This is a genomic window from Bacillus infantis, from assembly GCF_008180445.1.
GTDB classification, from domain to species: Bacteria; Bacillota; Bacilli; order Bacillales; family Cytobacillaceae; genus Bacillus_AB; species Bacillus_AB infantis_B.
On record NZ_VTER01000019.1, the window covers coordinates 1 to 56,991 of the forward strand.

58 protein-coding genes, 2 tRNA genes and 1 rRNA gene are annotated in these 56,991 nt (G+C 47.8%); 57 read left to right on the forward strand and 4 right to left on the reverse strand.

Annotated features, from left to right (window positions below):
- A partial coding sequence (locus FZD51_RS24135) for a transposase (RefSeq protein WP_148976930.1) occupies nucleotides 1–234 on the forward strand: 234 nt, incomplete at its 5' end.
- 740 nt (nucleotides 235–974) lie between these two features.
- On the opposite strand, the gene FZD51_RS24140 is transcribed toward FZD51_RS24135, so the two are convergent.
- Nucleotides 975–1,178: a sigma factor G inhibitor Gin gene (locus tag FZD51_RS24140; RefSeq protein ID WP_022543201.1), complete on the reverse strand. Its 204-nt coding sequence runs from the start codon at nucleotides 1,176–1,178 to the stop codon at nucleotides 975–977.
- Between the two features lie 227 nt (nucleotides 1,179–1,405).
- On the opposite strand from FZD51_RS24140, the gene FZD51_RS24145 reads away from it, so the two are divergent.
- The 10 genes from FZD51_RS24145 to rsmI all read left to right on the forward strand — a co-directional run bounded on the left by FZD51_RS24145 (nucleotide 1,406) and on the right by rsmI (nucleotide 8,620).
- Nucleotides 1,406–2,830: an aminotransferase class I/II-fold pyridoxal phosphate-dependent enzyme gene (locus FZD51_RS24145; RefSeq protein ID WP_262381089.1), complete on the forward strand. Its 1,425-nt coding sequence runs from the start codon at nucleotides 1,406–1,408 to the stop codon at nucleotides 2,828–2,830.
- A 28-nt stretch (nucleotides 2,831–2,858) separates the two neighbouring features.
- Nucleotides 2,859–3,494, forward strand: a complete 636-nt coding sequence (tmk, locus tag FZD51_RS24150; RefSeq protein ID WP_148977058.1) for a dTMP kinase — start codon at nucleotides 2,859–2,861, stop codon at nucleotides 3,492–3,494.
- 175 nt (nucleotides 3,495–3,669) lie between these two features.
- Nucleotides 3,670–3,999 (forward strand): cyclic-di-AMP receptor, encoded by a 330-nt coding sequence (locus FZD51_RS24155; RefSeq protein ID WP_009791690.1) that lies wholly within the window; start codon nucleotides 3,670–3,672, stop codon nucleotides 3,997–3,999.
- A gap of 25 nt (nucleotides 4,000–4,024) precedes the next feature.
- The gene (locus FZD51_RS24160) at nucleotides 4,025–4,465 is read left to right on the forward strand and encodes a YaaR family protein (RefSeq protein ID WP_009791691.1); all 441 of its coding nucleotides are present in this window, start codon (nucleotides 4,025–4,027) and stop codon (nucleotides 4,463–4,465) included.
- 13 nt (nucleotides 4,466–4,478) lie between these two features.
- Nucleotides 4,479–5,486: a DNA polymerase III subunit delta' gene (gene holB / locus FZD51_RS24165; protein ID WP_148977023.1), complete on the forward strand. Its 1,008-nt coding sequence runs from the start codon at nucleotides 4,479–4,481 to the stop codon at nucleotides 5,484–5,486.
- Entirely contained in the window at nucleotides 5,479–6,306 is an 828-nt protein-coding gene (locus FZD51_RS24170) for a PSP1 domain-containing protein (RefSeq protein WP_009791693.1), read from the forward strand. The genes holB and FZD51_RS24170 overlap by 8 nt, the downstream gene beginning before the upstream one ends.
- A gap of 13 nt (nucleotides 6,307–6,319) precedes the next feature.
- Entirely contained in the window at nucleotides 6,320–6,688 is a 369-nt protein-coding gene (yabA, locus tag FZD51_RS24175) for a DNA replication initiation control protein YabA (protein WP_009791694.1), read from the forward strand.
- 58 nt (nucleotides 6,689–6,746) lie between these two features.
- Nucleotides 6,747–7,487, forward strand: a complete 741-nt coding sequence (locus tag FZD51_RS24180) for a tRNA1(Val) (adenine(37)-N6)-methyltransferase (RefSeq protein ID WP_148977024.1) — start codon at nucleotides 6,747–6,749, stop codon at nucleotides 7,485–7,487.
- The gene (locus tag FZD51_RS24185) at nucleotides 7,477–7,764 is read left to right on the forward strand and encodes a GIY-YIG nuclease family protein (RefSeq protein ID WP_009791696.1); all 288 of its coding nucleotides are present in this window, start codon (nucleotides 7,477–7,479) and stop codon (nucleotides 7,762–7,764) included. The genes FZD51_RS24180 and FZD51_RS24185 overlap by 11 nt, the downstream gene beginning before the upstream one ends.
- On the forward strand, nucleotides 7,742–8,620 hold the full coding sequence (gene rsmI / locus FZD51_RS24190) for a 16S rRNA (cytidine(1402)-2'-O)-methyltransferase (protein WP_148977025.1): 879 nt from the start codon (nucleotides 7,742–7,744) through the stop codon (nucleotides 8,618–8,620). Before FZD51_RS24185 ends, rsmI begins: the two co-directional genes overlap by 23 nt.
- Before the next feature lie 110 nt (nucleotides 8,621–8,730).
- Here rsmI and FZD51_RS24195 read toward each other — a convergent pair whose 3' ends face one another.
- Nucleotides 8,731–9,015: an AbrB/MazE/SpoVT family DNA-binding domain-containing protein gene (locus FZD51_RS24195; RefSeq protein WP_009791698.1), complete on the reverse strand. Its 285-nt coding sequence runs from the start codon at nucleotides 9,013–9,015 to the stop codon at nucleotides 8,731–8,733.
- An 870-nt stretch (nucleotides 9,016–9,885) separates the two neighbouring features.
- Between FZD51_RS24195 and metG the strand changes: the two genes are divergently transcribed.
- From metG to FZD51_RS24325, 26 genes are all read left to right on the forward strand, one after another.
- The gene (gene metG, locus FZD51_RS24200) at nucleotides 9,886–11,847 is read left to right on the forward strand and encodes a methionine--tRNA ligase (protein WP_148977026.1); all 1,962 of its coding nucleotides are present in this window, start codon (nucleotides 9,886–9,888) and stop codon (nucleotides 11,845–11,847) included.
- Between the two features lie 151 nt (nucleotides 11,848–11,998).
- The gene (locus FZD51_RS24205) at nucleotides 11,999–12,769 is read left to right on the forward strand and encodes a TatD family hydrolase (RefSeq protein WP_148977027.1); all 771 of its coding nucleotides are present in this window, start codon (nucleotides 11,999–12,001) and stop codon (nucleotides 12,767–12,769) included.
- 268 nt (nucleotides 12,770–13,037) lie between these two features.
- Nucleotides 13,038–14,231, forward strand: a complete 1,194-nt coding sequence (locus tag FZD51_RS24210; RefSeq protein ID WP_187445884.1) for a G5 and 3D domain-containing protein — start codon at nucleotides 13,038–13,040, stop codon at nucleotides 14,229–14,231.
- A gap of 206 nt (nucleotides 14,232–14,437) precedes the next feature.
- Nucleotides 14,438–14,998 (forward strand): ribonuclease M5, encoded by a 561-nt coding sequence (gene rnmV / locus FZD51_RS24215; RefSeq protein ID WP_148977029.1) that lies wholly within the window; start codon nucleotides 14,438–14,440, stop codon nucleotides 14,996–14,998.
- A complete protein-coding gene (gene rsmA / locus FZD51_RS24220; RefSeq protein WP_148977030.1) occupies nucleotides 14,991–15,872 on the forward strand; it encodes a 16S rRNA (adenine(1518)-N(6)/adenine(1519)-N(6))-dimethyltransferase RsmA in 882 nt (293 codons plus the stop codon). Before rnmV ends, rsmA begins: the two co-directional genes overlap by 8 nt.
- Before the next feature lie 392 nt (nucleotides 15,873–16,264).
- On the forward strand, nucleotides 16,265–17,140 hold the full coding sequence (yabG, locus tag FZD51_RS24225; protein ID WP_022543205.1) for a sporulation peptidase YabG: 876 nt from the start codon (nucleotides 16,265–16,267) through the stop codon (nucleotides 17,138–17,140).
- A gap of 314 nt (nucleotides 17,141–17,454) precedes the next feature.
- A complete protein-coding gene (gene veg, locus FZD51_RS24230) occupies nucleotides 17,455–17,718 on the forward strand; it encodes a biofilm formation stimulator Veg (RefSeq protein ID WP_009796178.1) in 264 nt (87 codons plus the stop codon).
- A gap of 158 nt (nucleotides 17,719–17,876) precedes the next feature.
- The gene (locus FZD51_RS24235) at nucleotides 17,877–18,047 is read left to right on the forward strand and encodes a small, acid-soluble spore protein, alpha/beta type (protein ID WP_148977031.1); all 171 of its coding nucleotides are present in this window, start codon (nucleotides 17,877–17,879) and stop codon (nucleotides 18,045–18,047) included.
- Nucleotides 18,048–18,305: 258 nt separating this feature from the next.
- Complete coding sequence (gene ispE / locus FZD51_RS24240; RefSeq protein ID WP_009796175.1) at nucleotides 18,306–19,175, forward strand: 4-(cytidine 5'-diphospho)-2-C-methyl-D-erythritol kinase; 870 nt, start codon at nucleotides 18,306–18,308, stop codon at nucleotides 19,173–19,175.
- A gap of 58 nt (nucleotides 19,176–19,233) precedes the next feature.
- On the forward strand, nucleotides 19,234–20,061 hold the full coding sequence (gene purR, locus FZD51_RS24245) for a pur operon repressor (protein WP_035403610.1): 828 nt from the start codon (nucleotides 19,234–19,236) through the stop codon (nucleotides 20,059–20,061).
- Between the two features lie 14 nt (nucleotides 20,062–20,075).
- Nucleotides 20,076–20,450 carry a 2-iminobutanoate/2-iminopropanoate deaminase gene (ridA, locus tag FZD51_RS24250; protein WP_148977032.1) on the forward strand — a complete coding sequence of 125 codons (375 nt, stop codon included), beginning with the start codon at nucleotides 20,076–20,078 and terminating at the stop codon, nucleotides 20,448–20,450.
- Nucleotides 20,451–20,675: 225 nt separating this feature from the next.
- Nucleotides 20,676–20,966: a septation regulator SpoVG gene (spoVG, locus tag FZD51_RS24255; RefSeq protein ID WP_009336662.1), complete on the forward strand. Its 291-nt coding sequence runs from the start codon at nucleotides 20,676–20,678 to the stop codon at nucleotides 20,964–20,966.
- Between the two features lie 242 nt (nucleotides 20,967–21,208).
- Nucleotides 21,209–22,582 (forward strand): bifunctional UDP-N-acetylglucosamine diphosphorylase/glucosamine-1-phosphate N-acetyltransferase GlmU, encoded by a 1,374-nt coding sequence (gene glmU, locus FZD51_RS24260; RefSeq protein WP_148977033.1) that lies wholly within the window; start codon nucleotides 21,209–21,211, stop codon nucleotides 22,580–22,582.
- Nucleotides 22,583–22,610: 28 nt separating this feature from the next.
- Nucleotides 22,611–23,567: a ribose-phosphate diphosphokinase gene (locus FZD51_RS24265; protein WP_009796168.1), complete on the forward strand. Its 957-nt coding sequence runs from the start codon at nucleotides 22,611–22,613 to the stop codon at nucleotides 23,565–23,567.
- A 184-nt stretch (nucleotides 23,568–23,751) separates the two neighbouring features.
- Nucleotides 23,752–24,387: a 50S ribosomal protein L25/general stress protein Ctc gene (locus tag FZD51_RS24270; protein WP_148977034.1), complete on the forward strand. Its 636-nt coding sequence runs from the start codon at nucleotides 23,752–23,754 to the stop codon at nucleotides 24,385–24,387.
- Between the two features lie 66 nt (nucleotides 24,388–24,453).
- Nucleotides 24,454–25,017: an aminoacyl-tRNA hydrolase gene (pth, locus tag FZD51_RS24275; protein WP_148977035.1), complete on the forward strand. Its 564-nt coding sequence runs from the start codon at nucleotides 24,454–24,456 to the stop codon at nucleotides 25,015–25,017.
- Nucleotides 25,018–25,149: 132 nt separating this feature from the next.
- Nucleotides 25,150–25,380 (forward strand): anti-sigma-F factor Fin, encoded by a 231-nt coding sequence (locus tag FZD51_RS24280; RefSeq protein WP_148977036.1) that lies wholly within the window; start codon nucleotides 25,150–25,152, stop codon nucleotides 25,378–25,380.
- An 81-nt stretch (nucleotides 25,381–25,461) separates the two neighbouring features.
- Nucleotides 25,462–29,001, forward strand: a complete 3,540-nt coding sequence (mfd, locus tag FZD51_RS24285; protein ID WP_148977037.1) for a transcription-repair coupling factor — start codon at nucleotides 25,462–25,464, stop codon at nucleotides 28,999–29,001.
- A gap of 265 nt (nucleotides 29,002–29,266) precedes the next feature.
- The gene (gene spoVT / locus FZD51_RS24290) at nucleotides 29,267–29,803 is read left to right on the forward strand and encodes a stage V sporulation protein T (RefSeq protein WP_148977038.1); all 537 of its coding nucleotides are present in this window, start codon (nucleotides 29,267–29,269) and stop codon (nucleotides 29,801–29,803) included.
- Nucleotides 29,804–30,004: 201 nt separating this feature from the next.
- Complete coding sequence (locus FZD51_RS24295; RefSeq protein ID WP_148977039.1) at nucleotides 30,005–31,606, forward strand: putative polysaccharide biosynthesis protein; 1,602 nt, start codon at nucleotides 30,005–30,007, stop codon at nucleotides 31,604–31,606.
- A gap of 6 nt (nucleotides 31,607–31,612) precedes the next feature.
- Nucleotides 31,613–33,073 carry a bifunctional methyltransferase/pyrophosphohydrolase YabN gene (yabN, locus tag FZD51_RS24300; protein ID WP_148977040.1) on the forward strand — a complete coding sequence of 487 codons (1,461 nt, stop codon included), beginning with the start codon at nucleotides 31,613–31,615 and terminating at the stop codon, nucleotides 33,071–33,073.
- A gap of 14 nt (nucleotides 33,074–33,087) precedes the next feature.
- Nucleotides 33,088–33,357, forward strand: coding sequence for an RNA-binding S4 domain-containing protein (locus FZD51_RS24305; RefSeq protein ID WP_009796160.1), 270 nt, complete (start codon nucleotides 33,088–33,090; stop codon nucleotides 33,355–33,357).
- 129 nt (nucleotides 33,358–33,486) lie between these two features.
- Entirely contained in the window at nucleotides 33,487–33,789 is a 303-nt protein-coding gene (gene yabP, locus FZD51_RS24310) for a sporulation protein YabP (RefSeq protein WP_148977041.1), read from the forward strand.
- Entirely contained in the window at nucleotides 33,786–34,412 is a 627-nt protein-coding gene (yabQ, locus tag FZD51_RS24315; protein ID WP_148977042.1) for a spore cortex biosynthesis protein YabQ, read from the forward strand. Before yabP ends, yabQ begins: the two co-directional genes overlap by 4 nt.
- 21 nt (nucleotides 34,413–34,433) lie before the next feature.
- Complete coding sequence (locus FZD51_RS24320; RefSeq protein WP_148977043.1) at nucleotides 34,434–34,841, forward strand: FtsB family cell division protein; 408 nt, start codon at nucleotides 34,434–34,436, stop codon at nucleotides 34,839–34,841.
- Nucleotides 34,842–34,927: 86 nt separating this feature from the next.
- Complete coding sequence (locus FZD51_RS24325; RefSeq protein WP_009796156.1) at nucleotides 34,928–35,398, forward strand: S1 domain-containing RNA-binding protein; 471 nt, start codon at nucleotides 34,928–34,930, stop codon at nucleotides 35,396–35,398.
- 245 nt (nucleotides 35,399–35,643) lie between these two features.
- Here FZD51_RS24325 and FZD51_RS24330 read toward each other — a convergent pair.
- Together FZD51_RS24330 and FZD51_RS24335 are read right to left on the reverse strand one after the other, a co-directional pair.
- Nucleotides 35,644–35,715: transfer RNA gene (locus FZD51_RS24330), tRNA-Glu, on the reverse strand.
- A gap of 16 nt (nucleotides 35,716–35,731) precedes the next feature.
- A tRNA-Met gene (locus FZD51_RS24335) sits at nucleotides 35,732–35,805 on the reverse strand.
- 332 nt (nucleotides 35,806–36,137) lie between these two features.
- On the opposite strand from FZD51_RS24335, the gene spoIIE reads away from it, so the two are divergent.
- The 20 genes from spoIIE to FZD51_RS24435 all read left to right on the forward strand — a co-directional run.
- Nucleotides 36,138–38,615, forward strand: coding sequence for a stage II sporulation protein E (gene spoIIE / locus FZD51_RS24340; protein ID WP_148977044.1), 2,478 nt, complete (start codon nucleotides 36,138–36,140; stop codon nucleotides 38,613–38,615).
- Nucleotides 38,616–38,704: 89 nt separating this feature from the next.
- A complete protein-coding gene (locus tag FZD51_RS24345; RefSeq protein ID WP_009796154.1) occupies nucleotides 38,705–39,442 on the forward strand; it encodes a vWA domain-containing protein in 738 nt (245 codons plus the stop codon).
- Entirely contained in the window at nucleotides 39,411–40,403 is a 993-nt protein-coding gene (locus tag FZD51_RS24350; protein WP_148977045.1) for a serine/threonine protein kinase, read from the forward strand. Before FZD51_RS24345 ends, FZD51_RS24350 begins: the two co-directional genes overlap by 32 nt.
- A gap of 211 nt (nucleotides 40,404–40,614) precedes the next feature.
- A complete protein-coding gene (gene tilS / locus FZD51_RS24355; RefSeq protein WP_148977046.1) occupies nucleotides 40,615–42,003 on the forward strand; it encodes a tRNA lysidine(34) synthetase TilS in 1,389 nt (462 codons plus the stop codon).
- 22 nt (nucleotides 42,004–42,025) lie between these two features.
- Nucleotides 42,026–42,571 (forward strand): hypoxanthine phosphoribosyltransferase, encoded by a 546-nt coding sequence (gene hpt / locus FZD51_RS24360; RefSeq protein WP_009796150.1) that lies wholly within the window; start codon nucleotides 42,026–42,028, stop codon nucleotides 42,569–42,571.
- 143 nt (nucleotides 42,572–42,714) lie between these two features.
- Nucleotides 42,715–44,703 carry an ATP-dependent zinc metalloprotease FtsH gene (ftsH, locus tag FZD51_RS24365; protein ID WP_148977047.1) on the forward strand — a complete coding sequence of 663 codons (1,989 nt, stop codon included), beginning with the start codon at nucleotides 42,715–42,717 and terminating at the stop codon, nucleotides 44,701–44,703.
- A gap of 247 nt (nucleotides 44,704–44,950) precedes the next feature.
- Nucleotides 44,951–45,730 (forward strand): type III pantothenate kinase, encoded by a 780-nt coding sequence (locus FZD51_RS24370; protein ID WP_165352714.1) that lies wholly within the window; start codon nucleotides 44,951–44,953, stop codon nucleotides 45,728–45,730.
- A 27-nt stretch (nucleotides 45,731–45,757) separates the two neighbouring features.
- Nucleotides 45,758–46,636, forward strand: a complete 879-nt coding sequence (hslO, locus tag FZD51_RS24375; RefSeq protein ID WP_148977048.1) for an Hsp33 family molecular chaperone HslO — start codon at nucleotides 45,758–45,760, stop codon at nucleotides 46,634–46,636.
- Between the two features lie 24 nt (nucleotides 46,637–46,660).
- Complete coding sequence (locus tag FZD51_RS24380) at nucleotides 46,661–47,551, forward strand: peptidyl-prolyl cis-trans isomerase (protein ID WP_148977049.1); 891 nt, start codon at nucleotides 46,661–46,663, stop codon at nucleotides 47,549–47,551.
- 221 nt (nucleotides 47,552–47,772) lie between these two features.
- Nucleotides 47,773–48,696, forward strand: a complete 924-nt coding sequence (cysK, locus tag FZD51_RS24385) for a cysteine synthase A (protein ID WP_148977050.1) — start codon at nucleotides 47,773–47,775, stop codon at nucleotides 48,694–48,696.
- Nucleotides 48,697–48,822: 126 nt separating this feature from the next.
- Nucleotides 48,823–50,241 (forward strand): aminodeoxychorismate synthase, component I, encoded by a 1,419-nt coding sequence (pabB, locus tag FZD51_RS24390; RefSeq protein ID WP_148977051.1) that lies wholly within the window; start codon nucleotides 48,823–48,825, stop codon nucleotides 50,239–50,241.
- A complete protein-coding gene (gene pabA / locus FZD51_RS24395) occupies nucleotides 50,238–50,828 on the forward strand; it encodes an aminodeoxychorismate/anthranilate synthase component II (RefSeq protein ID WP_148977052.1) in 591 nt (196 codons plus the stop codon). Before pabB ends, pabA begins: the two co-directional genes overlap by 4 nt.
- 2 nt (nucleotides 50,829–50,830) lie before the next feature.
- Nucleotides 50,831–51,706, forward strand: a complete 876-nt coding sequence (gene pabC / locus FZD51_RS24400; protein WP_148977053.1) for an aminodeoxychorismate lyase — start codon at nucleotides 50,831–50,833, stop codon at nucleotides 51,704–51,706.
- Nucleotides 51,703–52,539, forward strand: coding sequence for a dihydropteroate synthase (gene folP, locus FZD51_RS24405; protein ID WP_148977054.1), 837 nt, complete (start codon nucleotides 51,703–51,705; stop codon nucleotides 52,537–52,539). The genes pabC and folP overlap by 4 nt, the downstream gene beginning before the upstream one ends.
- Nucleotides 52,532–52,891, forward strand: coding sequence for a dihydroneopterin aldolase (gene folB / locus FZD51_RS24410; RefSeq protein ID WP_148977055.1), 360 nt, complete (start codon nucleotides 52,532–52,534; stop codon nucleotides 52,889–52,891). Before folP ends, folB begins: the two co-directional genes overlap by 8 nt.
- A 2-nt stretch (nucleotides 52,892–52,893) precedes the next feature.
- Nucleotides 52,894–53,421 carry a 2-amino-4-hydroxy-6-hydroxymethyldihydropteridine diphosphokinase gene (gene folK / locus FZD51_RS24415; RefSeq protein WP_148977056.1) on the forward strand — a complete coding sequence of 176 codons (528 nt, stop codon included), beginning with the start codon at nucleotides 52,894–52,896 and terminating at the stop codon, nucleotides 53,419–53,421.
- The gene (locus FZD51_RS24420) at nucleotides 53,373–53,588 is read left to right on the forward strand and encodes a helix-turn-helix domain-containing protein (protein ID WP_009796137.1); all 216 of its coding nucleotides are present in this window, start codon (nucleotides 53,373–53,375) and stop codon (nucleotides 53,586–53,588) included. Before folK ends, FZD51_RS24420 begins: the two co-directional genes overlap by 49 nt.
- A gap of 30 nt (nucleotides 53,589–53,618) precedes the next feature.
- A complete protein-coding gene (dusB, locus tag FZD51_RS24425) occupies nucleotides 53,619–54,611 on the forward strand; it encodes a tRNA dihydrouridine synthase DusB (protein WP_148977057.1) in 993 nt (330 codons plus the stop codon).
- Nucleotides 54,612–54,803: 192 nt separating this feature from the next.
- Entirely contained in the window at nucleotides 54,804–56,303 is a 1,500-nt protein-coding gene (lysS, locus tag FZD51_RS24430) for a lysine--tRNA ligase (protein ID WP_148977059.1), read from the forward strand.
- A 438-nt stretch (nucleotides 56,304–56,741) separates the two neighbouring features.
- Nucleotides 56,742–56,991: ribosomal RNA gene (locus tag FZD51_RS24435) — 16S ribosomal RNA — on the forward strand; the annotation flags it as partial.

Genomic DNA, 56,991 nt, shown 5'->3' on the forward strand with positions numbered 1-56,991 from the left:
GTTGCCCAGGCGGGCATTCCTGAGTTCATGAAAGCTGCCAAGACCATAAAAAACTGGCAAATCGAAATACTAAATAGCTTTAGCTATAACTATTCGAATGGTTTTTTAGAAGGCCTCAATAACTTAACGAAAGTCATGAAACGAAACGCATTTGGCTTTAGAAGCTTTAAGCGTTTTCGGGCCAAAATCTTATTAACTCATAAGTATAAAAAGTTGGGTGTGCATATTGGATAAGGGTGAAGCCCTTTGGACCTCACCCCAACATTTGACGTAGAACCTTAATAATAAAAGTGCTCTGGGGAGGAAATTAGTGGCCGGCGTGGGCGAATGAGCAGGGTTTTTGTTGAGAATATGGGGGAGAGCAGCTGCTTTGGTTATGAATTTAATCAATTGGTTCGATAATCTACCAACTCCGTGATTTATTTAATCAATTGGCCAATTAATTTACCGAAATCCCCATTTAATTTACCATTTGCCATAAATCCAACTAAAGCCAGCAGCTAATTTCATAAATATTGCTGGAAAAAGCATTAATGATGGGCATTAAAGCTGAGCACTTTATGAAAATAATGAGGTGAGCAGCTGCTTTGGTTGCGAATTTAATCAATTGGCTCGATAATCTACCAAATTTACGATTTATTTAATCAAATGGCCAATTGATTTACCGGGATCCCCAAATAATTTACCATTTGCCATAAATCCGACTATAGCCGGCAGCTGCTTTCTTACATGCATGCCGGACGGGCGAATTGCTCTGCGTACTTGCTTAATATATCGTTGAATACAGCTGCTTTCACCATGAATAATCAATTCGCAAGATAATCCACCACAACCCAACTAAACTAACAATTACAACCCAGCTGTCCAACTCCACACTCTGCCTTCAAATATGTTTATCTGCTTCTTCCCCACAGCCGCAATTCCAAAAAGGCTGATTTCCTCCAATAAACCACAAAAAAAAGAAGCATCAGCTTCTACGAGAATATTTCCGGTGTATTTACTTTCCGCAGTTTCTTCAGATAATATTTATATTTTGGATTGTCCGTGTCGGTGTTAATCAGATCAGATTCACAATCTGTGCAGATGAAAGAAGTATATAAATGTATGCCCCTTGTTTTATCCTCTTCGCAAATGACACAGGTTTTCTTCATCTGATTGTTTGCCAATAAAGAATCCATATCTCCACCTCCACCTCTTATTCTGTCCATTGTGCAAAAAATAATACAATTTTTTGAAAAGTCTCGAGAGTATTTACATGTTTTCTATTGTATGTTCTGCTTTGCTTCCGGGTGTATGTCTATAGGCAATTCTTTGGCAACAGCTTATTTTTATTTAGGGGACGCATTATCTTTTTAAGATGGGGTCTGATAAAATAGGTGAAGAATCTAACAATCTGGTGATAACAATGAATGACTATAATAATCTTCCCCTGTACGGCAGGCTGCTGGATCATATAGGTAAGGACAGCATTTCCCTGCATGTCCCGGGACATAAGAATGGCCTTTTATATAAAGGCAGCCAAGCGGTCTACGCAGAGGCCCTGAAGCTGGATGTGACGGAATTGTCCGGTCTGGATGATCTCCATGCTGCTTCGGGCGCCATCAAAGAAGCAGAACTTTTAGCAAGCAAGCTGTATGGAGCTAAAGAGAGCTCTTTTTTAATAAATGGGTCGACTGTTGGTAACCTCGCCATGATCCTTGCGACTGTGAAGGAAGGCGAGACGGTCCTTGTGCAGCGGAATTGCCATAAGTCCGTCTTGAATGGAATCCGTCTTGCCAAGGCATATCCTGTTTTCCTGGGGCCGGAGTATAATGGTGACTGGGGGGTGGCCGGCGGCATTGCTCCAGAGACGGTGGAAAAAGCTATCAGCCTTCACCCTGATGCTAAAGCAATCATCCTGACTTATCCGAACTATTATGGCATGGTATTTGATTTGCAGGCAATCATCCACAAAGCCCATCAGCATGGGATTCCTGTATTGGTGGATGAGGCGCATGGGGCTCATCTGATTAAAATGTCCCGGCTGAAGTCAGCAGTGGAGCTGGGGGCTGATTTCGTGGTGCAGTCAGCCCATAAGACGCTCCCTGCCATGACGATGGGTGCTTATCTCCATTATAATAGCCGGCTTATCGGTTATGAGGGAGCAAGGGAATATTTGCAGATGCTGCAGTCCAGCAGCCCTTCTTATCCAATCATGGCATCATTGGATGGTGCCAGGCATTATTTAGAAACATTTACAGAAGAGGATGATAAAAGCCTCCTTGAGCGTATAAAATCATTCAGGCGCGGGCTGGCCGGCATAAGCGGCCTGCTTGTGCTGGAATATGAAGAAAGTGCAGGAGATCCGCTAAAGGTTGTGATCCAGCCTGAAGGATTGTCCGGCTTTGAGCTGCAGAGCCTGCTGGAGGATGAGGGGATTTATCCTGAAATGGCGGATCCCTATAATGTCGTGTTTGTCCTTCCGCTCTTGAAGAAGGATATGGATTTTCCTTTTAAAGAGATTATTTTTAAAACGGAGAAGGCCATGTCCGGAAAAAGGAAGAGCCAGACTGCAAAAGTGAATTATTTTCAAAAGCCACCGGTTTCGACCCTTGCCCTGAATGCGGAGGACCTGATGCGGATGAGCAGGAAAGCAGTATCCATGGAGGAGGCGGCAGGAAAGATATGCGCAGAGCTGATTATTCCGTACCCTCCCGGCATTCCGCTCCTTTTCCCCGGTGAAGTGATATCAGCAGAGGATGTGAAGAGCATCCGGTTATTACAGGCAAGCGGTGCAAGGTTTCAGGGCGGCAGCCACTTAGATGAAAATCAAATCAGCATATATGCTTAACGAGCAGAATGTAAGCAGGAGGAACATGATGGATAAAGGTTTATTTATTACGGCGGAAGGCCCTGAGGGAGCCGGCAAGACGACTATTATCAATATGCTGGCGAGCGGGCTCGCTGATGAAGGATATAAAGTGATGCAGACGAGAGAGCCGGGCGGCATTGAAATTGCTGAGCAGATCAGGTCTGTTATCCTGGATACAAAGAATACGGCAATGGATCCCCGGACAGAGGCGCTTCTTTATGCAGCAGCGAGAAGGCAGCACTTGGCAGAGAAGGTGCAGCCTGCTCTTGATGAAGGCTATATCGTCCTGTGCGACCGTTTTATTGACAGCTCGCTTGCCTATCAGGGATTTGCCCGGGGGCTTGGGATTGATGAGGTCTATTCGATCAATCATTTTGCCATTGAAGGCATGATGCCTGAGCTGACCTTATATTTTGATATTGATCCGGATTCCGGCCTCCAGAGGATCGGCCGGAATCAAGGCCGGGAAGTGAACCGGCTGGATTTGGAGAGCCTGGATTTTCATACGAAGGTACGGGAAGGCTATGAGATCCTGCTCGCAAAATTCCCGGATAGGATTAGCCGCATAGATGCTTCTCTTCCTGTGGAAGAGGTTTACCAGCTGGCATCTGCCAGGCTGAAATCACTGTTTGCAGATAAATAGATGCTGAACGAAAGGGCCTCATGGGGCCTTTTCTCCTTTTCAGGAAAATGTTTTTGTTCTTTAGAGAACGGTTTTATTTCATTGCTCCTGAATAGACGCTGTTTATAGACAGAATTCTTGCTATAATATAGATAGATATACGCGGAAAAACACTTTTTAAAGGACGTGACAATAGATGAAGCTAATATTAGCCGTTATTCAGGATCAGGACAGCAATAAGCTGATGAGTGCGTTAGTGGAGCATAATTTCAGGGCAACAAAGATGGCGAGCACCGGCGGTTTTTTAAAAGCGGGCAACACGACCTTTATGATTGGTACAGATGATATCCGGGTGGACAAGGCCCTGCAGGTCATAAAGGACAGCTGCAGCGCGCGCGACCAGCTGGTGGCGCCAGTTTCGCCGATGGGCGGGAATGCCGATTCTTATGTGCCGTATCCGGTTGAGGTCGAAGTGGGCGGTGCGACAGTATTTGTTCTGCCGGTTGAAAGCTTCCACCAGTTTTAATAAGGGATAACAGGAGACGATCGCTTTGAAAATAAATCAGGATTTGCGCCTTAACCTTGATAAGGTTAAGCAGGATCAAAAGCTTCAGCCGGGCGATGGGGCAAAGTTCCAGCAGCTTGTTCAGAAGCAGGATCAAAAGATGCAGATGGCCCAGCTTCAGGGGCTTTTGAAGGATATCGACTCTGCCGGGGAACGCCTGGGGAGATCGCGCAATTTCAAGGATCTTGCCAAGTTTAAAACACTTGTCAAACGTTTTGTGAAGGAAACAGTCGATTACGGGATGGAGCTGAACCAGTCCCACAGCTGGAACCAGTATGGACAGGGCCGGTCTTTAAAGATTGTGGAGACCATTGATCAGAAGCTGGCTGATCTGACGGAGGAAGTCATGAAGAAGGAAAAGCAGTCCATCGGTATCCTTGGGAAAATCGGGGAAATCAAGGGGCTGCTCATTAATATATATATGTAGGTGAGTGATCAGTTTGGCAAAAACGTGGGAGCAGCTGGAGAAGCTTCAGCCTGCCGTATTGAAATTATTCAAAAACAGCATACAGAAGGACCGGCTTGCCCACGCTTATTTATTTGAAGGGATGAGGGGGACCGGCAAGAAGGATGCCGGGCTTATTCTGGCAAAAAGCCTGTTCTGCGAAAGGCCGGATGGCGGCTATATCCCCTGTGAAGACTGCACGAACTGCAGGCGGATCAACAGCGGCAACCATCCGGACATACATCTGCTGGAGCCTGATGGGCTTTCAATTAAAAAGCATCAGATACAGGCGCTTCAGGAGGAGTTCTCGAAAACAGGAGTGGAATCGAAGCGCAAGCTTTATATGATCAATCATGCCGATAAAATGACGGTAAATGCGGCGAACAGCCTTCTCAAGTTTCTGGAGGAGCCAAACTCTGACTCTGTCGCCATTCTGATGACCGAACAGGGACAAAGGATGCTGCCGACCATTTTGTCCCGCTGCCAGACCATTTCATTCATTCCGCTTACACCCCAAAATATGGAAATGAAGCTTGCGGAAAACGGTGTAAGCCCGCAAATGGCGCCATTATTGGCCCAATTAACCAATAATTTGGATGAAGCAATCGCTCTCTCCAGTGATGATTGGTTTGCACAAGCACAAAAAATAGTGTTAAAATTATATGAAGTGCTGAAAAAGAATCCTTTAGAGGCGATGGTTGCACTGCAGGAAGAATGGTTTTTGCACTTTAAAGAGAAAGAGCAGTTTGATCGCGGTTTGGATTTGCTGATACTTATCTTTAAGGATTTACTATATATACAGCTTGGGAAAAAGGGACAGGCTGTTTATCTAAACGAGATGAACCGTTTAGAGCAATATGCATTACAAACGTCCGGACGTCGTCTGACCGAGCAGATGACAGCCATTTTGGAGGCAAAAAGAAAGCTGCACGCAAATATGAATCCGCAGCTGTTGATGGAACAGCTTGTGTTAAAATTGCAGGAGGGATCTTCATTTGTATGATGTAGTGGGAGTACGGTTTAAGAAAGCCGGGAAGATTTATTACTTCGATCCCGGAGATCTCTCAATTCAAAAGGACGACTTTGTAATCGTGGAAACAGTCCGGGGTGTAGAGTACGGAAAAGTAGTAATTGCCCGGAAGCAAGTGGATGAGAACGATGTTGTCCTTCCATTGAAAAAAGTTCTGAGAATTGCAGATCAAAAGGATCGGATGATTGTTGAGGAAAACAAGGAAGCTGCACATGAAGCCTATGAGGTGTGCTGTGAAAAAGTCAGCACCCATCAGCTTGATATGAAGCTTGTTGATGTTGAATATACATTTGATCGAAATAAAGTGATTTTTTACTTTACAGCCGACGGAAGAGTAGATTTCCGGGAGCTTGTAAAGGACTTGGCAGCGATCTTTCGGACAAGGATCGAATTGCGCCAAATTGGTGTTCGGGACGAAGCTAAGATGCTCGGTGGCATAGGACCATGCGGTAGGATGCTTTGCTGTTCTACCTTCCTGGGGGATTTTGATCCGGTGTCGATCAAGATGGCAAAGGACCAGAACCTTTCCCTTAACCCAACTAAAATATCCGGACTTTGCGGACGTCTCATGTGCTGCCTGAAGTACGAGAATGATGAGTATGAGTCTGCGAAAGAGCAGCTGCCGGATATAGGAGCGGTCATCAATACTCCACAGGGCCGCGGCAAAGTGGTTGGGCTCAATATTTTAGAACGCGTTCTGCAAGTTGAAGTGAGAGACCAGGAGCGTGTCCTTGAATATACGCTGGACGAAGTGCTGACAGAAGGTGCTGTTTCGGTACAATCCACAGATTAATGAGGTGGAACGCGTGGATAAAAAAGAAATTTTTGACTCCGTGATCAATATGGAAACCCAAATCGGACAACTGTATACACAGCTTGGCGAGCTTAAACAGCATCTGGCAGAGATACTTGAGGAGAATAATTCCTTGAAGCTGGAGAATGACCATTTAAGGCGCCGGCTGGAAACAACGGCAGAGCAACAGTCCAACAGGAAGAAAGACAAGAAAGGGAAAAGCAAGCCGCAGCAGGATGATAAAGTCATCGATATTGGTGAAGGCTATGACAATCTTGCAAGGCTTTACCAGGAAGGTTTCCATATTTGCAATCTGCATTTTGGGAGCCCGCGCAAAGAAGGGGATTGCCTTTTCTGCCTTTCCTTCCTTAATAAGAAATAATGTAAGCCTTCCTTTTGCCGGGAAGGCTCTTTTTACAATGTTTATCGGAGGAAATTGTATGCTGAATTTAAAAGGGGATGAGCGGCTGGATTATCTGCTTGCTGAAAAGCTGCGCATCATCCAGAGCCCGTCTGTGTTTTCTTTTTCCCTGGATGCTGTCCTGCTGGCGAGATTTTCTTATGTGCCGATCCAGAAAGGGAACCTGATTGATCTGTGCAGCGGGAATGGTGTAATCCCGCTGTTTTTGAGCAGCCGGACAAAAGGGTCGATCACCGGTGTGGAAATCCAGGAGAGGCTCTATGATATGGCTGTGAGAAGCGTAGAGTACAATGGGCTTGAAGACAGGATTAAAATGATTCATGGGGATATCAAGGAGATGCCGGCCCTACTTGGGCACGGGAAGTATGATATTGTCACATGCAATCCGCCTTATTTCCTTACCCCAGCCAAAGATCAGATCAATGCCAATGAGCATCTTGCCATTGCCAGGCATGAGATTCTGTGCACACTGGAGGATGTGGTGCGCGTCTCAAGCCAGCTGCTGAAGCAGGGAGGAAAGGCGGCTTTTGTCCACAGGCCAGGAAGGCTCCTTGATATGGTCACTCTGATGAGGCAGTATAAGCTTGAGCCGAAGCGTCTTCAGTTCGTTTATCCGAAACAGGGCAAAGAAGCCAATATGCTCCTTGTTGAAGGGGTCAAGCAGGGGAGCCCGGATTTGAAGGTGCTGCCGCCGCTTTATATCTATAATAAAGATCATGAATATACACCGGAAATCAGTGAGATGTTATATGGAAAATGATGCACATTACTTCTATGTTTTAAAATGCAGGGATGGCAGCCTCTATGCCGGCTACACCAATGATCTCGACAGGCGGGTCAGGCTTCATAATGAAGGGAAGGCGGCTAAATATACAAGGGGGCGGGGACCGGTTGTGCTTGTCTACCATCAGGTTTTTTCAGGAAAAACTGAAGCGATGAGGGCAGAATATCAATTCAAGCAGTTAAGCAGAAAAAAGAAAGAAGACTTTCTAATGAAGGAAACAGGTGATTTGGATGTGGCAGCAAAAGAGCTTTAGCAATGATTATAAGAAGGGTACGCTTTATTTGGTGCCGACGCCGATTGGAAACCTGGAGGATATGAGCTTCCGGGCCGTGCGGATGCTGAAAGAGGCTGATTATATTGCAGCTGAGGATACAAGGAATACAAAAAAGCTTTGCAATTATTTTGAAATAGAAACGCCTGTCATCAGCTATCACGAGCATAATAAAGGCCATAGCGGTGAAAAGATCATTCAGATGCTTGAAGAGGGATCAGCGGTTGCCGTGGTGAGTGATGCCGGGATGCCGACTATCTCGGATCCGGGCTATGACCTGGTCGTAAAGGCGCTTGAACACCAGCTGACTGTTGTTCCGCTTCCTGGGGCCAATGCTGCACTGACGGCTCTCATTGCTTCAGGCATCATGTCGCAGCCTTTTTATTTCTATGGTTTCCTGAACAGACAGAAAAAAGAAAAAAAGCAGGAGCTGGAAAAGCTCGCTAAAATGGATGCAACCATCATCCTGTATGAATCCCCGCATCGCCTGAAGGAAACACTGCAGCTGATGAGCGGGCAGTTAGGCGAACGCCAGGCCGTTCTATGCCGGGAGCTTACAAAGAGATATGAAGAATTCATCCGGGGCAGCCTTTCAGAGCTTGCGGAATGGGCAGAATCTGATGAAGTCAGAGGAGAGTTCTGTATCATTCTTGAAGGGAATCCGGAGGGAGAATCTGCAGAAGAAGATGTGTGGTGGGAACAGCTATCCATTGAGGAGCATGTGAAGCACTATATATCTGTGAAGGAAATGAGCTCCAAGGATGCCATCAAGCAGACAGCGAAGGACAGGAGCCTGAATAAAAGAGAAGTGTACAGCGCATATCATATTGAGCAATAGAAAAAAGCTTCCGGTATATGGAAGCTTTTTTCTTTTCATATAGAATCAAAAAGTATTACACTTAAACAGAGCGAAAGTGAGTAGAATGCTGAATCAGCTCTATACTTTTCTTATTTTGCAGTTTCAAATGTGCTTTGGATTTCTTTCAGCAGCTGCTCTGCTCCGTCACGGCTAAGGATCAGCTTGCCGCCTGCAAGTGTGATGTTATCATCAGATACTTCACCAGTAACCTGGCAAGTCATGTTTGGCTTATATTTTTTCAAGATGATGCGCTCATCATCAACATAGATTTCAAGAGCGTCCTTTTCGGCGATGCCAAGTGTACGTCTTAACTCAATCGGAATAACTACGCGTCCCAGCTCATCAACTTTACGAACAATACCTGTAGATTTCATATTAAAAAATCTCCTCTCATATCTCCACTATTTTCTTTTTCTCTATCTATAGATTCGTCATTATTCGACAAAATTCTTATAGATAACATAATACCAGCCATTCCCAAATCCGTCAATTACTTTTAAATCAATTTTTTTTAGAAATTTTTAGGTGATGAAGAAAGTTGCTATATCAGGGTTTTGTGGCTGAGGAGACACATTTCTGGCAGAGAGCTGTTCTGATGATTATTTTGAATTAAGAGTATAATTTTATACTATGATAACATCATTCGACAAAATTCTACATTATTGTCGAAACGCTTCTTAATATATACTTCGTGCTTGGTTTCGGATTTTTGGGGATGGAAGGTGGAGCTTCAGACCTTCAAGCGCTCTCCGCTTTTCTTGTGTCCAGCTCCGGCTCCTAGGTGCTCGAGTCATAAGCCACTTTGGAACCGAAGGCAAGAACGCCTTCAATTCCAAAGTGTCTTAAGCTTGTCGCACCTAAACAGCCGCTTCCGCTTTTCTATTTGTCCAGCTCCGGGCGCTAGCCCCTCGAGTCTTAAGCCAATCAGATCAGAAGGTTAAAGAACAACCTTCCGCTCTGATTGGCTTAAGCTTGTCGGGGCTGAGCAAGCGCCCTCCGCCTTTCTTAGTTGCACTATTTGATATTTTTAGGTATATTTTGAGGGTATAAGAGGCTATGCTGACGAGTATAGAAAACATAGTGAATTTGCTTGATTGCGGGCATGCTAGGCTGATTTTCGCTCTCGTCCTGGAAAGGGCGGGATTTTTTGCATTCAGGGCCTGGGATGCCATGTCAAATAGATGGACGAGCTTGTTTCTTTTGCTTGCTCTTACTTTGCTGAACATTAAACAGGAGGGAAACCAATGGAAGGAAAATTGAAGACCTTTTATCTTACAACCCCGATCTATTATCCGAGCGGAAACCTGCATATCGGCCATGCCTACACAACAGTGGCCGGAGATGCGATGGCCCGCTATAAGCGCCTGCGCGGCTATGATGTAATGTATTTGACCGGTACGGATGAACATGGCCAGAAAATTCAGCAGAAGGCTGAAGAAAAGGGCGTAACGCCGCAGGAGTATGTTGATGAGATCGTCGATGGCATCAAGGACCTGTGGAGCAAGCTGGACATCTCCTATGATGATTTCATCCGCACGACCCAGGATCGCCATAAACAGGTGGTTGAAAAGATTTTCGCCCGCCTGCTTGAGCAGGGCGATATTTATTTGGGAGAATATGAAGGCTGGTATTGTACACCTTGTGAATCATACTTCACAGAGCGCCAGCTGGCTGACGGCAACTGCCCTGACTGCGGACGCCCTGTCAATAAAGTGAAGGAAGAGTCCTATTTCTTCAAGGTGAGCAAATACGCAGACAGGCTGCTTAAGTATTATGAAGAAAACCCGCATTTCATCCAGCCTGAATCACGCAAGAATGAAATGATCAACAATTTCATCAAGCCTGGACTTGAGGACCTGGCTGTTTCAAGGACTACCTTTGATTGGGGCGTAAAAGTGCCGGACAACCCGAAGCATGTGGTATATGTATGGATCGATGCGCTTTCCAACTATATTACGGCCCTTGGCTACGGAACAGAAGATGACTCCAAATATCTGAACTATTGGCCTGCGGATGTCCATCTGGTCGGCAAGGAAATTGTCCGTTTCCATACGATTTACTGGCCGATCATGCTGATGGCGCTGGATCTGCCGCTGCCTAAGAAGGTATTTGCCCATGGCTGGCTTTTAATGAAGGATGGGAAAATGTCCAAATCCAAAGGGAATGTCGTCGATCCAGTTACATTGATCGACCGCTACGGATTGGATTCCCTCCGCTATTACCTCCTTCGTGAAGTGCCATTCGGCGCTGATGGCGTTTTTACACCAGAAGGATTTGTTGAGAGGGTCAATTTTGACCTGGCAAACGACCTGGGCAATCTGCTTAACCGTACGGTCGCGATGATCGAGAAATATTTTGACGGGACCATACCTGCCTATACAGGATCTGAAGGCGAGTTTGACAAGCAGCTCCTGGATATGAACAAAGAGACAGTCGCTAAGTATGAAGAAGCGATGGAAAAGATGGAATTTTCTGTTGCCCTTTCATCTGTCTGGCAGCTTGTGAGCAGGACGAACAAGTATATCGATGAAACACAGCCATGGGTGCTTGCGAAGGACGAAGCCCGAAAGGAAGAGCTGGGCAATGTGATGTTCCACCTGGCTGAGTCTCTGAGAAGGACGGGCGTATTGCTGAAGCCTTTCCTGACACGCACGCCGGATGGAATCTTCAATCAGCTGAATGTGAATACAGAAGAGCTGACATCCTGGGAAAGCCTCGAGACGTTCGGCCTGATACCGGAGAATACGAAGGTAGTCAAAGGAGACCCGATCTTCCCAAGGCTTGATATGAAAGAAGAAGTTGAATATATTAAAGAAAAAATGCAGGGAAGCGCACCAGCTCCTGCAGCAGAGGAGAAGAAGGTGCCTGAGAAGCCGGACAGCGAGGAAATCACCATTGATGATTTTATGAAGCTGGACCTGCGGGTAGCCGAAGTCATTTCGGCTGAGCCGGTCAAGAAAGCGGATAAGCTTCTAAAGCTTCAGCTTGATCTTGGGTATGAAAAGAGGCAGGTAGTCTCCGGGATTGCAAAATTCTATAAGCCGGAAGAGCTTGTCGGCCGCAAGGTTATCTGTGTGACCAACCTTAAGCCGGTTAAGCTGCGGGGCGAGCTTTCAGAAGGCATGATCCTGGCCGGAAGCGAGGACGGAGCGCTGTCCCTTGCGACTATTGCCGAGTCGCTGCCAAACGGAGCGCGTGTAAAATAAGCCAGTAGAATGGACATAGGGATGTTTTGCGTTTCATAAGCGTCGGACAGCCCTATGTTTTCTTTCATTTAAGCACAGGAAAGATAATTTGTAACACAAATGAAATAATAGAGATGTAAATATAATATTTTCTCTAGTAAGGAGTTTTTCTATGTTATTCGACACGCATGTACATTTGAATGCCGAACAGTTTGAGGAAGATCTGGAAGAAGTGATCGGGAGGGCGCAGGCAGAAGGTGTCTCCCATATGGTGGTTGTCGGCTTTGACCGCCCGACAATCACCAAAGCCATGGAGCTGGCAGAAGCCTATGATTTTATTTTTGCATGTGTCGGCTGGCATCCTGTCGATGCTATTGACATGAAGGATGAGGACCTGGCCTGGATCGAAGAGCTGGCTGCCCATCCGAAAGTAGTGGCAATCGGGGAGATGGGGCTTGACTATCATTGGGATAAATCGCCGAAGGATGTCCAGAAGGACGTATTCAGAAGGCAGATCAGGCTGGCGAAGAAGGTTAAGCTGCCGATCGTCATACATAATCGGGACGCAACGGCTGATGTTGTAGAAATTCTGAGGGAAGAGGGAGCAGGAGAGGTCGGCGGCATCATGCATTGCTACAGCGGCAGTGTCGAAGTGGCTAAGGAATGCCTTGATATGAATTTCTATATTTCTCTCGGAGGCCCGGTAACCTTCAAAAATGCAAAAAAACCGAAGGAAGTCGCAGAGGCGGTTCCGCTTGAAAAGCTATTGATTGAAACCGACTGCCCTTATCTTGCTCCTCATCCCTACCGGGGAAAAAGGAATGAACCTGCCTATGTTAAGCTGGTGGCTGAGCAGATCGCCGAACTGAAAGGGCTGGCATTCGAAGAAGTGGCAGAAGCGACAACGGAAAATGCAAAAAGATTATTCGGCATAAGCCGCTAAGCGTTTTTGTCGATTCATGGGGGAGCTTGTCCCTATTAAGTCCAATTCTTAAAAGTTCTACACGTCTCCTTTTCATCATAGGATAACCGTGTCGATAAGTCTCTCTTTCCTTTCTCTTGTTTTTTTTGCATAATAGGAAATACGTTTTCCCCCTCCCGCCCAGGAAAGCAGCAAAATGAGAGAAAAGTGTTTGAGTTGACAGCCGGCAAGATACTCTATATAATCACTCCGAAGAGAAAAGGAGGCGTTTTTCATCGCGATTGAGAACATGAAAAACCTGTTTTCCAAGTCTTTGAGTAAGAAAAAACTGACCGTCATGGTTGCTAGTTTAATAGTTTTTTCGGCAGCTGCCGGGTTCATGATTTATGAAACCACGAAAAAAACAGTAGCAGTTTCCATGAATGGCCAGGACAAAGTCATCAAAACACATGCAGATACAGTTCAAGATATATTCGATGATCTGGAAATATCCCTTCGCTCAGAAGACTATCTGTTTCCCTCGGGAAGCGCAAAGGTAAAGGACGGCTTAGAGGTAGTATGGGAGCCGGCAAAACAGGTTCAACTGACAGACAGCAGCGGGAAGAAAACGATTTGGACAACGGCAGATACGGTGGGCGGGCTTTTAAAGGAGCAGAATATCGCACTTTCAGAGCATGATAAAGTCAATCCAAAGCCGGAAGAGGAAATTAAGGACGATTTAAAGATAGAAGTGGAAAAAGCTTTTGCGTTAACGCTCATTGAGGGCGGCAAGAAACAACAAATGTGGTCAACTTCGACTACGGTCGCTGACTTTTTATCGCAGCAGGGAATTACACTAAACAATATGGACCGTGTTGAACCAAAGCTAGAAGAGACAGTCAAGGAAAATGCCATTGTCAATGTCATTCGAGTTGAAAAAGTCACCGATGTAGTGGAAGAACCAATCAGTTATGCCGTGGTTACAAAGAAGGACGCCAGCCTTGCCAAGGGGAAGGAACAGGTTGTCTCCCACGGGCAGGAAGGCCTTTTATCAAGGCAGTATGAAGTTGTTTTGGAAAACGGAAAAGAAACATCCAGAAAATTGCTCAGTGAAAAGAAAGTAAAAGAGAAAAAGGATAAGATTGTTGCTGTCGGCACGAAGGTTATGGCGCAGAGGGTTGCTGTTTCCCGCGGAGCGGGCTCAAGCGAGTCCGGCAGGGAGATGTATGTTTCCTCTACTGCATATACTCCAAGCTGCAGCGGATGCTCGGGCATAACCGCTACAGGGATCAATCTTAAATCAAATCCTGGCATAAAAGTCATTGCGGTTGATCCGCGGGTGATCCCGCTGGGTACAAAGGTCTATGTCGAAGGCTATGGCTATGCAGTGGCAGCCGATACCGGCTCTGCCATTAAAGGGAATAAGATCGATGTATTCTTTGCTTCCAAATCGGATGCATACCGTTGGGGACGAAAGACGGTTAAAATAAAAATATTAGACTGAATCATTTTGCAGGGGAAGAATTTCTCCTGTTTTTTTGTTGGTTTAGCGGAGTCTGCTAATGCCGAATGATTTTTTCCCGGCGATTCGGTAATATATAATAAAACACAGACGGATTGTCTTTATTGTTACTCATACTATTAGACGATTCAGATTACAAAAATGTTTCAAGTTTTTATCAAATTTTTCATTTTAATTTTGGAGGACCAATGAAGATTAAAGAAATCATTGTAGTGGAAGGCAAGGATGATACGACGGCCATAAAGAGGGCAGTCAATGCTGACACGATTGAAACGAACGGTTCAGCCATCAATGCGGCAACTTTGGAAAGAATCAAGCATGCTCAAAGCAAGAGGGGTGTCATTGTTCTGACGGACCCGGACTTCCCGGGCCAGAAGATCCGTGACAGCATCACCCGCCATGTGCCTGGCTGCAAGCATGCTTTCATAGATAAGACGGATGCACTGCCGAAGTCGGGGAGGGGCCTGGGGGTCGAGCACGCTTCCCCTGAGACGATCAGGAAAGCACTCCAGGAGGCCCAGACTATGCAGGAAACAGCCCGGGAGGAAATTACCCAGGAAGATTTGATCCTGGCCGGCCTCATCGGCGGGAGCAGCGCGAGGGAGCGCCGGGAGAAGCTGGGAAGGCTTCTTAAGATCGGGTATACTAACGGAAAACAGCTTCATAAGAGACTGATGATGTTCCAGGTCCCGAAAGAAGACTTTGCATCTGCCATTGAAGCGATCGACCAGGAGGAGCGCCATGCATAAAGATATCGCAACACCACTTAGAACACGTGCCATACTTGAAAAATACGGCTTCAGCTTTAAAAAGAGCCTGGGGCAGAACTTTCTGATAGACACCAATATACTGAACCGGATCGTCGACCATGCCGAGCTTCGGGAAGGTTCAGGAGCAATCGAGATCGGACCCGGCATAGGGGCACTCACAGAGCAGCTTGCCAAGCGGAGTGAAAAAGTGGTCGCCTTTGAAATTGACCAGAGGCTCCTTCCGATCCTGAAGGAAACGCTCGCGCCTTATCCAAATGCTGAAGTGATCCATCAGGATGTCCTGAAGGCTGATGTTAAAACAACGATCGAGGAAAGGTTTGCACCGGGCCAGGATCTGATGGTGGTTGCCAATCTCCCGTATTATGTGACCACTCCGATCATCATGAAGCTCCTGGAGGAAAAACTGCCGATCCGCGGGATCGTCTGCATGCTCCAGAAGGAAGTGGCTGACCGCATTTCGGCCAAGCCTGGCTCAAAGGACTATGGCTCGCTTTCAATTGCCGTCCAGTACTATACAGAAGCGGAGACAGTCATGATCGTTCCCAAGACTGTATTTGTTCCGCAGCCGAATGTCGACTCGGCCGTGATCAGGCTGACGAGGAGGGAGCACCCTCCAGTGCTGGTGAAGGACGAGGCATTCTTTTTCCAGGTGACAAAGGCAAGCTTTGCCCAAAGAAGGAAGACCATCCTCAACAACCTGACAAGCCAGCTGCATGAAGGAAAGCAGAAAAAAGAGGCCATCCTTGCTGCATTGGAGACAGCAGGCATTGAGCCTTCCAGACGCGGGGAGACCCTTTCGATCGGGGAGTTTGGCCGCCTGAGCGATGAACTTTATCCCCATTTTAAGAATTAACGAGCAGGAAGCCCGGAAATCCCCGGGCTTCTTTTTTATTGTTAAGGAATTTTAAATTGTGAGACTAGTGGGGATTTTTAATTCTTGATCCACGTCCAGCAGCTGCGCCGAGTCACAAGCCAAACCTCCCAAAAAGGCAAAGAACGCCTTTCCGGAAGGTCCATCTTGAGGCCCCCAGGAAGCTGGTCATGCAAAGTTGCCGCAGGACGTGGCGTTCTTAGTCTGCGTTCCTTAAGGCGATCAAGGCGCTTGCGCTTTTCTTGCGTCTGCGTCCGTCCGAATTCAGGTTTAGCTGGCACGCAAGGCACATGTGCAGGGGCATTTGCATAGTTTATGAAAGAACCAGAAGCGATTAGACCAGCTCGGCACAGGAGCTTAATGGAGTGACGCCAGTGAGCATTAACCTTATGGATATTGTAGGAAGGGTTTCATATAACTGTGACATCATGTTTCGGGTGATCGATATACGTGAAGAAGAAGGCCGGAAGCTCGCGGTTCTGTATGGAGAGGATATCAGGCTGATAGCGGATGCGCCTTATGAAGATCTGATTGTGATCAACCAGTCAGAGCGGATGAAGATGTCGAGGCAGTATCAGTCCCTTGAGGAACAGTCTTATAATCTGTTCAGGCAGGATGTGAGCCTCCTGAAGCAGAAGCAGGAATACGAAGCAACCGGCGCATACAGCAAGCCGTTCAATTATTTTCAGATCCCGGGCAGGGTGCTTCATCTGGACGGTGATCCGTCCTATTTAAAGAAATGCCTTTCCCTATATGAGAAGATCGGTGTCCCGGTAACCGGGATTCACTGCAATGAAAAAGAGATGCCGAGTAAAATAGGGCAGCTCATCGACTATTACAGGCCGGATATCCTGGTCATCACAGGGCATGATGCCTACTCAAAGGCAAAAGGCAAGGTGACCGATATCAATGCTTACCGCCATTCCAAGCATTTTGTCCAGACGGTCAGGGAAGCGCGGAGAAAGATTCCCCATCTGGATCAGCTGGTCATATTTGCAGGGGCTTGCCAGTCGCATTTTGAATCCCTGATCCACGCAGGGGCCAATTTTGCAAGCTCGCCATCACGTGTCAATATACATGCCCTTGATCCCGTCTATATTGTGGCTAAAATCAGTTTTACGCCTTTTATGGAGCGGATTAATGTATGGGACGTCCTCCGAAATACGCTGACAGGCGAAAAAGGGCTTGGCGGGATAGAGACAAAAGGTGTGCTCCGGACGGGCATGCCGTTTAATAAAGGAGCGGAATAAGGGGAATAAGCCGGCATAAGAGCGGGCTTATTTTTTTGTTCAGGCACTGTCATGGCATTTGCTGAAGTCAGGCAGGACAGGCTTTTGCCAGCTCTGTTTTCAGGCTGTCCCAATGATAAGCAGCAAGGTTTTCCTGTCTTATTCATATTTGGCACATAATTCGCTTATTTTAGGGAATGATAAAAATGTTGAAAAATAGGATAAAAAGTAGACGAAAATATATTGACAATCTTTTTTAAAGACTGTTATAATTTATGTTTTTATTTGACTCTACTGTGTCAGTGTGATATACTTTACATAGTGAGGTGGACCGAATGGCAAAAACATTAACGGACATAAAAAAGGCTCTTGATTCAAATTTGGGGAAAAGGCTTTTGCTTAAAGCCAATGGCGGGCGCAGGAAGACGATTGAACGTTCAGGCGTACTGGCAGAAACATATCCCTCTGTATTTGTGATTGAACTTGATCAGGATGAAAATGCATTCGAACGCGTATCTTACAGTTATGCAGATGTTTTAACAGAAACGGTTCAAATTACCTTCTACGAAGACGCATCAGGACATATGGCTTTAAGCTGATATATATCCTTTTCTAAAAAGCAGGGGCGGCAAAACGATTTTTGCCGCCCCTGCTTTTTAATTTGCTCCCGCAGAAACAGTCAAATATAGGTTTGCATGGGCGGGCCTGATGCTGCCTACAATAAAAATACCGCAATGCTTAAAAAGGGGATGTTGCATTGAGCAGGAGAAAAGGCGTCATGTCAGAGGGCTTCAAGGAAGAACTGGCGAAAGAGCTCGGCTTCTATGATGTTGTCCAGAAGGAAGGCTGGGGAGGCATCCGGGCGAAGGATGCCGGCAATATGGTCAAACTGGCGATAGAAAAAGCACAGCAGAGCCTCCTTCAGTAAAAAATGATGTTCACTGCTTCAAGCTTGAAACCAAACAGCTGCATTTGCGGGCCCGGGGGCTAACCCCGGGTTTTTTGCGTCGAAGGGGCCTCCCAAGGCCCTTCCAGACCGCTCATTCTGCCTTTTCTCTTTCCCATTCGCATGGTAAAATTACTTATTTGTTGAAGAATGTCTGATTCGAACGTCTTACAAGCCCTGTTTTGTGGTAAAATAGGACAAAAACTGAGACGTTGAAATGAGCAGAAGTAGGTGGGTATTTTGAAGCTTTTAGTAAAGGCGCCGGCTAAGATCAATTTATCGCTGGATGTATTATATAAACGGCCGGATGGCTACCATGAGGTGGAGATGATCATGACGACGATCGATCTTGCCGACCGCCTTGAATTGACTGAATTGAAGAAAGACGAAATCAGGATCATTTCCCATAACCGGTTTGTGCCTGATGACCAGCGGAATCTCGCGTACCAGGCGGCATCCCTGCTGAAGGAGCGGTTCAAGGTAAAGCAGGGAGTGGCCATTACGATAGAAAAGACCATTCCGGTCGCGGCAGGGCTTGCCGGCGGCAGCAGCGACGCAGCAGCAGCCCTGAGAGGCTTGAATAAGCTGTGGGGGCTCGGCCTTTCACTGGATGAGCTTGCAGAGATCGGAGCGGAAATAGGCTCGGATGTATCTTTCTGTGTCTATGGCGGTACTGCGCTGGCGACGGGGCGGGGAGAAATGATCAAGCATCTGCCGGCACCGCCGACATGCTGGGTGATCCTCGCGAAGCCATTCATCGGGGTATCGACTGCGGATGTATACAGGCGCCTTGATCTGAAAGGGATCCATCATCCAAATACCGCGGGCATGGTAGAGGCGATCAAGGATGGCGATTACAGCAGCGTATGCGAAAATGTCGGGAATGTACTGGAAGATGTGACGCTCAATCTTTATCCCGAAGTCGCACAAATCAAGGATCAGATGAAAAGGTTCGGAGCGGATGCTGTGCTGATGAGCGGATCGGGGCCAACGGTGTTCGGCCTTGTTCACCATGATTCAAGAATGCACCGGATTTATAACGGCCTGAAAGGCTTCTGTGACCAGGTTTTCGCGGTACGAATGCTGGGTGATCAGCATAAGCTTGATTAAATCCGTATATTAGTGGTATATTATCGTTAATTATTCGGATTCCGGAGGTTTCGTAATGATGAAGTTTCGCCGCAGCGAGCGCTTAATAGATATGACGAATTATCTGCTGGAGCATCCCCGGCAGCTGGTGTCCCTCACTTTCTTTGCCGACCGTTACGGCTCTGCCAAATCTTCGATCAGCGAAGACCTGGCCATTATAAAAGAGACATTCGAACAGCGGGGGATCGGCACCCTTCAGACGGTGCCGGGTGCAGCCGGTGGGGTGAAATACTCTGTAAAGGTAAGCGATGATGAGGCACGCCCTTTTATAAGCGGGCTTTGTGAGGTCATTGCGAGCCCGGAAAGGCTCCTGCCGGGAGGCTATCTGTATATGACAGACATCCTCGGCGATCCGGCGATTGTCCAGAAGGCGGGAAGAGTCTTTGCCTCTGCTTTTGCCGATGCTGATATCGATGTAGTCATGACCGTGGCAACAAAAGGGATCCCGCTTGCCTACGCTGTCGGGGCATACTTGAATGTGCCGGTCGTGATCGTCAGGAGAGACAGCAGGGTGACAGAAGGATCGACAGTGAGCATCAACTATGTTTCAGGGTCAGCCAAGCGCATCCAGACGATGGTGCTTTCGAAAAGAAGCCTGGAAGAAGGATCGAAGGTGCTGATTGTCGATGATTTTATGAAAGCAGGCGGTACGGTCAACGGCATGATCAGCATGCTGGAGGAATTCAAGGCACATGTTGCCGGGATTGCGGTCCTGGTGGAAGCAGAAAAAGCTGAAGAACGACTTGTTGATGAATATTTATCTCTTGTCCAGCTTGCAGATGTGGATGTCAAAGAGAAGAAAATCAATGTGACAGAGGGAAACTATTTCAGGCATAAGAACGGATAAAGGTGGGGAAAGCCATGAAAAAAGTTCATACAGAGATGGCTCCGGCTGCAATCGGACCATACTCACAGGGAATTGTCGTAAACAATATGTTTTACAGCTCAGGCCAGATTCCATTGACTGCCGGGGGCATCATGTTGGATGGCAATGTCAAGGAGCAGACGCACCAGGTGTTCAAGAACCTCCAGGCTGTACTGAAGGAAGCGGGTGCTTCGCTGGAAACGGTCGTAAAGGCGACGGTCTTCATCAAGGATATGAATGACTTTGCGGAGATCAACGAAGTGTATGGAGAATATTTCGGAGAGCACAAGCCGGCCCGTTCCTGTGTCGAGGTAGCAAGGCTGCCAAAAGATGCATTGGTTGAAATTGAAGTAATAGCGCTCGTTAAATAAACGGGGGCTTTTTTTTGCCTCTAAATATTTTCTGAATTACCTGTAAATTTAGGCGGTTTGTACTGCAATGCAGGGTCCGCATTTGCTGTAAGCGCCTCCTTTTGTTTCCTTTTCCCCAGAGCATGGGAAAAAACCAAAAAAAAATTCCCATTTAAGAAGGAGAATTGGAAAATTTGTTGAATTATTAAAATTAGAATTTATTTACTAGTAAAGGTGGTGAACCAAATGGAGGTAACTGACGTAAGATTGCGCCGTGTAAACACAGATGGACGGATGAGAGCAATTGCTTCTATTACTTTAGACCATGAGTTTGTTGTTCATGATATCCGTGTCATTGACGGCAATAATGGCCTATTTGTCGCAATGCCAAGTAAACGTACACCTGATGGAGAGTTCCGTGATATCGCTCACCCGATCAATTCCGGAACGCGCGGCAAGATCCAAGAAGCTGTTTTGGCAGAATATCACCGCTTAGGCGAATTAGAAGTTGAATTTGAAGAAGCCGGAGCTTCTTAAGTATAATTGCAACGAGGGCCTACTTCATTAGTCAGGCTCTTTTTTATGGCTATTTTTACTGCCTGTTCCTTATTATTGCCTTTCCCCTGCAAGACCCCTGCTTAAACCATCCTTCTCAAATAATTTCCTTCCCAGAAAATCTTCCTTATGACAAAAATATGTACTTTGGCAACATTCCTTGAAATGAAAGGCTTTTTGAGATATATTCTTAATGGATAAAAAGGTAAATTGGAGGCCTGTAAATGTCTACACGTTTCGCGGTAATTTTAGCCGCAGGCCAAGGGACACGCATGAAGTCAAAGCTTTATAAAGTGCTTCATCCCGTTTGCGGCAAACCAATGGTTCAGCATGTTGTGGATCAAGTATCGAATCTTCATATAGAAAAAATCGTCACCATCATCGGGCATGGCGCCGAACTTGTCAAATCCCAGCTGGGTGATGCAAGCAGCTATGCGCTTCAGGAGGAACAGCTCGGCACAGCCCATGCTGTCATGCAGGCTAAGGATGCCCTTGAAGGTAAAGAGGGTGTGACCATCGTTGTATGCGGGGATACACCCCTCATCAAGGCAGAAACAATGGAGGCGCTCTTCCGCCATCATGAGGAAACTGGAGCAAAAGCAACCATCCTTACTGCCATTGCCCCTGATCCTGCAGGATATGGAAGAATTGTACGGAATGAAGAGGGGCATGTCGAGAAAATCGTCGAGCATAAGGATGCGACAGAGCAGGAGAGAAACATCACAGAAATCAACACAGGTACATACTGCTTTGATAACGCAGCGCTTTTCCGTGCCCTGAACAATGTCAGCAATGACAATGTCCAAGGAGAGTATTACCTGCCTGATGTCATAGAAATCCTGAAAACTGAAGGTGAGACGGTATCAGCCTTCGCAACAGGCGATTTCGATGAGTCACTGGGCGTCAATGACCGTGTTGCCCTTTCTCAGGCAGAACGCATCATGAAAAGGCGCATTAATGAGAAGCATATGAGAAACGGTGTGTCGCTGATCGATCCTGAACAGACGTATATCAGCCCTGAAGCGGTGATCGGCCAGGATACAGTCATCTATCCGGGAACAGTCATCCAGGGGGCTGCGGTGATCGGCTCAGAATGCGTGATCGGCCCCAACACGGAAATCAAGGACTGTACAATTGGGGACACCACTGTTATCAGGCATTCTGTCGCCCATGACAGCAGCATCGGCAGTGGTGTAGCGATTGGGCCGTTTGCCCATATCCGTCCTCAGTCAGATATCCATGATGAAGTGAAGGTCGGCAATTTCGTTGAAATCAAGAAGTCTGTTTTCGGCAAAGGAAGCAAGGCATCCCACCTGAGTTATATTGGGGATGCGGAAGTCGGAAGCGATGTGAACCTCGGCTGCGGCTCAATCACAGTCAATTATGACGGGAAAAACAAATTCCTGACAAAAATCGAAGACGGTGCATTCATTGGCTGCAACTCCAATCTGGTTGCACCTGTAACGGTCGGAAAAGGCGCGTATGTAGCGGCCGGCTCTACCATCACGGAAGATGTGCCTGGAGAAGCACTGGCAGTGGCCCGTGCAAGGCAGACGAATAAAGAAGATTATGTGAGCAAGCTTAATAACAAGAAATAATAGTGATAAAAAGCTAATGGAGGTTAACATGTCGAACCAGTATTTAGATCCAAACTTGAAGGTGTTTTCCCTGAATTCGAATCGTGATCTGGCATCGGAAATTGCAAAGGTTATCGGAGTGGAGCTTGGAAAGTGCTCTGTTACACGTTTTAGTGATGGAGAGATCCAGATTAACATCGAGGAAAGCATCAGGGGCTGTGATGTATTCGTGATCCAGTCCACAAGCTCTCCTGTAAACGAGCACTTGATGGAGCTTCTGATCATGATTGACGCACTGAAGAGGGCTTCTGCCAAGACAATCAACATTGTTATGCCTTACTACGGCTATGCACGCCAGGACCGCAAGGCGAGAGCCCGTGAACCGATCACGGCCAAGCTTGCAGCCAACCTGCTTGAAACGGCAGGGGCGACGCGTGTCATCACGCTGGATCTTCATGCGCCGCAAATCCAGGGCTTCTTCGATATCCCGATCGACCATCTGATGGGTGTGCCGATTTTGGCCGATTATTTCGGGAACAAAGATCTGGATGGCGATATTGTCATCGTATCACCGGACCATGGCGGAGTAACCCGCGCACGCAAGCTTGCTGAGCGCCTGAAGGCTCCGATCGCCATCATCGACAAGCGCCGTCCTAAGCCGAATGTGGCGGAAGTCATGAATATCGTCGGAAATATCGACGGCAAGATTGCGATCCTTATCGATGACATAATCGATACGGCCGGCACGATCACCCTTGCTGCGAATGCCCTGATTGAAAATGGCGCGAAGGAAGTCTATGCGTGCTGCACACATCCTGTGCTGTCAGGGCCGGCTATCGAGCGGATTCAGAACTCAAATATTAAAGAACTGGCTGTCACAAACTCCATTGCTTTGCCTGAAGAAAAGAAAATCGCAAAAGTCAGGGAGCTGTCTGTAGCCCCTCTTATCGGGGAAGCGATCATCCGCGTCCACGAGGAGCAATCTGTCAGCACTCTGTTCGATTAATTCAGCAGTACAAGAGGCTTGCCGCAGGGCAAGCCTTTTATGCTATACTCATGTTATAAAAACAGCTTGCAGGCAAATGTGTTTAAAACATCTCCATTTAGGGCATTTTTAAAAAGATAAGTATGCAGTCCATTTGCATGGTTCATTTTAATTACACCTTAAATTGAGGAAGGGGACGTTTTTTATGAGCACTGTACTTCAAGCCAAAGAACGAAAAGAATTCCGCAATTCCAATCTGACGCAGCTGCGCAATGAGGGTAATATTCCTGGTGTTGTTTATGGGAATAAAATCGAAAGCAAAGCAATTTACCTGAATGGCCCTGATTTTATCAAAACAATCCGGGAAACAGGCAGGAATGCTGTTTTTTCTCTTGATGTAGAAGGCACCAGGCATGATGTGGTGCTGAGCGACTATCAGGCGGACCCTTTGAAAAATGAAATCACCCACCTGGACTTCAGGGCGGTTGATATGTCGCAGGAAATCACGGCAGAGGTGAGGATCGAGCTGGTCGGCGATGCTGCAGGCGTGAAAGACGGCGGAGTCCTTCAGCAGCCTGTCCATGAGTTATCTGTATCGGCCAAGCCGAATGACATTCCGCAGAACGTAGAAGTAAACATAGCAGATCTCCAGGTCGGAGAAAGCATTACGGCCGCAGATATTAAAGCGGGCCGCGGCTTCACGATCAATACGGATGATGAAACAGTCATTGCTTCCATCCTTGCGCCAAGGCAGGAAGAGGAAATAAGCACAGGCGAAGAGCAGGAGCCTGGCATCCCTGAGAATCAGGAAGGCCGGGAAACTGACGCAAACGAAGAGTAAACAATAAAGGGTCTGGCCCGCTCTGGTCAGACCTTTTCTTACGTTGATAGGCGGAGGTAATAAGACATGAAATTGTTTGTAGGGCTGGGGAACCCAGGGAAAGAGTATGAAAAAACAAGGCATAACATCGGATTTGATGTTATCGACAGGCTGTCCGGGAAGCTGAATATCCCTTTGGACCAGGCAAAGTTCAAGGGTGTGTTCGGCATGGGGCGCGTCGATGGAGAAAAGGTATTCCTTCTAAAGCCGCTTACATATATGAATCTGTCTGGAGAATCGATCAGGCAGCTGATGGACTATTATGACATTGACACAGAAGATCTGGCTGTCATCTATGATGATCTTGATTTGCCGCCGGGGAAAATCCGGCTCAGGCAGAAGGGCAGCGCAGGCGGCCATAATGGCATCAAATCAACAATTGCGCACACAGGCACACAGGAATTCAGCCGCATCCGGGTCGGGATCGGGCGCCCTGAAGGCGGGATGAAGGTGACTGATTATGTGCTCGGCCGTTTTACAGCAGAAGAGCAGAAGGTCATGGATGAGGCGGCAGACCGCTCGGCTGATGCCTGCATAGACTGGATCAGGAAGCCTTTCCTCGAGGTCATGAATCAATATAACCAATCTTAGCTTTTCATTATTTCATTTGGCCTTACATATGATAAAGTTAAGTTAGCGTTTTCCGCTGCAGACAGTAAGTGAATAAGATTCCTTCCCGGGGCAATACTAGCAATAACAATTGTTAGACAGGGAGGGACAGGCATGGCACTTCATTATCATTGCCGCCATTGCGGCATGAAGATGGGAACGCTGGATAACATGTCAATGCATGCAGAAAGCCTTGGGTTCCATAAATTGAATGAAGAAGAACGCCAGGATATGATTCTCTATGGGTCATCCGGGGATATACACATAACATCGATCTGCGAGGATTGCCAGGAATCACTGGAAAGAAATCCTGATTACCATCAGAACGATTACCTTATTCATTAAAAAGCTTTGGACGGACACTCCAAAGCGTTTTTCTGTTTTCATATGCACACATAACGACTTAGGACGAGAGGAGGGGTTGCCATGCTAGGATTAAAACAGCTTTTCACCCGGCAGGATGATATCAAGACAGTCATCACCGGAGTGAACGGGGGGCTGAAAGAGCAGCTGGTGGCCGGACTGACCGGCTCGGCACGGACGCTTTTCCTTGCCTCTATATATGAGCAGACAAAAAAGCCTATGCTGGTTGTAACTCACAATCTTTTACAAGCACAGAAATTATATGATGATATTGTCAATCTGATAGGCGAGGATGATGTATATCTTTATCCCGCCAATGAACTGATTGCATCGGAGCTGAGCATTGCAAGCCCCGAGCTGAGGGCGCAGAGAATCGACGCGCTCAACCATTGGAGCGGAAAGGGCACCGGCATTGTCATTATCCCTATGGCCGGGATGAGGAAGGTGCTTCCGCCTCCTTCCCTTTGGAAGAAGCGCCAGCTGATAATGAAGCTTGGCGATGATATAGAAATAGAGGAACAGCTTCTTGAGTTTGTCAAAATGGGCTACAACCGAACTGATATGGTGTCATCCCCGGGAGAATTCAGCGTCAGGGGCGGCATCCTGGATATCTATCCGCTGACCGAAGCGGATCCGATCAGGATTGAGCTGTTTGACACCGAAATTGACAGCATCCGTTCTTTTTCCCTGGAAGACCAGCGCTCGAAAGAAAAGCTGAAGCAGGTCCATATCGGCCCTGCAACCGAGAATCCTTTTGAGGATGAGCATTATGAGAGGGTATATGAGAAGCTGGAAAAAGGCCTTTCAGCCAGTCTGAAAAAGCTGAAGGATGAAAAGGCAAAAGAGCTGCTGGCCCAGAACATCGGGTATGAACTGGAGCAGCTCCGGAACAGGCAAAGGCCTGAGCAGATGTTCAAATACCTCTCCTATGCTTATGAATCCAATAATAGTTTGCTAGATTACCTTCCGCAGGATGGGCTGATTTTTATCGATGAAATCAGCAGGGTCCAGGAGATGAATGAGTCCCTTGAAAAAGAGGAGGCAGAATGGTATACAAGCCTGCTTGGCGAAGGAAAAATCGTCCATGACGTCAGGATTTCCCACAGCCTGAAGGAATTCATCGGCCGGTCATATCAGCCGATTGTTTACATGTCCCTGTTCTTGAGGCATGTCCCGAATACGAATCCGCAGAATATCATCAATGTCTCCTGCAGGCAGATGCAGAACTTCCACGGCCAGCTGAATGTGCTGAAAAGCGAGCTGGAACGCTGGAGGAAGAGCGGCTTCTCTGTTTTGTTCCTCGGCCCTGACATGGCCCGGGTCAAGAAGCTTCAAAGCGTTTTGGCCGACTATGAAATTGAGGCTGCTGTCATCGAGCCTGATAAAGAAGTGCTGAAGGGCAAGTTCCAGATCACGGAAGGAAGCCTGCAGACAGGCTTTGAACTGCCGATCCAGAAAATTGCCGTCATCACGGAAGAAGAGCTTTTCAACAAGAAAACAGCCAAGCGGTCACCGCGCAGGCAGAAGCTTTCGAATGCTGAAAGAATCAAAAGCTATTCAGAGCTTAAAATCGGCGATTATGTTGTCCATGTGAATCACGGAATCGGCAAATATCTTGGCATTGAAACACTTGAGATCAATGGCCTTCATAAGGATTATCTGAATATCCGTTATTCAGGCAGCGACCAGCTGTATGTGCCGGTCGATCAGATTGACCTTGTCCAGAAGTATGTAGGGTCTGAAGGCAAAGAGCCGAAGATCTATAAGCTTGGCGGCAATGACTGGAAGCGTGTCAAGAAGAAGGTTGAAAGCTCTGTCCAGGATATAGCGGACGATCTGATCAAACTGTACGCCGAGAGGGAGGCATCGAAAGGTTATGCATTCTCTCCTGACGGAGACATGCAGCGCGAATTCGAGTTGTCCTTCCCTTACCAGGAAACAGAGGACCAGCTGAGGTCCATTCATGAAATCAAGCTGGATATGGAAAAAGAGCGGCCGATGGACCGCCTTCTGTGCGGCGATGTCGGCTACGGGAAAACTGAGGTGGCGATCAGGGCTGCCTTTAAGGCAATTGCGGACGGCAAACAGGTGGCCATCCTTGTGCCGACAACGATCCTTGCCCAGCAGCACTACCAGACAATGAGAGAAAGGTTCCAGGAATACCCTGTTGAGATCGGGCTCTTAAGCCGCTTCCGGACAAAGAAGCAGCAGACCGAGACCGTTAAAGGCCTCAAAAATGGAACCGTCGATATTGTTGTCGGGACGCACCGTCTGCTCTCAAAGGAAATCATCTATAAAGACCTCGGACTGCTCGTCATTGATGAAGAGCAGCGGTTCGGCGTCACTCATAAAGAAAAAATCAAACAGCTTAAAACGAATGTCGATGTCCTGACGCTGACTGCGACACCGATTCCGCGGACCCTGCATATGTCTATGCTCGGTGTGAGGGACTTGTCTGTCATCGAGACGCCGCCGGAGAACAGGTTCCCGGTTCAGACATATGTAATGGAATACAATGGCGGACTTGTCCGGGAAGCCATCGAACGGGAGATGGCTCGGGGCGGCCAGGTGTATTTCCTGTATAACCGTGTCGAGGATATCGAACGGAAGGCAGAGGAAATCTCCATGCTTGTCCCTGATGCCAAGGTGGTCGCTGCGCATGGCCAAATGACGGAAAATGAGCTCGAATCCGTTATGCTGAGCTTCCTTGAAGGAGAAGCGGATGTCCTTGTCAGTACGACGATTATTGAAACGGGAGTGGATATCCCGAATGTGAATACCTTGATTGTATTTGATGCTGACCGGATGGGGCTCTCCCAGCTCTACCAGCTGAGGGGAAGGGTCGGCCGTTCGAACAGGGTCGCTTATGCCTATTTCACCTACCGGAAAGACAAAGTCCTGACAGAAGTGGCGGAAAAGCGTCTCCAGGCCATCAAGGAGTTCACAGAGCTCGGGTCAGGCTTCAAAATTGCCATGCGGGACCTTTCCATCAGGGGCGCCGGCAATCTGCTCGGTTCACAGCAGCATGGATTCATCGACTCCGTCGGCTTCGATCTGTACTCCCAGATGCTCAAAGAGGCCATTGAAGAACGAAAGGAAAATCCGGAAACTTATAAAAAGCCTTCTGTGGAAATCGATCTTGAAATCGACGCCTACATCCCAGATGCCTATCTGGCGGATGGAAACCAGAAAATTGAAATGTATAAAAGGTTCCGCGGCATCGACTCGATGGATGAGATCGAAGGGCTGAAGGAAGAAATGACAGACAGATTCGGGGATTATCCGGATGAGGTCGCTTACCTGTTCCAGGTCGCCGAGATGAAGGTCCATGCCCAGGAGGCCGGTGTAGAGCTTATCAAACAGTCCAAGGCTGAAGTGCTGATTCTCTTGTCTGAGGAGGCAAGCTCTCTGATCGATGGACAGAAAATCTTCCAGGAAAGCACCAAACATGGACGGATGGTCGGCCTCGGCATGGAGGGCAAGAAGCTGAAGATGGTCATCCAGACGAAGGGTTACAGTACAGATAAATGGCTTAACACCGCCTATGATATGATCCTTGGGATCGATAAAGCCAAAAAGAAGCAGCAAAATCCAATATCGTAAAGTAATGGAAAAGTTCCTGTCACCTAAATGAAATGAGAAAAGTGTTTAATTAGAGTAGACAAGGGTATTTCAAATGGTAAGGATTTTTATACTGGAATGTTTATCCTATTAAGGAAATGTTATCACCGGAGAGAAAAAATATTTGCAAGTGTATAGAACTTTCCATATGAAAGATACTAAGTTCAAACATGGAGAAGATTTCAACAAAAGGAAGCAGAAATCTACTCCTGCTAAAAATCATCAGATGAAAGTGAGGCAACGCAGGATGAAAGCAACTGGTATAGTTCGTCGTATCGATGATTTGGGTCGTGTAGTAATCCCGAAGGAAATCCGCAGGACACTGCGAATTCGTGAAGGTGACCCGCTGGAAATATTTGTGGACCGCGATGGTGAAGTCATCTTAAAGAAGTACTCGCCAATCAGCGAATTAAGCGATTTTGCAAAAGAATATGCAGAAGCTCTGTATGACAGCCTTGGAAACCCGGTCCTGATTTGTGACAGGGATACATTTATCGCAACGGCAGGCGGATCAAAAAAGGATTATCTGAACAAAAACATCAGTGATCTGCTGGAAAAAACAATGGAAGACAGAACTTCTGTCCTCGTCAACACTCAAGGTGAGTATGCCCTTGCAGATGGAAATGAGGAAACCCTTTCTGCTTATACAATCGGTCCGATCATTGCCAATGGCGATCCGATAGGGGCAGTCATCATTTATGCGAAGGAAGACTCGCTTGGTGATGTAGAACAGAAGGCTGTAGAAACGGCAGCTGGATTCTTGGCAAGGCAGATGGAGTCCTAATACCAATATTGAATCTTATAGAGATGAAAAGGGGCAGCCTGGCTGCCTTTTTTCTATGGAAAAAATGAAAATGAATGCTTCAAAGCTATTTGTTTTATGACAGACGGGTAACGAAACAAGGTTAATGCGCTATCATCCCATCCTGCGGCCAATAGTTATGCTATAATACTTTTCGAATTCATTATTGGAAGGAGATGGGCAATGAAGCCCGCTAATCAATCAGGAGATCTGTTCAAAGGAGCCCTGATCCTTGCAGCTGCCGCTTTGATCACAAAGGTTTTGAGCGCAGTTTACAGAGTCCCCTTCCAGAATATCGTAGGGGATGTCGGCTTTTATATTTACCAGCAGGTATATCCTTTTTACGGGATTGCCATCGTGCTGTCTACATACGGTTTTCCGGTCGTGATTTCAAAGCTTTATGCTGAGCAGGCAAAGAGCAGGAAAGAAGCTCTTCAGCTGCTGGCGGCCTCCGGTCTTTTCCTTTTGGCCATTGGCCTGGCTGCTTTCTTGATAATGTTTGCCGGGGCAGATTGGATTGCTTCGCAAATGGGAGATCCAAAGCTGGGTATCCTTTTAAGGACTCTTTCACCAGCCTTCCTTCTTCTGCCGGCGACAGCTCTGCTCAGGGGGTATTTCCAGGGCCGGGGCGACATGCTGCCGACTGCTGTTTCCCAGGTGGGAGAGCAGTCCATCCGTGTGGCGACCATTTTGGCTGCTGCGTTCATCCTCATGAAAGAAGGAGCATCACTATATACAGCCGGCAGCGGGGCCATTTTCGGTTCAGTGACAGGAGGCATTGCTTCTGCAGCCATCCTTTCCTACTTTTTCTGGCGTGTGATAAAAAAGGAAGCAGCTGGGGCAGCGGGTATTGGACTGAGTGGAAAAGCAGTCCTGAAGACGATGAAAACCATCGCTCTGCAGGGTGCGGCCATCAGTGCGGCTTCTATGCTGCTCATCCTTTTGCAGCTGGCTGATTCCTTGAATCTGTATTCCCTCCTTGTGTCAGGAGGGCTGGAAGCGGAAGAGGCGAAGAGGCTGAAAGGGATTTATGACAGGGGCCAGCCGCTCATACAGCTTGGGACCGTTATTGCCACCTCAATGTCGCTTTCGCTTGTTCCGCTCATCACAGCTGAAAAACTGAAAAACAATCAGAAGTTCCTTGCTGAAAAGGCAGGCCTAGCCCTCCGTGTCAGCCTGCTCTTCGGGACAGGTGCGGCCTTCGGATTATGGGCCATTATCAAGCCGGTCAATATCATGCTGTTTGAGAATGCGGAAGGATCAGAAGTGCTCTCAGTGCTGAGTCTGTTCATATTCTTTGCCTCGATCATCATGACCCTGGCGGCCATTCTGCAGGGGCTGGGCCACACCTTTTTCCCGGCTGTGATAATTATCGGAGGCTTCGGGATAAAATATATCCTTAACATGCTGCTTGTGCCGGCTGCAGGGACGATGGGAGCGGCTATTGCTGCATGTGCAGCGCTCGCCGTCGTGCTGCTTGCCCTGCTCGCCAGAATCCGCTTCTTATTGCGGCAGCCTTTAGTGCCGGGCCGCTTCATCCTGGGGCTCGGAACAGCAGCCGCCGTCATGCTGCTGTATTTGAAGGCCTACCTGCTGGCAGCGGGATCTTTGGCAGGGGAAGGGCGCCTTGCGGCCGGCCTTATAGCTTTAAGTGCAGCTGCAACAGGCGGAATTGTATTCATGCTTTTAGCTTTAAAAGGAGAGACTTTTAGAAAAGAAGAAATCAGCATGCTGCCTTTTGGAAGCAAGCTGGGCTATTTGCTGCCCGGCAGGAACAGGAGATGATTTGATATGAATAAGATTACAATATACGGCCTGGGCGCGGGAGATCTTGAACAGCTGCCCTTTGGCGTCTATAAAGCCCTCCAGGCTGAGGGGAAGGTATATCTGAGGACAGAGGACCATCCGGTGATCCGGGAGCTGCAGGATGAAGGAATGGCATTTCAGTCATTTGATCATGTATATGAAAAGCACAGCCGCTTTGAAGACGTATATGAGGAGATTTGCGAAATCCTCCTGGCGAAAGCAGCAGATGGGGATGTTGTCTATGCTGTGCCGGGCCATCCGCTGGTTGCGGAGAAAACGGTTCAGATTCTGCTTGAGAAAGGCCCTGTGCTGGGAATTGATATCGTGATCGGAGGAGGGCAGAGCTTTCTGGACGCCCTGTTCCAGGCACTGAAAATAGATCCGATCGAAGGCTTTCAGCTGCTGGATGCCACTGACCTGAAGAAAGATGAAGTAATGCTTAGGCATCACATGATCATTGGGCAGGTGTATGATACCTATGTGGCGAGCAATGTGAAGCTGACGCTGATGGAAATGCTTCCGTACGATTATGAAATTTATATTGCCACGGCAGCGGGGAGCAGCAGGGAAAGCATCAGGAAGGTGCCTTTGTTTGAGCTTGACCGGGAAGCAGAAATCAATAACCTGACCTCAGTCTATGTGCCGCCGGTAAAGGATGAAACCCTCCTCTACAGGGAATTCAGCAAGTTCCGGGAAATCATCGCCGCATTGAGGGGGCCGGACGGCTGTCCGTGGGATCTCAAGCAGACCCACCAATCGCTCAGGAAATACTTGATAGAGGAAGCTTATGAGCTTATCGAAGCGATTGATAATGAAGATATCGACCATATGATCGAGGAGCTGGGAGATGTTCTCCTGCAGGTAGTGCTGCACGCGCAGATCGGGGAAGATGACGGCTATTTCTCTATCGATGATGTCATTCAGGGTGTCAGCGAAAAAATGATCCGCAGGCATCCCCATGTTTTTGGCGATGCCTCGGCGGATACAGAAGAGCAGGTGCTGAAAAATTGGCAGGAAATCAAGGCTGAAGAAAAAGGAGCTGCACCTGAGTCGCTCTTGAGCGGAATCGTCAAATCAATGCCGCAGCTGCTCCAGGCGGCGGATATCCAGAAGAAAGCAGCCGGCGCAGGCTTTGACTGGCAGGAAATCGGGCCTGCATGGGAGAAGGTTAAAGAAGAGCTGGCTGAATTTGAAGAGGAAATGAACCGGGACCCGCGGTCAGAAGAAGCAGCGAAAGAGTTCGGCGATATCCTGTTTGCACTCGTGAATATTGCGAGATTCTGCAAGATCGATCCGGAGCAGGCGGTCTTCACAACGAATCAGAAGTTCATCAGACGTTTCAAGTATATTGAAGATAAAGTCAGGGAGAGCGGCCGGGACTTCAGCGGATACAGCCTGGAAGAGCTGGACCGGTTCTGGGATGAAGCGAAACAGCAAGGACTATAAAGGGGGAGACAAGAATGAGACTGGATAAATTTTTGAAGGTATCAAGACTGATTAAAAGAAGAACGCTGGCAAAGGAGGTGGCTGACCAGGGAAGGATCCTGATCAACGGACAGCAGGGGAAGGCCAGCTCAACCGTAAAGGTCGGCGATGAGCTGACGGTCAGGCTTGGGCAGCGGATTGTAACAGCGAAGATCGAGCGCCTCCAGGAAACAAGCCGCAAGGAAGAAGCCGCTGAAATGTACACCATCCTGAAGGAAGAGCGCACCGGCCAGCAGGAAAATTAATGTTTAAGCCAGCCCCAGCGGGGAAACAGGTATTGTATAATGGCCGGGCCTGACTGAATTGTTCTAAATGGCCCCCCTCCCTCATACACATGTACAAAAGGTTGTACTATGCGATTGTGGGGGATGAGGATGAGCCAATACTATGAAACAAACACAGGCAAAAGCAATGCTCCTGATCATGATGTCATCATGAGGGGACGAAAGCTTCTGGATATTACCGGCGTCAAGCAGGTCGAAAGCTTTGATAATGAAGAATTCCTTTTGGAGACAGTCATGGGCTTCCTGGCCATCCGCGGCCAGAATCTCCAGATGAAGAATCTGGACGTGGAAAAAGGGATCGTATCCATTAAAGGGAAAGTATTTGACCTCGTATATATGGATGAACAGCAAGGGGAAAAAGCTAAAGGGTTCTTTAGCAAGATATTCCGATGACCCTTTCTGCGCAATTTCTTACCATGCTTGCCATGATTGGCATGGGAAGCGCGTTTGGCGCGTCGCTCGATACATATAACCGCTTCCTGCGCCGCGCCAAAAGAAAAAGCTGGATTGTCTTCATCAATGATTTTTTATTTTGGAGCCTGCAGGGACTTGCTGTCTTTTATGTATTGTTTGTAATCAACCAGGGCGAGCTGAGGTTCTACATCTTTATAGCCCTGTTCTGCGGGTTTGCCGCATACCAGAGTCTGCTTAAACAGGGATTCCTCCGGCTGCTTGAAACTTTGATAGGAGCGATTGCCGCGATATTCCGCTTTTTTGTCAGAATGGCACACCTTTTGGTTTATAAACCGATCCAATCGATCATCATGGGTATTATTTCCCTTATTGTGCTGCTCGGAAAAGGCATACTGGCCCTTATGAAGCTGGTAATTCGGATCATATGGACCCTTTTAAAAGTGATTTTAAGCCCTGTCAAATGGATTTGGTCACTTTTTTGGTTTATTTTGCCGAAAAAGATTAAAAATAGCGTCGAGAAGTTATATAATAAATTGGCAGGAAATTTACACACATTCAAGAATAACTTAAACAGCTTATTAACCAGATGGAAAAATAAATAAATGGGCAAGGAGGGGCTGAGAGTGAGTGCCATCAGGAAACGCAAAGTAGCAAAAATCGAGACAAACTATGCCAAACAGCAAGAGAATACAGAGATCAGCACAGCCAGGAAGAGAGTCCTGCTTATCCGCAGGCTGACTGTCTTTTTCGTTGGCGCTGCAGCCATCGCCGTATTGATGATCTCTACACTCGTCACGCAATCCTCTGCTCTTGAAGAAAAGGCCCTCGAAAAAGAGAAATTTGAAAAGAAGCTCGCCTCCCTTAAAAAGAATGAGGTACTCCTGGAAGAAGAAATCGTCAAACTGAATGATGATGAATATATAGCCAAGCTTGCAAGGAAGAACTATTTCCTTTCCGAAAAGGATGAAATCATCTTTAATCTGCCTGAGGACAAGGACGGAAAGAAGGAAAAGGAAAAAACATCCGAGTAGCTGTCTTATTGACACTCTTTTTTGAAATTCTGTATAATATAAAGTAAGTTTAATTCTTTTAATCTTTAAGGAGGCAAAATCTTTTTATGTCAATCGAAGTAGGCAGCAAGTTACAAGGAAAGGTAACCGGCATTACAAACTTCGGCGCGTTCGTAGAACTGCCGGAAGGTTCAACCGGTCTTGTCCACATTAGTGAGGTCGCAGATAACTATGTTAAGGATATTAATGATCACCTGAAGGTCGGTGACCAGGTAGAGGTTAAAGTCATTAATGTGGAGAAGGATGGAAAGATCGGCTTATCCATCAAGAAAGCAATAGACAGGCCAGAGAGACCTGCCAGACCAGAAAGAACTGACAGGCCTGAACGCCGCGATTCACGGGGCGGATATTCCGGATCCCAGCGTCCGCGCCACGGAAGATCCAATGACAGCCGTCCGCCAAGAGAGAACTTTGAGTCCAAAATGGCCAAGTTCCTGAAAGACAGTGAAGATCGATTGGCCTCGCTAAAACGCAATACTGAATCCAAACGCGGAGGAAGAGGCGCTAAACGAGGATAACTTGCTGCTGATTTTTTCTATATATTGAATGACCATGACAGGCCGAGGGGCTTGTCTTTTTTTTGCGGTTTAACAGAACGAAAAAACACCCGCTCCGAATTGAGCAGGTGTTCTTGGATGTATAGGCAGATCAGAACCATCGAGTCCTACTCTAGTTCCTCAAAAATAGAACTAAAAAGACGCCTTCATTTCTGAGGCGTCTTAAGCTTGTCGGGGCTGAACAAGCACCCTCCGCATTTCATGTATGACCCCTACGGGATTCGAACCCGTGTTACCGCCGTGAAAGGGCGGTGTCTTAACCGCTTGACCAAGGGGCCGTATTAAAGATAAGGATAGCGGCGGAGGGGATCGAACCCCCGACCTCACGGGTATGAACCGTACGCTCTAGCCAGCTGAGCTACACCGCCATAATATAAGCACAAGGAATATAATACAAAGGATTGACCGTGGTGTCAATAATATTTTAAAAGAAAAATGTCGGTTCTCCTTTTTTTCGGTTCGCCAATTTTTTTTGGCAGCCAAATCCCGCTTTCAAGGCATTCTTAACCTCTTTTTGTGTGAATATTCAAAATAAAAATTATAATACAGGGATTATCTTCCATTATATTGTTTGCTTTTTTGTTATTAGGCGGAAAGCCGTCGAAAGAAAAACATGGGCTTGTCTCCTCTTTTGACAAACTTTTATGCATAACCGATTTTATAATAATCAGCAACGATACAAATACGGGGAGTGGAATAAATGGAAAAGGCAGAACAGACAGTAATGGATCCTGCTGGAGAAGTTGATTTCAACGGATCGAAGCTCGAATTGGCAAAAGGCCTTCACAAGTTCCAGATGAAGATGGAGACCTTTTTTATCAAAAAGGGCTATATCCTTCTATTGATCGGATTTCTCCTGGGAAGGGCGCTCATCCTGGCCAAATTGACGCCTTTCAGTCTGCCATTCTTTGCGGCGGTCTATCTGATCAAAAGGGATAAAGCACCGCTGGCCCTGATTGGGCTTACTGCCGGTGCATTCACTTTATCCATGATGAATGCAGCATCAGTGTTTGGAATCTGCTTTATATTCCTCTTCGCCTTCCGGGTTTCTAAAAAGTGGCTGAAAAATGAAGTGAGGGCTCTGCCGGTCTATACATTTTTCGTATTGGCGATCGGGAAGATTGCAGAAGCTTATATTGTTTCAGGACAGCTGGCGCTTTATGATGCGATGATGGCCGGCGTGGAGGCAAGCCTCGGCTTTATCCTCACTTTGATTTTCCTGCAGAGCCTGCCATTGCTCAGCATATCAAAAAGAAGGCAGTCTCTGAAAACGGAGGAAATAGTCTGCCTGATCATCATGCTGGCCTCAGTCATGACCGGAACGATCGGCTGGTCAGTGTATGACCTGTCTGTTGAACATATACTATCCAGATATCTGGTTCTATTATTTGCATTTGTTGCAGGCGCAACGGTCGGGTCAACAGTCGGGGTGGTGACCGGGTTGATTTTCAGCCTGGCGAATGTTTCTAGTTTCTATCATATGAGCCTGCTTGCTTTCTCCGGCCTCCTGGGCGGCCTGCTGAAGGAAGGGAGAAAGCTTGGCGTGGCGTGCGGACTTCTGATTGCCACCCTATTAATCGGGATGTATGGGGAAGGAACGGGTACCTTGCTGAAAACAGTTCTGGAGACTGGTGCAGCAACGGTCTTATTTTTCCTGACCCCGCAGGCGCTGACAGGGAAGCTGGCCAGGCATATACCGGGAACCCCAGAGTATGCCGCTGAGCAGCAGCAGTATATGCGGAAAATGCGGGACGTCACAGCCCAGCGCGTTGCCCAATTCTCAACTGTATTCCAGGCTCTGTCCAAAAGTTTCTCTTCCCATGATAATCCCATTGATTGGGATGGGGAGGAAAGGGAGATGGATTATTTCCTGAGCAATGTCACGGAGAAAACATGCCAGACCTGTTTCAAGAAAGACCATTGCTGGGCAAGGAACTTTGATACAACCTATGAATATATGAAGGAAATTATGCATGAAATGGATGCCCGGCAGGGGACCGTTTCCGGAAGGCTGACAAGGGAGTGGGAAAAACATTGCACCCGCTCTAAAAAGGTATTGGAAACGATGCATCAGGAGCTGACGTTTTATCAGGCAAATCTGAAGCTCAAAAAGCAGGTTCAGGAGAGCAGAAGGCTTGTGGCAGACCAGCTGCTGGGCGTGTCAGAGGTAATGGGCGATTTTGCGAAAGAAATCCAGCGGGAGCGGGAAAATCATCATAAGCAGGAAGAGTCCATCCTCGACGCACTCCAGGGGTTTGGCATCCAGATCGAACAGGTGGAGATTTACAGCCTGGAGCAGGGGAATGTCGACATTGATATGACGATTCCTTATTGCAGGGGGCACGGCGAGTGTGAAAAACTGATAGCCCCGATGCTGTCAGATATATTGGGAGAAACCATTCTTGTCAATTCAGAAGAGTGTTCCACATTTGGAAGCGGCAGCTGCTACGTGACATTCCGCTCGGCTAAAGCCTATGCGGTAGAAACCGGGGTGGCCCATGCAGCAAAGGATGGCGGGCTGATTTCCGGTGACAGCTACTCGACCATCGAGCTTGGAGGAGGTAAATATGCCATTGCCATCAGCGACGGGATGGGGAATGGTGAAAGGGCCCATATTGAGAGCAAGGAAACCCTCCTGCTGCTTCAAAAGATCCTTCAGTCAGGGATAGAGGAGAAGGTGGCGATTAAGTCGGTCAACTCTGTACTTTCATTGAGGACGACGGACGAAATTTTCTCCACTCTCGATCTGGCCATGGTCGACCTGCAGAATGCAGCAGCCAAATTCCTCAAGATTGGGTCCACGCCCAGCTTCATTAAGAGAGGCGGCAAGGTCCTCAAAGTCCAGGCAAGCAATCTGCCGATGGGGATATTGCAGGAATTCGAGGTGGATGTGGTCAGCGAGCAGCTGAAGGCAGGCGACCTTTTGATCATGATGAGCGATGGTGTTTTTGAAGGTCCAAAGCATGTGGAGAACTATGACCTGTGGATGAAGCGGAAGATCCATGAGCTGAAAACAGAGGATCCCCAGGAAATAGCCGACCTGATCATGGAGGAGGTCATCAGGTCCCGTTCAGGACTGATCGAGGATGATATGACTGTGGTGGTATCCAAAATAAAGCATAATACGCCAAAATGGGCTTCCATCCCGGTCCAGAAGCTGCGCCAAAAAGCCAACTGATTATTTTGTCCCTCTCTTCCTGCGAACATGTATAATTCCGTCCTGTTCCGTCGAAAATGGTACCAATAAGGAACAGGAGGGGAGATTATATGAAGACCGGAACACTGAAACAGATTCTGCTTATTACTGACGGCTGCTCCAATCAGGGCGAAGATCCTGTGGCCATGTCAGCTTTGGCGAAAGAACAGGGCATTACGGTAAATGTCATTGGAGTGATGGAGAAGGATGTCATTGATGAACGGGGCATGAATGAAATTGACGGGATTGCCCTCTCCGGGGGCGGGGTAAGCCAGGTTGTATACTCGCAGGCGTTATCCCAGACGGTCCAGATGGTGACGAGGAAGGCGATGACGCAAACACTCCAGGGTGTGGTGAATAAGGAGCTTCAGCAAATTTTGGGCGGCTCCCAGACGGTTGAAGACCTTCCGCCGGAAAAAAGGGGAGAGGTCATGGAGGTTGTCGATGAGCTCGGGGAAACAGTCGAGCTTGAGGTGCTGGTCCTCGTTGACACAAGCGCGAGCATGAAGCATAAACTCCCGACGGTCAAGGAAGCCCTTCTCGATTTGTCTTTGAGCTTGAATGCCCGTTCGGGCGATAACCGTTTTGCGGTTTTTGTATTTCCCGGGAAAAAGAATGATGTCGAAAAACTGCTGGATTGGACGCCAAGGCTCGAATCACTGACAAGCATTTTTTCAAAGCTGTCAACAGGAGGCATCACCCCTACCGGACCGGCAATCCGTGAAGCTTTAAGCTATTTCAAGAAAAAACGTTCACTAAGGAGCCTGCTTTCCCGTGATGATGAACAATACATTGAAGAGTCTATGTAAGGTAAGCCCTGGGACGATTATCGAAGGGAAATGGCATTGCAACCGGTATACGATTATAAGGGAGCTTGGCTGGGGGGCGAATGGGATCGTCTATCTTGCCCAGTGCCGGAATCAGCAGGTTGCCTTAAAGATGAGTGATAATGGGATGTCCGTTACCTCTGAAGTAAATGTGCTCAAATCCTTTGCCAAGGTCCAGGGTTCTGCCCTCGGGCCTTCTTTGCTTGATGTCGATGACTGGGAGAGGAAGGATGCTAGGATTTCCTTTTATGCAATGGAATACATACACGGACCTGATCTGCTCGGGTTCATCCGGCAAAAAGGTCCTTCCTGGACAGAAGTGCTGCTTTCCCAGCTGCTCAGCGATCTGGAGAAGCTTCATCAGAGCGGCTGGGTGTTCGGCGATCTGAAGCCGGAAAACCTGATTGTGACTTCCCCTCCTCCAAGGATACGCTGCATCGATGTGGGCGGTACAACCATCAAAGGGAGGGCAATCAAGGAATTTACCGAGTTTTACGACCGCGGATATTGGGGGCTTGGTACAAGGAAGGCTGATCCGCAGTATGACTTATTCGCTGCTGCAATGGTGCTGATTAATCTATATTATCCTAAGCGGTTCAATAAGACGGCAGGTGGCATCGGCCAGCTCAGGGAGATGATCAGACAGAACAAAGAGCTGATGAAATATGAGCTTATGCTCATGAAGGCACTGGAGGGCAGGTATGCATCTGCTGCTGAAATGAGGAGAGAGCTTCTTGCCTTGCCTGCAGCGGGGCAGCCTGAAAGCCGCACGGCCAGGCGGAGTGCAGCCCAGAACCAGGCCGCCGGCCCTGGGCCCGCCCCTTCAAGGACCAGGCAGGGAGCCAAGGATCAGAAGAAGAAAGGCGGATTCCTGGAAACGGTGCTCATTGTCTTTGTCATTTCAGTCCTTTATTTTGTTTATATTTATGGGCAGCTGGTCTAAAGAAAAATGATGAAACTTTTCGCTTGTGAACACGTACATAATGGAGCAGGCAGAAGCCCCCTGGATGGGATATGCATTCCATCAGGGTTATGCTTTGGAGATTGCAGGCAAAGATGCTATTCTTAATATAGTAGTTTCCTTCAATAAGGTTATTCACCCATCACCAGGGGTATAAGGGACTATAGATTTTTCAGGTAAGGAAGAATTTATTATGCTTGATGCAAAAGCCGAAGCTTTCCTTCGGCATCATGGTGTGCGGCTTGAAGGCAAAAAGGTGCTTGCAGGCGTGTCCGGAGGCCCCGATTCCCTGGCTCTGCTCCACTTGCTGTGGAAACAGCGGGAGGCGTGGGGAATTGAACTGGCGGCGGTTCATTTCGACCATATGTTCAGGGGGGAGGAATCCTATCAGGAAGCCCGGTTTGTCCAATCCTTTTGTGAAGAGCGGAACATTCCGTTTGAGATGAGGAGGGAGGATGTATCGGCTTATATGAAGGAATCCGGTAAAAGCTCCCAGACGGCGGCGCGCGAATGCCGGTACCGCTTTTTTGAAGAGGCCATGAAGCTATCAGGGGCATCATACCTGGCACTCGGCCATCATGGGGATGATCAGATGGAAACCATCCTGATGCGGCTCACAAGAGGCAGCACAGGGGAAGCAAGATCAGGGATCCCTTTCTCCCGTCCGTTTGGCGGCGGGGAGATCATCCGTCCTTTCCTGTGCCTTGAGCGCGGAGAGATTGAAGAGTATTGTTTAAGCAATGAGCTGGACCCCCGAAGAGATCCGAGCAATGAAAAGGATGTTTACAGCCGGAACCGTTTCAGGAGAAACGTCCTGCCATTCCTGAAGTCGGAAAACCCGCAGGCCCATGTTCATTTTCAGCGCTTCAGCGAAGAGCTGCGCGGCGATGAACAGCTCCTTCAGGAATTAACGGCCCGGGAAATGAATACAGTAATGAAGAAGAAGGAAGATGCCGAAATCACGATTGATGCAGAACGCTTCATGCTAATGCCAATGCCTTTACAAAGGAGAGGTATTCAACTAATATTAAACTATCTCTATCAAGAGAGGCCTGCGTCATTATCCGCCTTACATATTGAGAAGATATTTTCAATATTGAGCAATCCTCATCCTTCCGGTTCACTTGATTTCCCAAACGGACTAAAAATTGTACGATCATACGGCCTTTGCCATTTCAGGTACAGCCAATCTGAGGTGCAAGCCTATCGTTTTGAGATAAATCAGCCCGGGAAAATCCAGCTCCCGAGCGCCGGTGCCATACTGGCAGGAGAGAGCGGACAGAATAGAGGAGCGGCAGATCTGAATTGTTTTGAAGTCAGCAGGGATAATGTGCATTTTCCGCTCATTGTCCGCACCCGCGAAACCGGGGACAGAATGACGATAAAAGGAATGAACGGTACGAAAAAAGTGAAATCTATTTTTATCGACAGGAAAATCCCTTTGCATGAACGGAGCAGCTGGCCCATCGTGACTGACAGCAGCGGCGAAATCCTTTGGATTCCCGGCTTGAGCAAATCCGCTTATGAGCTGCCTGCAGGCCCTGGCACCAGGAATATTTTTTTAACATATATAAAGCATTGATCTTCTAGGGGGCACACTATTCATGAAAAACGATATCGAAAAAGTACTAATTTCCGAAGAGGAACTCCAGGCAAAGACTAAAGAGCTTGCCCAGCAGCTGACTGAGGAATATATGGACCGCTATCCTTTGGCAATCGGCGTGCTGAAAGGGGCAATGCCTTTCATGGGAGACCTTTTGAAGCGCATTGACACGTATCTTGAAATGGACTTCATGGATGTTTCCAGCTACGGCAATTCAACAGTTTCTTCCGGAGAAGTCAAAATCCTGAAAGACCTGGATACTTCAGTTGAAGGCAGGGACATCCTGATCATTGAAGACATCATCGACAGCGGCCTGACACTGAGCTATCTGGTAGAGTTGTTCCGCTACAGGAAAGCAAAAAGCATCAAGATTGTCACGCTTCTGGACAAACCGACCGGCAGAAAGGCAGACATCAAAGCCGATTATGTAGGGTTCATCGTTCCGGATGAATTCGTGGTTGGCTATGGCCTTGACTATGCGGAAAGATACCGCAACCTTCCATATATAGGGGTTTTGAAGCCTGAAGTATACACAAACAACGATTAAGCAATCCTATATGTGAGAGGTTTATGACAAGCCTTGCTAAAAGCATGGACCAGCCCGGTTTTCAAAAGTGTAATTTCTTGAATTGGCATGATTTACTATGATACTATACAATATAGTTTGTTTACCGTGGGAGGAGGTAAGGGATGAATCGGATCTTCCGGAATACCATCTTTTATTTATTAATCTTTTTGGTCATTATAGGTGTTGTCAGCTTCTTTAACGGCAACAATGAGCCGACAGACCATATATCTTATGACGAATTCGTCGGTTACCTGGACAGCGGCGAGGTAACAGAGCTTTCGATGCAGCCTGAGCGCGGGGTATTTGAGGTGCGGGGCAAGCTTGAAGGCTATGATGAAGATAAATTCTTTATCACATATGTATGGAACAGCGACAATCTGCTGGACCGCATAGATGAGGCGGCAGCCAATGCGAAGGTGGATGTACAGCCTGCCAAGGAAACCAGCGGCTGGGTAACATTCTTCACTAGCATCATTCCGTTCATCATCATTTTCATCCTGTTCTTCTTCCTGCTTAATCAAGCACAGGGCGGCGGCAGCCGGGTCATGAACTTCGGCAAGAGCAAAGCCAAGCTTTACAGTGAAGAGAAAAAGAAAGTCCGCTTCAAGGATGTTGCTGGTGCGGATGAAGAAAAGCAAGAGCTTGTAGAAGTCGTCGAGTTCCTGAAGGATCCACGCAAATTCGCGGATCTTGGGGCCCGAATTCCTAAAGGGGTGCTTCTGGTCGGACCTCCGGGTACCGGTAAAACCCTGCTGGCGCGTGCTGTTGCCGGTGAAGCAGGCGTACCGTTCTTCTCGATCAGCGGTTCCGATTTCGTTGAAATGTTTGTTGGTGTCGGTGCATCCCGTGTGCGTGACCTGTTTGAGAACGCAAAGAAAAATGCACCGTGTATTATATTCATTGATGAGATTGATGCAGTTGGACGCCAGCGCGGCGCCGGACTTGGCGGAGGCCATGATGAGCGCGAGCAGACGCTGAACCAATTGCTGGTTGAAATGGATGGATTCGGGGCTAACGAAGGAATCATCATCGTAGCCGCAACGAACCGTCCGGATATTCTTGACCCGGCCCTTCTGCGTCCGGGACGATTTGACCGCCAGATCACTGTTGACCGTCCGGACGTCAATGGACGTGAAGCAGTACTGAAGGTGCATGCCCGCAATAAGCCGCTTGATGAGTCTGTAAATCTGAAGGCTATTGCAGCAAGGACGCCAGGATTCTCAGGCGCCGACCTTGAAAACTTATTGAATGAGGCTGCCCTTGTCGCGGCACGCCATAATAAGAAAAAAGTCGATATGACCGATATTGATGAGGCAACGGACAGAGTTATAGCCGGACCTGCCAAGAAAAGCCGCGTCATTTCCAAGAAAGAAAGAAATATCGTGGCATTCCATGAAGCCGGACATACTGTGATCGGTGTCATGCTGGATGAGGCTGAAATGGTCCATAAGGTAACCATCGTTCCACGCGGCCAGGCTGGCGGATATGCCGTCATGCTGCCGAAGGAAGACCGATACTTCATGACGAAGCCGGAACTTCTGGATAAGATCGTCGGCCTCCTGGGCGGACGTGTTGCCGAAGAGATCGTCTTTGGCGAAGTCAGCACAGGCGCGCACAATGACTTCCAGCGCGCAACCGGCATTGCCAGGAGAATGGTGACTGAATTCGGCATGAGCGATAAGCTCGGACCGCTTCAATTCGGCCAGTCCCAAGGCCAAGTGTTCCTTGGCAGGGATTTCAACAACGAGCAGAACTACTCTGATGCGATTGCTTACGAAATCGACCTGGAAATCCAGCGCATCATTAAAGAGAGTTATGAAAAAGCAAGAAAAGTCCTTACAGAAAACCGCGATAAGCTTGACTTGATCGCCAACACACTTCTGGAAGTTGAAACTCTTGATGCTGAACAGATCAAGAGCCTTGTGGACACAGGCAAGCTGCCTGACCGCAAAGTGATCGACGCAAGCACAGATGATGTGAAGGTCAATATCAACATCAAGAAAGATGAAGATGCTGTGAAGGAAATCCATCCGGCAGATTCAAACGATCCGGTTGCACCGAAGGATGATGCCGGCCCAACCGGCAGCGCTGACGAAAAGCGCGACCTATAATCGATAAAGAAGCTGACTCAGGAGAGCCATAATTTGGCCGCCTGAGTCAGCTTTTTGCTTTTTGGGAAACAATAAGGGTATCTTTAAATGGGCACAGGCTCAGCAGCAGCTTCTGTTTTCGGGCAGGCAGGATCTCGTGGCGGGCAAGGACAGGGTGCAGGTCTTTTTCTATTACGATTCGGCAGGAGTTGTGATATGATGTTGGCAGTGTGTTTGTGTTAGAAAAAATATAAAAGTGGTGAGAATGTTGATCTTTGTATTTGACGTGGGAAATACAAATATTGTGCTTGGTGTATATGATGGCGAAGAGCTGAAGCACCATTGGAGAATAGAGACGAACCGGAATAAAACAGAAGATGAATATGGGATGATCGTGAAATCTCTTTTTGAGCATGTGAATCTCTCATTTTCTAACATAGATGGCATCATTATTTCTTCGGTTGTGCCGCCGATCATGTTTGCGCTTGAAAGAATGTGCCAGAAGTACTTTCATCATAAGCCGCTTGTCGTTGGCCCCGGAATTAAGACCGGTCTTAATATCAAGTATGAAAATCCGCGCGAGGTGGGCGCTGACAGGATCGTCAATGCCGTTGCAGCCATCCATGAGTATGGCGGGCCTCTTATCATCGTCGATTTTGGGACTGCGACAACGTACTGCTATATTAATGCTGATAAGCAGTATATGGGCGGAGCAATTGCACCAGGCGTCAATATTTCGACTGAGGCATTATATTCAAAGGCAGCCAAGCTCCCGAGAATTGAAATTGCCCGTCCTGAACATATTGTCGGCAAAAATACGGTAGCCGCCATGCAGTCCGGCATTGTGTACGGATATGTTGGACAGGTAGAGGGCATCGTGAAGAGGATGAAGGACCAGAGTGATGAAAATCCACTGGTCATTGCCACCGGCGGGCTTGCCAATCTGATTGCCCAGGAATCAAATATGATCGACATTGTCGACCCTTTTTTAACATTAAAGGGGTTACAGTTAATTTATAAACGAAATAGGGAAAGTATAAAGAAATAGGAAATACAGCTTTGAAAGGGGTACAAGATGGAAGATTATTTGATTAAGGCGCTTGCCTTTAATGGACAGGTGCGTGCGTACGCTGCCCGCAGCACAGATACGGTGGGAGAGTCGCAAAGAAGGCATTACACGTGGCCGACGGCTTCTGCTGCTCTTGGCAGGGCAATGACTGCAGGTGTGATGATGGGGGCGATGCTGAAAGGCGAGGAAAAGCTGACCATCAAAATTGAAGGCGGCGGCCCGATTGGCCCGATCCTTGTTGACAGCAATTCTAAGGGAGAGGTCCGCGGCTATGTCACACATCCGCAGACCCATTTCGACTTGAATGAGCAGGGGAAGCTGGATGTCCGCAGGGCAGTCGGTACTGATGGCATGCTGACCGTCGTCAAGGACATCGGGATGAGAGAGCATTTCACAGGACAGGTGCCAATCGTTTCAGGTGAGCTTGGAGAAGATTTCACTTATTATTTTGCTATGTCAGAGCAGCTTCCTTCCTCTGTCGGAGTCGGCGTTCTTGTAAATCCGGACAATACGATTCTTGCTTCCGGCGGATTCATCCTGCAGCTCCTTCCAGGAACAGATGAAGAGACAATCACAAGAATTGAGAACAGGCTGAAGGAAATTCCTCCTGTGTCCAAGCTGATTGAAAAAGGCCTTACACCGGAAGAGCTCTTGAATGAGATTCTTGGAGAGGAAAATGTCAAGATTCTGGAAAAAATGCCGGTATCCTTTGAATGCACCTGCTCCAAGGAGCGGTTTGCAACGAGCATCATCAGCCTGGGCAGGGATGAAATCCAGGATATGATCGATACAGACGGCGAAGCAGAAGCCCAATGCCATTTCTGCAACGAAAAATACCATTACTCAAAAGAAGAGCTTGAGGCACTAAAAAGCGAAGCGGTATAAAGCTGTTTTCTGGGGGAGGAAACTGTGAAAAAAAAGCATCTTTGGCTGATTATTGCCAGCCTGTTCGTTTTGAACATCATTTTTATCTTATTATTGACTATCAGGCCAGCTGTGCTGTTTGCCGGCAGCAGGGAAACAGTGGCGGAGGTCGGAAAAGATAAAATTACGAGAGAAGAATGGCTGAACGAAATGGAGCAGCGCTATGGCAAGGAAGTGCTGAATGATCTGATTGACCAGAAAGTGATCGGAGCCATGGCGGAGAAATACGATGTTGAGGTATCAAAGGATGCGGTCGAAAGGGAGCTCACGCTGGTCAAAACCATGTACCAGGGCAACCGGCTGCAGCAGCTTGATGAAAGCAAATGGAAGGAGCAGATTAAATACAGCCTGCTCCTGGAGGAACTGCTGACAAGGGATGTTGTGGTGACTGAAGAGGAAATGAAGGACTATTATGATCAAAATAAGAGTCTTTTCCAGGTTCCGGATTCCTATCATATTTCCCAGATTGTCGTTAAAACAAAAAAGGAAGCTGAACAGACCATAAAAGAGCTTGAAAATGGCTCCAGCTTCCCGGTACTGGCCATGGAGAGGTCGATTGATGAATTCACCGCGAACCAGGGCGGGGAAACTGGCTTCATCAGCGAAGAGGATGAGCGCTTTTCACAGGATTTCATTGATGAAGCGGCAAAGCTGAAAGAAGGGGAATGGAGTGAACCGGTTGAAGTGGAGGACGGTTATGCAGTAATCCTGCTGCATGAGCATCTGGAAGGCCGTAATTATGCTTTCAAGGACGTGAAAAACCAGATCCGCCGGCAGGTCGCTCTCGAGCAGATGGACACCCCTGCTTCGGCCAAACCTTTCTGGAATGAAATCAAAGTCGACTCTTTCTATGATAAACAGGAAGAAAAGCAATAGGATGAAAACGGACAGGCTGCCTGTCCGTTTTTGTTTATCCTCATCATAAAGGCAGGCATGAGGGTATATAATACTACATAGTGAATTCGAAGGCTTCTCTATTAAAAGAAAATTCTAAAAAATAGGGTCGATTTGACTGCATATTGTTTGACAATTCTCTGTTGCGCTGTTAAGTTTTTTATAAAACCAATAAAAATACTCGGATTAGGGAGCGGATGCAAATGGTGCGTGTAGCAAACTCAATTACAGAATTGGTCGGGCAGACTCCGATCGTCAAATTGAATCGCCTGACAGATGAAAATAGTGCAGACGTTTACTTGAAGCTGGAATATATGAATCCAGGCAGCAGCGTAAAGGACAGGATTGCGCTTGCCATGATCGAAGCCGCAGAACAGGACGGGAACCTGAAAGCCGGTGATACGCTCATCGAGCCTACATCCGGGAACACAGGGATCGGGCTGGCAATGGTCGCAGCAGCGAAAGGCTATAAAGCCATCCTCGTCATGCCTGAAACGATGAGCATGGAGCGCCGCAACCTTCTTCGCGCTTATGGAGCAGAGCTTGTGCTCACCCCGGGGCCTGAGGGAATGGGAGGAGCGATCCGCAAGGCTGAAGAGCTGGCGAAGGAGCATGGCTATTTCATGCCTCAGCAATTCAAGAACGAAGCCAATCCAGAGGTCCACAGAAGGACAACAGGAAAGGAAATCGCTGAACAGATGGATCAGGTCGACGCTTTCATCTCAGGAATCGGTACAGGCGGAACGATCACGGGTGCCGGAGAGGTGCTTAAGGAGAAGTTTGGCTCTGTCAAAATTTACGCCGTAGAACCTGCTGATTCACCGGTCCTTTCCGGCGGCAAGCCTGGGCCCCACAAAATCCAGGGCATCGGCGCCGGATTTGTGCCGGATATCCTGGATACGGAAGTGTATGATGAGGTCATAAAAGTGTCGAATGATGATGCCTTTGACTATGCCCGCCGTGCGGCAAAAGAAGAGGGTATCCTGGGCGGAATCTCATCAGGTGCAGCCATCTATGCGGCCCTCAAAGTTGCCAAAGAGCTCGGAAAAGGCAAGAAAGTCCTTGCCATCATCCCGAGCAATGGGGAGCGCTATTTGAGCACACCGCTGTACCAGTTTGAAGAATAGAAGATACAAAGAGCAGCAGCCGTCCGGCTGCTGTTTTTTTCTGCTTTTACAGAGAGCAGAGGACCTGTCCTGGCGGCTCCAAATCATGTATGATGAAAAGTAGTTATTGGGATGGGAGTGTTCAGTTTGGAGAAGCTGTCAATCTACAGCAGGAGAACTGCTTATACATATACCGAGTTTTATCAGCATTACCGGCATTTATCTGCAGGCAAAGAAAATCATGTCCTCCTGGAGAGCGGACGTGGCGGAAGGTACAGCATGGCAGCCTTTGATCCGGAAGTGATCCTGACTGGCAGGGGCATGCAGCTTAAGGCTGTAACCCAATCAGGCACAGAGCTGATGGAAGGCAATCCGCTTCATTGCCTGAAGGAATATATGGGCCGCTATGAAGCTGACAGGCTGGAAGAGATGCCTGATTTCCAGGGAGGGGCTATCGGATATATCAGCTATGATTATGCAAGATATGTTGAAAAGCTCCCGGTCTGGTCAGAAGACGACCTTGAACTTCCTGATGTCCATTTTTTTCTGTTCAGGGAATGGTTTGTCTTTGATCATGAAGAGGAGGAGCTGTGGCTTCTATTTTTATATGATGATTCTTCAGCTGACACCGGCCTTATTGAAAAAAGGGCGGATGAATGGGCGAGCCGCTGGACAGGACCTGTCCCTGCCCCTCATGTTCCGGAAAAGGCAAAGGTTGGAGAAGATCTTGAGGTATCAATGAAAGAAGAAGAATTCAAGGAAGCGGTTAGCAGGATTCAGGATTACATTTCCAAGGGGGATGTCTTCCAGGTTAATCTGTCGGTTAGGCAGACAAGACCGATCGGCGTCGAAGCGATTGATGTGTACGATCAGCTCCGCCAGCTCAACCCGTCGCCTTATATGGCGTATATCCATACACCTGATTACCAGATTGTCAGCGGTTCGCCTGAGCTGCTGGTCAAGAAGAAAGGGCAGGAGATCAGCACGCGGCCGATAGCGGGCACAAGATCAAGGGGAGCCGATGAAGCGGAGGACCTTAGGCTTGCCGAGGAACTGATCCAGAACGAAAAGGAGCGGGCAGAGCACGTCATGCTGGTAGACCTGGAGCGGAATGACCTTGGCCGTGTTGCCGAATACGGATCAGTGGAAGTGAATGAATTCATGGTGATTGAAAAGTATTCCCATGTGATGCATATCGTCTCCAATGTCAGGGGGAATCTTGCACAAGGCAAATCTCCCTATGATGTCATAGATGCTGTTTTCCCCGGCGGGACGATTACCGGGGCGCCAAAGATCAGGACGATGGAGATCATTGAAGAGCTGGAGCCTGTCAGAAGGGGATTGTATACAGGATCAATCGGATGGATCGGATTCAACGGGGATTTGGAGCTGAATATCGTCATCCGCACGATGCTCGTAAAAGACGGCAAGGCCCATGTGCAGGCAGGAGCCGGCATTGTCATCGACTCCAATCCGAAGCATGAATATAAAGAATCACTCAAAAAAGCGCTGGCCCTCTGGAAGGCGAAGGAGCTGGCCGAGAATGGCGGGGAGCATCTGATATGATCTATATGATTGATAACTTTGATTCGTTTACCTATAATCTCGTTCAATATTTGGGAGAGCTGGGAGAAGAGCTGGTTGTAAAAAGGAATGATGAGGCGGCACTTGAGGATATCACAGCAGCCCGTCCTTCTTTTCTGATGATCTCCCCTGGTCCCTGCAGCCCGAATGAAGCAGGAATCAGCCTGGAAGCCATCTCCCATTTTGCAGGGAAGATCCCGATTTTCGGCGTCTGCCTCGGTCACCAGTCCCTTGCCCAGTCATTCGGCGGTGATGTTGTGCAGGCAGAAAGGCTGATGCATGGGAAAACCTCAGAAATCTACCATGACGGCAAAACCATTTTTGCCGGTTTGCCGAATCCTTTTCCGGCAACCAGATATCACTCTTTGATCGTCAAAAAAGAAACCCTGCCAGACTGCTTTGAAATTTCTGCATGGACAGAGGAAGGCGAAATCATGGCCATCCGCCATAAAACCTTGAGTGCAGAAGGTGTCCAGTTCCATCCCGAATCCATCATGACACAGTCGGGGAAAGTACTATTAAGCAACTTCATCGCCCATTATAAAAAGGCTAAGATGGTTGGGGCTTAAGTATGTATATTTTAATGAACGGCCGGCTTGTTTCCGCTGAAGAAGCGGTGATTTCGCCTTTTGACCATGGCTTTCTCTACGGTATGGGGCTTTTCGAAACATTCAGGGTATATGATGGCCATCCGTTTCTGCTGGATGATCATCTGGACAGGCTTAATCGGGGGCTCGGCACCCTCCATATCGAGGCTGCTTTTTCAAGAGAGGAACTAGCGGGGAAAATCAGCATGCTGCTGGAACGGAATGGCTGCACAAATGCCAATGTAAGGCTGAATGTATCTGCGGGTATTGAAGAGCTTGGCCTTCCCCCTGATGTTTACAGCAGCCCCCAGACGATCCTTTTTGCACGGCCGCTGCCGCCAGCGGGGAAAATGGCGGAAAAAGAGCTGGTGCTCCTCAAAATGAGGCGCAATACGCCGGAGGGGGATGAACGGCTGAAGTCCCACCACTATATGAACAACATCCTTGCCAAAAGAGAGCTTGGGAATGCACCTGGACAGGAAGGGATCTTTCTGACAAAGGAAGGGTTTCTGGCTGAAGGGGTTGTCTCCAATCTTTTCTGGACGAAAGGGGATATCTTATATACCCCATCCCTGGAAACGGGCATTCTGAATGGCATCACCAGGCAATTTGTGCTGCTGCTTGCCGAAAAAAACGGCCTTCAGGTGCAGGAAGGCTTTTATCAGGCAGAGGAACTGATGCGTGCGGACGAAGTGTTTGTTACCAACTCCATTCAGGAGATTGCACCTGCCGCAAGCTTTGCCGGTGTTTCTTTTCCAGGGGGCGCCGGCTGGCTTGCCGGAATGCTGCATAAAGAGTACAGGAAATACAGCAGTCATCTATGGGGACGAGAAGGACTTCTAATGGAGGGACAGAGATGAACAGAAAAATCATAAATTGCGGGCCATATGAGCTGGATTATGGCAAAAAAACATTAGTGATGGGGATCTTGAACGCGACCCCCGACTCTTTTTCTGACGGAGGAAAATACTTTGATGCTGACAAGGCGGCGAAGCATGCCTTGGAGATGGCTGCTAACGGAGCTGATATTATTGATATTGGCGGGGAATCAACAAGGCCGGGCTTTGACGAGGTTTCTGCCGAAGAAGAGCTTGAGCGGGTGATTCCGGTGATCAGGGCTGTGGCGGAGGAAGTGCCTCTGCCAATCTCGATCGATACCTATAAAGCGGGTGTGGCAGAAGAAGCCATCAATGCGGGCGCCCACATCATCAACGATGTGTGGGGAGCGAAGAAGGATCCTAAGATGGCGGAAACGGCAGCAAAACTCGGGGTTCCGATCGTCCTGATGCACAACCGGGAAAACAGGGATTATTCCGCCTTTGTCCGCGACGTGCTCAATGATCTGTATGAAAGCATCCAGATTGCCAGGAATGCCGGCGTCAAAGAGGAAAACATCATTCTTGACCCGGGAATCGGGTTTGCGAAGAACCTGCCCTACAATCTTGAGATGATGAGGAATCTTGATACAATCACCAGTCTCGGTTATCCGGTGCTTCTTGGTACCTCAAGAAAATCTTTTATCGGCACCATCCTTGACCTCCCTGTGGAGGAAAGGGTGGAAGGAACAGGGGCCACTGTCTGCTATGGCATCCAAAAAGGCTGCCAGATCATCAGGATCCATGATGTAAAGGAGATGAGCCGCCTGGCGAAAATGATGGATGCCCTGATGGGGAAGGGGGAGCTGCATGGATAAAATATATTTAAATAATATGAAATTCTATGGCTATCATGGTGTTTTTGCTGAAGAAACAAAGCTTGGGCAGCGTTTTGCTGTTGATGTAATTGTAGAGACAGATTTAGAGAAGGCGGGTAAAAGCGATAATCTTGAGGATTCCATCAATTATGGAGAGATCTATCAGGTCTGCAAAGAGGTTGTTGAGGGAAAGCCATTTAAACTCGTAGAAGCGCTGGCCGAAAAAATAGCTGCTGAAATGCTGGGGCATTTTCCTTCAATCAGATTAGTGACCGTCAAAGTCATCAAGCCGGATCCTCCGATCCCTGGACACTATGACTCTGTAGCAGTTGAAATCACAAGGGGACGATAAGCGTGGAAAATAGGGCATTTATCGCACTGGGCTCCAATATGGGGGATAGAGCAGCAAATCTCAAGGAAGCCATCCAGATGCTTTCAGAGCATCCCGGCATAGATTTGGCAAGTTACTCTTCCATTTATGAAACAGATCCGGTCGGGTACGAGGACCAGGGCGAATTCTTAAATATGGTCATAGCTGCAGATACAGACAGATCGCCGCATGAATTGCTGGAAGTATGCATGTCCATCGAGCAGAGAATTGGGAGAAAAAGGGATATCCGGTGGGGTCCGCGCACTATAGACCTTGACATTCTGCTGTATAATCACGAAAATATGATAACAGAGGACCTTATCATTCCTCATCCCCGAATGAAGGAACGGGCTTTTGTCATTGTGCCTCTTGCTGAAATCGGGGAGAGAACGGACGTTCCGGGAATGGACACGCCTCTTGAAGCATTGCTGGAGGAAATACCTGATAGAGAAGGAGTGCGAATATGGAAGCAGAAAAATGGGGAAGACGTATTCGGGCTTTTCGAAAATTAAAAGGTTTTACACAGGAAAGCTTTGCGAAGGAGCTGGGTGTCTCAGTCTCTGTACTTGGCGAAATTGAAAGGGGCAATCGTATGCCCGCTGATGATTTCATCGTCCAGGTAGCGCATGTATTGAAAATCAGCATAGAAGAATTAACTCCAACACAGGAGATCGATTAATAGAGATTGAAACAAACAGGAGGTACCGACATGCTTAAGATTGGCAACATTGAGATGAAGAATCCTGTTGTCCTGGCGCCGATGGCCGGAATCTGCAACTCAGCCTTCCGCCTGACCGTTAAAGAATTCGGGGCAGGCCTCGTCTGTGCCGAAATGATCAGCGATAAAGGAATCGTCATGAAAAATGAAAAGACGATGAACATGCTGTATATAGATGAGCGGGAAAAGCCTTTGAGCCTGCAGATCTTTGGCGGTGAGAAAGATACACTGGTTGAAGCCGCCAAGTTTGTAGATGAAAATACAAACGCTGATATCATTGATATCAATATGGGATGTCCGGTCCCGAAGATCACCAAATGTGATGCCGGCGCCAAGTGGCTGCTGGATCCCGATAAAATTTATGAAATGGTTTCGGCTGTAACAGCGGCTGTTTCAAAGCCTGTAACCGTCAAGATGCGGATGGGCTGGGATGAAGACCATATATACGCAGTCCGAAATGCGCAGGCTGTCGAACGTGCCGGAGGAAAGGCAGTTGCCCTTCATGGCCGGACGCGTGTACAAATGTACGAAGGCCAGGCAAATTGGGATATTATTAAAGAAGTGAAGCAGAACATCTCCATACCGCTGATAGGAAACGGCGATGTCCAGACTCCGCAGGACGCGAAAAGAATGCTGGAGGAAACAGGGGTGGACGGCGTAATGATCGGACGCGCTGCACTCGGGAATCCGTGGATGATCTACCGCACCGTTAAGTATCTCGAAACGGGGCAGCTGATGGATGAACCATCTGTGCGTGAAAAGATAGATGTATGCATTCTTCACCTTGACCGCCTGATTGCCCTGAAGAGCGAGTATATCGCTGTGCGCGAAATGAGAAAGCATGCCGCCTGGTATCTAAAGGGGATAAGAGGAAACGGCAAGGCCCGCAATGCCGTCAATGAATGCAATACAAGAGAAGAGCTTGTAACTCTCCTTAATGCGCTTGCTCTTGATGCGGAAGCCAAGGAAATCCAGGCAGGCTAAGATGCTATCATTTCCTTCTCTATCTGAAACACTTTTGTTATAATTAGAAACTGCCAGTGGTTTGCTGGCAGTTTTTCGCTATTTCTGCATTTATGATGTCTGTTTCACGTCAATTGTGTAAAATAATAGAAGTATACAAAACAAACCTGATGTTCCTGAATGAGGGTTTACATAAAAAGACCAGTATTGGAGATGATTTCCGTGAGCGAAAGCCGTGAAGAGTTGAATGACTTAATGAGAGTCCGCAGGGAAAAAATGAACAGCCTGCGGGAAAAAGGAATGGATCCATTCGGTAAGAGATTCGAGCGTTCCCACCAGTCCCAGGATTTGATTGATGAGTATGGCGAACAGGAGAAAGAAGCAATTGAAGAACAAAATGTTTCTGTCACTCTTGCCGGCCGGATCATGACAAAGCGCGGAAAAGGAAAAGCGGGCTTTGCACACATCCAGGACCTTAAGGGCCAGATCCAGATCTATGTAAGACAGGATGCTGTAGGGGAAGAAAGCTATGAAATCTTCAACAGTGCCGATCTTGGCGACCTTGTCGGCGTAACAGGCACACTGTTCAAGACAAAGGTTGGCGAACTTTCCATCAAGGTGGAAGCATTCGAGCTTCTGACTAAGTCATTGCGCCCGCTTCCTGAGAAATTCCATGGCTTAAAGGATGTTGAGCAAAGATACCGCCAGCGCTACCTGGATCTGATCATGAGCCAGGAAAGCAAAAAGACGTTCATTACAAGAAGCCGCATCATCCAATCAATGCGCCGCTATCTGGACAGCCACGGCTATCTTGAAGTGGAAACGCCAATGATGCACTCAATCGCAGGAGGAGCATCTGCACGTCCGTTCATTACCCATCACAATGCTCTTGATATGGAACTGTATATGCGTATCGCAATCGAGCTGCACTTAAAGCGCCTGATCGTGGGCGGGCTGGAGAAAGTGTATGAAATCGGCCGCGTATTCCGTAATGAAGGTGTTTCTACAAGGCATAACCCAGAGTTTACAATGATCGAGCTTTATGAAGCTTATGCAGATTACCGCGATATCATGAGCCTGACCGAAAACCTGGTTGCGCATATAGCTGAAGAAGTCCTTGGAACTACGACTGTCCAATACGGTGACTATGAAGTGAATTTAAAGCCGGAATGGACAAGGCTCCATATGGTTGATGCAATCAAGGAGCACACAGGTGTAGACTTCTGGAAACAGATGAGCAAGGAAGAGGCCCAGGCCCTTGCAAAGGAACATAATGTAGAAATCAAAGAAACAATGGAATATGGCCATATCGTCAATGAATTCTTTGAACAGAAAGTAGAAGAAAAGCTGATTCAGCCTACATTCATCTACGGACATCCTGTTGAGATCTCCCCTCTTGCGAAAAAGAACGAAGAGGATCCGAGATTCACTGACCGCTTTGAATTATTCATTGTTGCCCGTGAGCATGCTAATGCCTTCACGGAGCTGAATGATCCTATCGACCAGCGCGAACGCTTTGAAGCACAGCTGAAAGAGCGCGAGCAAGGAAATGATGAAGCGCATATGATGGATGATGACTTCATTGAAGCCCTTGAATACGGCATGCCGCCGACAGGAGGACTGGGAATCGGGATTGACCGCCTTGTCATGCTCCTGACAAATTCCCCTTCCATCAGGGACGTACTGCTGTTCCCGCTTATGCGCCACCGTTAATAGAAGAAACTTTTTTGCTGCTGGAGGCAGACCCGGTCAACCGGGCCCGCCCCCAGCTTTTTTAATATAGAAGGAGATGGTTTGTTTGAAGAGGAGGAGTGGGCTATTAAGAGAGGAAGATCAGCTCATGGCCTGCATAAATCCAAGCTAAGCAAAAGCGGAAAAATAAGAATAGTTTTTCTTTAATAACGGTGTATATTTTTATTGAAAATGTATTGCGCCCCTTTCATATAGGTGGTATATTAATATCTGTTGCTGCAAGATAGCAAGCAAGCGAGCAAAAAGAAACAAAAAAACTATTGACTCACTAACTTGGTTATGATAAGATAGTTAAGTCGCCTAATGAGCGGCAAACAAAAAGAGATTGTTCTTTGAAAACTGAACGAACAAAAACGTCAACGTTAATCTTATTTTTTTATCAGAGCTAAATCTTACTCTTATATGGAGAGTTTGATCCTGGCTCAGGACGAACGCTGGCGGCGTGCCTAATACATGCAAGTCGAGCGGACGGATGGGAGCTTGCTCCCTGAAGTCAGCGGCGGACGGGTGAGTAACACGTGGGCAACCTGCCTGTAAGACTGGGATAACTTCGGGAAACCGGAGCTAATACCGGATAATGCATTTCCCCTCATGGGGATATGCTGAAAGATGGTTTCGGCTATCACTTACAGATGGGCCCGCGGCGCAT

Excerpts from the sequence above, each read along its gene's own strand:
- FZD51_RS24345 (WP_009796154.1), top strand. The coding sequence starts at position 38,705 with ATGAAGACCGGAACACTGAAACAGATTCTGCTTATTACTGACGGCTGC.
- ftsH (WP_148977047.1), top strand. The coding sequence starts at position 42,715 with ATGAATCGGATCTTCCGGAATACCATCTTTTATTTATTAATCTTTTTG.
- spoIIE (WP_148977044.1), top strand. The coding sequence starts at position 36,138 with ATGGAAAAGGCAGAACAGACAGTAATGGATCCTGCTGGAGAAGTTGAT.
- yabP (WP_148977041.1), top strand. The coding sequence starts at position 33,487 with ATGAGCCAATACTATGAAACAAACACAGGCAAAAGCAATGCTCCTGAT.
- FZD51_RS24295 (WP_148977039.1), top strand. The coding sequence starts at position 30,005 with ATGAAGCCCGCTAATCAATCAGGAGATCTGTTCAAAGGAGCCCTGATC.
- ridA (WP_148977032.1), top strand. The coding sequence starts at position 20,076 with ATGAAAAAAGTTCATACAGAGATGGCTCCGGCTGCAATCGGACCATAC.
- FZD51_RS24280 (WP_148977036.1), top strand. The coding sequence starts at position 25,150 with ATGGCACTTCATTATCATTGCCGCCATTGCGGCATGAAGATGGGAACG.
- FZD51_RS24155 (WP_009791690.1), top strand. The coding sequence starts at position 3,670 with ATGAAGCTAATATTAGCCGTTATTCAGGATCAGGACAGCAATAAGCTG.
- dusB (WP_148977057.1), top strand. The coding sequence starts at position 53,619 with ATGCTTAAGATTGGCAACATTGAGATGAAGAATCCTGTTGTCCTGGCG.
- FZD51_RS24350 (WP_148977045.1), top strand. The coding sequence starts at position 39,411 with ATGATGAACAATACATTGAAGAGTCTATGTAAGGTAAGCCCTGGGACG.
- hpt (WP_009796150.1), top strand. The coding sequence starts at position 42,026 with ATGAAAAACGATATCGAAAAAGTACTAATTTCCGAAGAGGAACTCCAG.
- FZD51_RS24145 (WP_262381089.1), top strand. The coding sequence starts at position 1,406 with ATGAATGACTATAATAATCTTCCCCTGTACGGCAGGCTGCTGGATCAT.
- glmU (WP_148977033.1), top strand. The coding sequence starts at position 21,209 with ATGTCTACACGTTTCGCGGTAATTTTAGCCGCAGGCCAAGGGACACGC.
- FZD51_RS24305 (WP_009796160.1), top strand. The coding sequence starts at position 33,088 with ATGAGACTGGATAAATTTTTGAAGGTATCAAGACTGATTAAAAGAAGA.
- pth (WP_148977035.1), top strand. The coding sequence starts at position 24,454 with ATGAAATTGTTTGTAGGGCTGGGGAACCCAGGGAAAGAGTATGAAAAA.
- spoVG (WP_009336662.1), top strand. The coding sequence starts at position 20,676 with ATGGAGGTAACTGACGTAAGATTGCGCCGTGTAAACACAGATGGACGG.
- lysS (WP_148977059.1), top strand. The coding sequence starts at position 54,804 with ATGATTTCCGTGAGCGAAAGCCGTGAAGAGTTGAATGACTTAATGAGA.
- FZD51_RS24265 (WP_009796168.1), top strand. The coding sequence starts at position 22,611 with ATGTCGAACCAGTATTTAGATCCAAACTTGAAGGTGTTTTCCCTGAAT.
- folB (WP_148977055.1), top strand. The coding sequence starts at position 52,532 with ATGGATAAAATATATTTAAATAATATGAAATTCTATGGCTATCATGGT.
- FZD51_RS24210 (WP_187445884.1), top strand. The coding sequence starts at position 13,038 with ATGAAAAACCTGTTTTCCAAGTCTTTGAGTAAGAAAAAACTGACCGTC.
- FZD51_RS24195 (WP_009791698.1), bottom strand. The coding sequence starts at position 9,015 with ATGAAATCTACAGGTATTGTTCGTAAAGTTGATGAGCTGGGACGCGTA.
- folP (WP_148977054.1), top strand. The coding sequence starts at position 51,703 with ATGAACAGAAAAATCATAAATTGCGGGCCATATGAGCTGGATTATGGC.
- purR (WP_035403610.1), top strand. The coding sequence starts at position 19,234 with ATGAAGTTTCGCCGCAGCGAGCGCTTAATAGATATGACGAATTATCTG.
- pabC (WP_148977053.1), top strand. The coding sequence starts at position 50,831 with ATGTATATTTTAATGAACGGCCGGCTTGTTTCCGCTGAAGAAGCGGTG.
- rnmV (WP_148977029.1), top strand. The coding sequence starts at position 14,438 with ATGAAGATTAAAGAAATCATTGTAGTGGAAGGCAAGGATGATACGACG.
- cysK (WP_148977050.1), top strand. The coding sequence starts at position 47,773 with ATGGTGCGTGTAGCAAACTCAATTACAGAATTGGTCGGGCAGACTCCG.
- hslO (WP_148977048.1), top strand. The coding sequence starts at position 45,758 with ATGGAAGATTATTTGATTAAGGCGCTTGCCTTTAATGGACAGGTGCGT.
- mfd (WP_148977037.1), top strand. The coding sequence starts at position 25,462 with ATGCTAGGATTAAAACAGCTTTTCACCCGGCAGGATGATATCAAGACA.
- FZD51_RS24140 (WP_022543201.1), bottom strand. The coding sequence starts at position 1,178 with ATGGATTCTTTATTGGCAAACAATCAGATGAAGAAAACCTGTGTCATT.
- pabA (WP_148977052.1), top strand. The coding sequence starts at position 50,238 with ATGATCTATATGATTGATAACTTTGATTCGTTTACCTATAATCTCGTT.
- FZD51_RS24325 (WP_009796156.1), top strand. The coding sequence starts at position 34,928 with ATGTCAATCGAAGTAGGCAGCAAGTTACAAGGAAAGGTAACCGGCATT.
- FZD51_RS24420 (WP_009796137.1), top strand. The coding sequence starts at position 53,373 with ATGGAAGCAGAAAAATGGGGAAGACGTATTCGGGCTTTTCGAAAATTA.
- FZD51_RS24270 (WP_148977034.1), top strand. The coding sequence starts at position 23,752 with ATGAGCACTGTACTTCAAGCCAAAGAACGAAAAGAATTCCGCAATTCC.
- FZD51_RS24180 (WP_148977024.1), top strand. The coding sequence starts at position 6,747 with ATGCTGAATTTAAAAGGGGATGAGCGGCTGGATTATCTGCTTGCTGAA.
- tmk (WP_148977058.1), top strand. The coding sequence starts at position 2,859 with ATGGATAAAGGTTTATTTATTACGGCGGAAGGCCCTGAGGGAGCCGGC.
- metG (WP_148977026.1), top strand. The coding sequence starts at position 9,886 with ATGGAAGGAAAATTGAAGACCTTTTATCTTACAACCCCGATCTATTAT.
- tilS (WP_148977046.1), top strand. The coding sequence starts at position 40,615 with ATGCTTGATGCAAAAGCCGAAGCTTTCCTTCGGCATCATGGTGTGCGG.
- yabN (WP_148977040.1), top strand. The coding sequence starts at position 31,613 with ATGAATAAGATTACAATATACGGCCTGGGCGCGGGAGATCTTGAACAG.
- FZD51_RS24185 (WP_009791696.1), top strand. The coding sequence starts at position 7,477 with ATGGAAAATGATGCACATTACTTCTATGTTTTAAAATGCAGGGATGGC.
- yabQ (WP_148977042.1), top strand. The coding sequence starts at position 33,786 with ATGACCCTTTCTGCGCAATTTCTTACCATGCTTGCCATGATTGGCATG.
- veg (WP_009796178.1), top strand. The coding sequence starts at position 17,455 with ATGGCAAAAACATTAACGGACATAAAAAAGGCTCTTGATTCAAATTTG.
- rsmI (WP_148977025.1), top strand. The coding sequence starts at position 7,742 with ATGTGGCAGCAAAAGAGCTTTAGCAATGATTATAAGAAGGGTACGCTT.
- spoVT (WP_148977038.1), top strand. The coding sequence starts at position 29,267 with ATGAAAGCAACTGGTATAGTTCGTCGTATCGATGATTTGGGTCGTGTA.
- FZD51_RS24205 (WP_148977027.1), top strand. The coding sequence starts at position 11,999 with ATGTTATTCGACACGCATGTACATTTGAATGCCGAACAGTTTGAGGAA.
- rsmA (WP_148977030.1), top strand. The coding sequence starts at position 14,991 with ATGCATAAAGATATCGCAACACCACTTAGAACACGTGCCATACTTGAA.